Source organism: Arthrobacter sp. 179, assembly GCF_052379645.1.
GTDB lineage: Bacteria > Actinomycetota > Actinomycetes > Actinomycetales > Micrococcaceae > Arthrobacter_H.
On record NZ_JBQSYU010000020.1, the window covers coordinates 1 to 56,978 of the forward strand.

Below are 56,978 nucleotides of genomic sequence, written 5' to 3' on the forward strand. Positions count from 1 at the left end.
GCCCGGGCCAGGGACCCTTCCAATCCCGCCTGGGAGCGGTGGTTGTCAGGTCCCGTCGGCAAATCGGTGCGCCGGGCCGATGCCAAAAACTACGCGAAGACCGCCGCCGCCCACCCCGAAGCCGTCGAAGCGACCCACGGCCGGGGCAGGGCCATGGCCCTGCCTCCGCTGCCGATGGATGCGTTGCCCAGGACGCTGGCCCGGCTCCAGGTCTCCGGGACCCGGCTGCCTGCGGGCCCGGAGGACCCGGTGACCGGCCGAGGATCGTGCTGAACCGGGATCTGGGGATGAGCACCGGGAAGGCGGCAGCCCAGGCGGCCCACGCACTCTTCGCCTGGGTGATGGAACTGGGGCCGGAACCCAGCGTCGAATGGTTCCGGGCCGGCCCACAGGTCTGCGTCGGGTGGCAAGGGGAAGTCGAACTGCTGGCCGGTGCGGCCGCCGTGGGCGCCGGGCCACTGATCCACGACGCCGGGCACACCGAAATCGCCCCCGGGTCCGTCACCGCACTGGTGGTCGCCCCGGTCCCAGCGGGGACTCCCCGCCGGCGCCGCTGGTGGCAGCTCACCGGTCGGAAACGATGAAGAAGGCCCGGGCCCCGTGGGGGCCCGGGCCTTGCCCGTCAGGGGGAGGGGATCAGGCGGCGGCGGCGCGGTCCGGTTCCCACTGGAAGTTGCGCCGGAGCAGCCGGCTCCACTTATTCGCCGGGAGTTCGGGGTGGAGCATGGCGATCCCCACGCAGTACTTGCTCATGCTCACCGGACGGATGCCCAGTTCGGACAGTGCGGTGGAGGCGGCCCCCTGCCCGGAGGCCGTCTTGGTTTCGATCACGAACAGCTCGGGGCCGTGCAAGGTGCGGGCCTGGTCGGAGTAGACCAGATCGACATCGCAGGTCAGGCGTTCGCCGTCGACGGGATCGACGAAGGTCGCCCGCCGGTAGTCGCTTTCCATCACCGGCTGCAGTGCGGCGGGGGACATGGAATATTCGGCGGCGATCACCCCGTCCAGGAAGGAGCGGGCGTCGGAGGTCATCCGGCCGGCGTCGTCCATCTGGTGGGGGATCCGGTGTTTGACGGTCGCCCCGCGCAGGCCCTTGGTCTTGATTTCGAACATGCACAGCCCGGTGTCGGCATAGGTGCGGGTGCGGACCTTGTAGCGGCGGCGGCGACCCTGCCGGTGGGCGCGATACTGCTCGAATTCCGGGGTGTCGAAGTAGACCGATTCGTAGCGGAAGGTGCGTCTGCCATCGATGGTGAGCACCCGGAACCGGTCGTCCAGCTTCGCGGCCAGGGCCGTGAACTGCCCGGGGGTCAGCAGGTACTTATGGTCCACCCGGGTCTGCAGGGCGGCCCCTTCGTTGACCTCCTGCAGCCCGATTGGTTCCCGGGCGGCGACGGCGTCCTCCAACGCCTGGCGGGCCTTCACTTGGAGCCTTGGCCCTGGGTGGCGTACTCCCTTTCGGCCGCGGCGGGCGCGGAAGCACCGGTGGTTTCCTGCCGGGGGACCGGCTCGGCCACGGTGTCCCGGGCCCGACGGCTGGTCTTGGCCGGCAATTCGCGGAAGCGCACATCCACGACGGTGGTGTCACGCACCATGTCCAGTTCCAGGACCACCGTGCGCAGGATGCGGGCCCCGAGCAGCTGCTCCAGGGTGGCATCCATCTCCGCCCGGCGCGGGTAGGCCGTGTCCATGGTCACGACCTGGCGGGTCGTGGTGGCGGCGAAGCGCGGGTGGTCTGCGGCGAACATGACCACCAGCAGTGCGGCGGTGATCGTCGGGGCGAGCCAGGCGGGATCCGGATGCAGGCCATTGACCAGCCCGATGGCCAGGGAAACGAAGTAGTAGGCCACTTCCTCCTGGGTCAGGGTATTTGAACGCAGTCGGATGATCGACAGGATGCCGAACAGCCCCAGGCCCAGGCCCATTCCTGCGTCACTGGTGGTCAGCAGCAGGGTGACCGCGAAGATCCCCATGCTCAGGGCGACATAGGCCAGCGCAAGATCCCGGCGGTGGTGCCTGCGGAAGTAGACGACGTACACCAGGACGGCGGTGCCCAGGATATTGGCCAGCAAGGCCATCCAAAACGTAAACATGATTCCCTCTCGTTGCTCTGGTGGACAACTCTAGGGACCGAAGATGAGACGAAGATGAGACCGCAAGGAGAGAAGAATGAGACCACTTGATGGGTGGTTCGCGCTGCTGGGTCGCCGGAGGGCGGCGAGGTTACCGGGCGTCCTCATGCAGGCCGATGGACTCGGCGATCCGTTTGATCGCCGCGAGTGTTTTCGGGATGCCGTCGAGAGCCTGCTGGGTACGGTCGGTGATCTGGGCGTCCGCTCCGTCACCGAATTTCTCCTCGAACATCGAGATCCCGTCCGGCAGAAAATCCCAGGATTCGCGCAGGATCGTTCCGGGATCGGCGGGGGTCATGGTGAAGCCCCATCGGACGAAGCTGCCACCGACGATCCAGGCGAACTCGCGCCCGTACTCGGCAGCCACGACCTGCGAACGGGTCTCCCAGGTCCGGTGCGGGAGTTCATTCCGGCCGGTGAACCAGGCGCCGGGCAGCCCGGCGCCGGCCTCGTCGTCCCACCAGCAGGAGGTGCATACCGGGCTCCATTCCCCGGTTCGGCGGATGTCGGAGACCAGATCGTAGAGCGTCCCGGTTGTGGCTGCGACCGTGATGGACTGCTCATGGTGGCGGAGGGCGGTCCGGGTCATGGGTTGTTCCTTCCTGACGGGTCGGCCTTTCTGCCGCCCTGCCAGTCCTCCTGCTGGCCGACCGTGGTGGTGTTGCCGCGGAGGGCAGCCAATTGTGGCTGCTCACGCAGGCTGCGCTTGAGTTCGGCGAAGCCCGGGAACCGGGCCAGCCCGACCACGTGGTCCCACAGCTTGGCGGCCGAATCCTCGTCCGGCAGCCGGCTGATCACCGGCCCGAAGAACGCCACACCGGCGGGTGGTTCGAAGTGGATGATGGGCGTGCCCACGTCCTTTCCGGTCAGCGCCAGCGCCTCGTCGGTCTCCTGGCGGATCCCGCGGTCCCAGGACTCGTCGTCGAGGGCCTGCGCCAACGCCCGGGGCAGGCCGGCCTCGTCGAGGATCGGCTCCACGAACCCACGCGTGCCTCGACGCTCACGCACCCCACCCTCGCCTCGCTGGTCGGCCGGGTCGGGGGCAGCGTCGAAGATGTGTGCCCCGAGGGCCGCATATAATCCGGCCACCGAGGCGCGGCCATGCTCCGCACGCGCTCGAGCGGCCACCCGCAGGAGGCGGAGGCCTGCCGTGTGCCCGGCCTCGTACTCCGGCGGAAAATGCGCGTCATAGTCGACCTCGGCGTTGATCAGGCGCAACGAGATGAAACGCCAGTCCACGGTGTAGTCGCGCTGTGCCTGCACCTGCCGCACCCATTTGCTCGTCATCCAGGCGAAGGGGCAGACCGGGTCGAAGTAGAAGTTGATGGTGGCGCTCATCCCCCCACCTTGGCACCGGGTGGCAACCCGCGTCCATGCCGGGCCAGGCCCTGGGACCAAAAATGCACATTCGGTGCTGGGACGAGCCGCCGGCGGTTCCACCGCCGACCCGCAGGCCGTGGCGACGCACGGTCGCCCTGGCTCCCCTCCGGGAGCCTATTCGGCGTCGTGGTCCGTTTCGAGGATGCCGACGAGCTGGTCCAGGGCGGCGTCGGCCCCCGGCCCTTCGGCCCGCAGGACTACCGTGGTCCCGTGTTCGGCGCCCAGGCCCATCAGGGACAGGATGCTTGAGGCGTCCATCGCCTCATCGGCGGGCTCGCCCGGCAGGGCGATGGTGACCTCCAGATCGAGTTCCCCGGCGGCTTCGGCGAAGATGGCGGCCGGACGGGCATGGAGCCCCACGCGGCTGGCGATGGTTGCGGTACGTTCTGCCATGGTTTTCTCCTGTGGTGGTGGTTCGGATGGTGGGTGGTCAGAGTCCAAGCTCGTCCAGAACCGGCAAGGCCGCGCGCACTGCGGCGCGGGCTTGGGCGGGGCCTTCGGCCTCCACCGCCAGGGCGGCCAGCGAGACGGCTTGTGCGTGGGTGACGGTCCGCAGGACGGCGGCCACCGGGGCCAACGCCCGGGCGGTCATCGACAGGGAAGCAACCCCCAGGCCCACCAGGACGACGGCGAGGGCAGGATCGGCGGCGGCCTCCCCGCAGACGCCCACCGGCCGGAGCGGGGCGGAGGAATCCCCCGCGGCTTCGGCCCCGGCGACGGTGAGCCGGATGAGTTCCAGGACCGCCGGCTGCCAGGGATCGTTCAAGGCGGCCAGGGGAGCGAGCTGGCGGTCGGCGGCCAGGGTGTACTGGGTGAGGTCGTTGGTCCCGATCGAGGCGAAGGCGACCGGACGCAGCACCGAGGCGGCACGTACCGCCGCGGAGGGAACCTCGACCATGACCCCGGGGTCCGGCAGCCCGGCCACGGCGCAGAGGGCAGCGAAGTCGGTGGCCTCCTGGGCTGTGGAGATCATCGGGGCCATGACCTTCACCTGCGCCTGATGGGCCGCGGCCGCGGCGGCGATCGCCGCCAACTGCCGGGCCAATACCCCCGGGGTGCCGGCACTGGTGCGGAACCCCCGCACGCCCAGCGCCGGATTCGGCTCGGTGGCATCGGTGAGGAAGGGCAGTGGCTTATCGGCTCCGGCGTCCAGGGTCCTGACCACGACCTTCCGCCCGGGGAATTCGACGAAGACGGCCCCGTAGGCGGCGACCTGCTCGTCGTGCCCGGGTTCGGCATCACGTCCCAGGAAGCAGAATTCGGTGCGTAGCAACCCCACGCCCTCGGCCCCGGCGGCCGCCGCGGCGACGGCATCGGACCCGCCGCCGACATTGGCGAGCAGGGGCACCGGATGCCCATCCGCCGTCGTGCCGTGACCGTTGAAGACCTCCAAAGGGCCCCGGGCCGCGAAGGCCAGGGCCGCGGCCTGCTCCTCCGTCCCGGGGCAGGTGCAGACGGTCCCGGCGGCACCATCGACATAGATGTCGGTGCCCTCGACGATGGACTCCGCGCCGACCGCGGCGACGATCGCGGGCAGGCCCAGGGCCCGGGCGAGGATGGCGGTATGGGACTGGGGCCCGCCCTCGCTGGTGACCAGGGCGGTGACTTGTGCCGGATCCAGGGTGGCCGTGTCGGCGGGAGCCAGATCCCGGGCGAGCAGGATGAACGGGCTCCCGGAGTCGGGGATCCCCGGGGCGGGGACGCCACGCAGCTCGGCAATGAGGCGCGAACGGACGTCGAGCACGTCGGCGGCCCGTTCTGCCATGTAGCCGCCCAACGACGTCAGCATCGCCGCCACCGTTTCCGCCGCCTCCCAGATCGCCGGTTCGAGCCCGCGTCCGGCGGCCAGTGCCTTTCCTGCGGTTTTGTGGAGCATCGAGTCGGTGGCCATCAATGCGGTCGCCGAGAGGACCTCGGCGCCGGCACCATGGGCCTGCCCGGCCCGGGCGCGCAGCCCCGCGGCGACGGCCCGACCGGCCTCCGTCAACCGGGCCGTGGCCTCCTCGACGTATCCGGGGGAGGCCAGTTCCTGGGCTCCGGGGTCCTGCGGGGCGTCGATGGGATCGGCCATGCGGCGGACCTGACCGATGATGCGGCCGGGGCTGACGCCGATTCCGTGGATGGTGCTCATCTGTCTGTCCTTACTGTGTCGAGGGGGGGGTCAGGGTGTCCGGGGTCATCCCTGGACGGTGACCGGAAGGGCCTGGTCCTCGGAGGCGGGCTGCTTCTTCACTGCGTAGCGCTTCAGGGCCAGGACGGCGAGGGCGGAGATAACCATGCCCACGATGATCGAGACGATGAACATGGCCACGTTGCCGATGGCGAAGAAGACGAACATGCCTCCGTGCGGGGCCTGGCTGGTGACGTGGAATCCCATGATCATGGCTCCGGTGACCCCGGCGCCGAGCATGCTGGCGGGGATGACGCGCAGCGGGTCCGCCGCGGCGAAGGGGATGGCGCCTTCGGAGATGAACGCCGCACCAAGCAGCCAGGCTGCCTTCCCGTTTTCCTGTTCCGCGGCGGAGAAGCGCTTCTTGTCCAGGGCGGTGGCCAGGGCCAGGGCCAGCGGGGGCACCATGCCGGCGGCCATGACCGCCGCCATGATCTCCCAGGGGGCCTGATTGGCCATCGACCCGGCCCCGAGACCGGCGACCGCGAAGGAATAGGCCACCTTGTTGATCGGGCCACCGAGGTCCACGGCCATCATGAGCCCCAGGATGAGGCCGACCAGGGCCGCGGCCGAGCCGGAGAGCGCCGAAAGCCAGCTGTTCAGGCCGTTGCTCAGGGCCGCGATCGGGCCGCCGAGGAAGAGGAACATGGCCCCGGAGGCGAGGATCGAACCGATCAGCGGGATGATCACCACCGGCATCAACCCGCGCAGCAGCTTGGGGACGCGCCAGTTGCCGATCCAGCGGGCCAGGACACCGGCGAGCAGCCCGCCGATGATGCCGCCCAGGAAGCCGGCCCCCATGAACCCGGCGACGGCGCCGGCGGTGAAGCCGGGAGCCAGGCCGGGGCGGTCGGCCAGCGCATAGGCGATGTATCCGGCGAGGACTGGGACCAGGAACCCCATGGAGAGGTTCCCGATCTTGAAGGCGACGGCGGCAAGGTAGATGTGCAGCCCGCCATCGGGCAGGTTGAACAAGTTGTTCTCCACCGATACCTGGTCGGCGACATCGGAGATCTCGTAGCCGCCGAGCAGGAAGCCCAACGCGATGAGCAGCCCCCCGCCGGCGACGAAGGGGATCATGTAGCTGACCCCGGTCAACAGCGAGCGCTTCAGTGCGGCACCGACCCGTTCCCGGCCTTCCGGGGCGGAATCGGTATCCGCGGTTCCCGCGCCGGTGGGCACGCGGCGGGCCTGCGGGTTGTCCGCGGCGGCCAGGGCATCGGCGACGAGCTTGGCCGGCTCGTCCACGCCCCGCTTCACGGGGACCTGGATGACGGGCAGCCCGGCGAAACGCTCCTTGTTCTTCACGTCGACGTCGACCGCGAAGATCACCGCATCCGCGGCCGCGATGACTGCCGGGTCCAAGGGGGTCGACCCGGAGGAGCCCTGGGTTTCTACCTGGAGGTCGACCCCGGCGTCGGCCGCCGCGGCGACGAGCGAATCCGCGGCCATGTAGGTGTGGGCGATCCCCGTGGGGCAGGCAGTCACCGCGACCAAGGTGCGGCGGGTGGAAGGCCCGGTCGCCGGTTCCGGGGCGGCGGTGGCTTCCACGGGAGCCTGCGCGGCGGGGGCGGGGGAGATGGCAGCGTCCACCAATGACACGATCTCGGCGGCGGCGCCCGCGGAGCGCAGTGCTGCGGTGAAATCCTTCTTGACCAGCGAACGGGCCAGTTTGGAGAGCAGCTTCAGGTGTTCCTGGTCGGCACCCTCGGGGGCGGCAATGAAGAACACCAGGTCGGCGGGCCCGTCCTTGGCCCCGAAGTCGACGGCCGGTGCCAGACGGGCCATCACCAGGGTGGCCCGGGTGACCGCCGTCGAGCGGCAGTGCGGAATGCCGATCCCTCCGGGGACACCGGTGGCCGTCTTGGATTCGCGGGCGATGCCATCGCCGGCCAGGGCCTCCGCACTGGTGGCACGACCTGCCTCGGTGACGACCGCGGCGAGTGCGCGGATGACCTCGGCGCTGGTGGTGCCGAGGTCCCGGTCCAGCAGGACCAGATCGGCGGTGATGAGCTCGGACATGGTTATTCCTTAGCGGTCTGGGGTGCGGCGGACCGGGGGCCGCCGATCGGGGAGGGGGGCAGTTCCGTGATGGTGACGGAATCCGGGCTGGTCTGTTCCGGGGTGGGGATCAGCGAGCCGGGCAGCGAGGTGGCTGCCGCCCCGTAGGCCACGGCCCAGCGCAGGCAGTCGGTGGCTGCTGCGCCGCGGTCGTGGGCGATGAGGTAGCCGGCGAGGGACGAGTCCCCGGCGCCGACGGTACTGCGGGCCTTCACCGGCGGATGTGTGGCCCACCAGGAGCCTGAGCCGGTGACGAGGACCGCTCCCCGGGCGCCCAGGGTGGCCAGGACCGCCCCGGTGCCCCGCTCGACCAGTCGCTGCGCCGCCGCGGCAGCCGACTCCGGGCACGCCTCCAGTTCCGCCGCGCTGTGGCTCCCGGCCAGGCTAGCCAGTTCCTCGGCATTGGGTTTGATCAGATCGGGAAGCGGGCCGGCTCCTGCATACAATTCGGTCAGCGGGGCCTCGGAGGTGTCGACGGCGATCAGCGGGCAGTTCCCTCCGAGGGAGTCGTGCAGGTGGTTGATGATTCCCGCGTAGTAGCCGGTCGGCAGGCCCGGGGGCAGCGAGCCGGCCAGGACGACCCAGGACGATCCGTTGGCGGCCCGGACCAGTGCCTCGGTGATGACTGCCTGGTGGGCGGCGTCGATGGTGGGGCCCGGCTCGTTGACTTTCGTGGTGGTGCCGTCGGGTTCGGTGACCGTGACGTTGCTGCGCAGTGGTTGCCCGATCGGCAGGGCCCGATGAGGCAGATGGTCGATGCCGAGGCCGATCACCACGGGATCCGTGGCGTCCCCGGGCAGCACGGCCAGTGTCGGGACCCCCGCGGCGACCAGCCCCCGGGTGACGTTGACCCCTTTTCCTGCGGCCTGGGCGTCGGCGCGGAGGGCACGCTGCACGGCGCCCCGGACCAGGGTGGCCCCCAGGTCGATGGTGCGGTCCATGCTGGGATTGGCGGTGAAGGTGGTGATCATGCGAGCGTCACCTCCACGTCGGCCCGGTCCAGCGCCGCCGCCAGTTCGGGGCCCGGCGCCGTGTCGGTGACCAGGGTGTCGATCTGCTCCAGGGCGGCGAAGCGGATGAGGGTCTGTTCCCCGAGCTTGCTGGAGTCGGCCAGTACGACGACGCGGCGCGCGCAGGCGACGATCGCCGATTTCACCGCGGCCTCCAACGGATCGGGGGTGCTCAGCCCGAAATCGGCGTCGACGCCGTTGGCGCCGATGAAGGCGATATCCGGGCGCAGGGCACGGAACTGGTCGATGGTCGAGGCCCCGGTCGCTGCGCTGGTCAGGGCGCGGACGCGACCGCCGATGACCTCGAGTTGGAAGGAACCGCTGGCGGCGACCCGGTAGGCGACCGGGACGGAATGCGTGAGCACCAACAGGTCCGCGGCCCGGGAAGCGCCCAGGCTGGAGGCCATCTGCTGGGCGAACAGTTCCGTCGTCGTTCCGGCATCGAGCACCACCGAGGTGGCTCCGGCCGGCAGCAGGTCAACGGCCGAAGCGGCGATACGGGACTTCTGTTCGTGGTTCAACGAGGTCCTGACGCTGAGGCTTTCCTCCACGGTGCTGGTGGTCCGCCCGGCGACTGCTCCGCCGTGGACGCGGCGCAGGACCCCCTCCTGCTCCAGCTGGGCCAGATCCCGGCGGACGGTTTCGCGGGTGATATCCAGTTGCCGCGCCAACTCGGCGACGGTGACCCGACCTTGGTCGGCGACGCGGTCGCCGATCAAACGGTGCCGTTCCTCGGCAAACATGGCGTTGTCCCTTCGGTGGTCTCCATCACAATGAATCTGTGTTTCGTTGACTTTAGATGGTCCTTGAAGTGCAAGTCAACAGAAAAACAGAAATACACACATAAACGGGCTTATGTGGGGAAGGGTCCCGTCTGCCCACATGGTGTCCTTCAACGATGGCTTGCCCCGGCGCCCGCGCTGCGGTTTGCTAGGGGGATGGCCTCTTTGATCGAAGACTACGCACTTCTTTCCGACCAGCGCACCGGTGCGCTGGTGTCCGAATCCGGCAGTGTCGACTGGCTCTGTTTCCCCCGCTTCGATTCCGATGCGGCATTCACCGCCCTGCTGGGCGATTCCGAGCACGGTCGCTGGCTGCTGGCCCCCGCCGGCGCGGCCGACGACTGCGAGTCGGACCACCCTGCCCGACGCTCCGAGCGGATCAAGGCGGCCCGGGCCGCAGGGGTCGAGGACGCCGAGTCGGCCGGCGGCCCGGCCGATGACGGACGCCCCGTCGTCGTCCAGCGCACCTACATCGACTCCACCTTCGTGCTCAGGACCCTCTGGAAGACCTCCGAAGGCCAGGTGCTGGTCACCGATCTGATGCCGGTCGGCGCTCGGAGGGCATCGATCGTACGCCGGGTCGAAGGACTCGTGGGCAGCGTGACCATGCACCAGGAGATCAGCTTCCGTTTCGGCTACGGGTCGGTGATCCCCTGGGTCCGCCGCCATGAAGACGCCTCCACCGGGGTGAGCTCGATCGTCGCGATGGCCGGGCCCGACGCCATGGTGCTCCACGGCGACCGGCTGCCCCACGGGGAGGGCCACCGCCACCTCGGGGACTTCATCGTCTCGGCCGGCGAAGCCGTCGATTTCGAGCTGAGCTGGTTCCCCTCGCACCGCAAGGTCCCCTCACGCATCGATCCCGGGTCGAGCATCCAGGAGACCATCTCCTACTGGCAGCGCTGGTCCCGGGACATTCCTGCCCAGGAGTCCTACCACGAGGTCGTCAAGCGCTCGCTGCTGGTGCTGCGGGCGCTGACCCACGAAACCACCGGCGGGATCGTCGCCGCGCCGACGACCTCGCTTCCGGAGGACTTCGGCGGGGAACGGAACTGGGACTACCGCTTCTGCTGGCTGCGTGACGCCGCCCTGACGCTCGAGGCGATGATGACCCACGGCTACGAGAAGGAGGCGCTCAACTGGCGCGACTGGCTCCTGCGCGCCGTGGCCGGGGACCCCGAGGACCTGCAGATCATGTATGGGTTGGCCGGGGAGCGGCGGCTGCCCGAACGCGACCTGGACCATCTGCCCGGGTACGAGGGCTCGCTGCCGGTGCGCGTGGGGAACGGAGCCGTGGACCAGTACCAGGGTGATGTCGTCGGCGAGGTGCTCGTGGCGCTGGAGAAGCTGCGGAACATCGGGGGCGTGGAGGACCACTTCTCCTGGCCCCTGCAGAAGACCCTGCTCGGGTACGTGGAACGGCACTTCGACCATAAGGACCACGGCATCTGGGAGATGCGCGGGGACCTGCAGTATTTCACCCACTCGCGGGTGATGATGTGGGCCGCGTTCGACCGTGGCGTGCGGGCGGTGCGTGAACACGGGCTCGACGGCGACGACGCCTCCTGGGCACAGCTGCGCGACCGCCTCCACGCGGAGATCATGGAGCACGGCTTCAACACCGGGGAGAACTGCTTCACCCAGACCTACGGTGACACCGAGGTCGACGCCTCGCTGCTGGTGCTGCCCCAGGTCGGGTTCATCGATTACAACGATCCGAAGATGCTAGGAACGGTGGAACGCCTCGAACGCGATCTGATGGACGAGTCGGGATTGCTCCTGCGGTACAGGACCTCCGCGGGACATGACGGCCTGGCCGGTGACGAGCATCCCTTCATGGCCTGCTCGTTCTGGCTGGTGGAGCAGTATGCCCGCACGGGGCGCATCGACGATGCCAGGTCCCTGATGGACCAGCTCGTGGGGTATTCCAACGGACTGGGGCTGCTGGCCGAGGAATACGACACCGTCAGTGGGCGGATGGCCGGGAACTTCCCGCAGGCCTTCTCGCATCTGACCCTCATTCGTGCGGCGGATGCGATCAACGGATACTCCCTGCGCAACCGCTGACCCGCCGCCGGGGGAGTGACGAACTGGTTACTCATGGGTAACATGAGGGCATGCACATGATCTTCCGCCTCCTGCTCATGCTCCTGCAGGCCCGACGCCGGCCGAAACTCGACCTTTTCGACGTCGATTCGATGCCGATGCGTGCCCTGCTCACCGACATCGACGTGGCCGGGCACATCAACAACGGCATGTACTTCTCGATCTTCGACCTGGGACGGTTCGATCTGATGGTCCGCGCCGGGGCGTGGGACACGATGAAGCGCCGCCGTTGGACCCCGGTGGTCCAGGCGGAGACCATCACGTTCAGGAAGTCGGTGGTCTTCAACCAGAAGTTCAGCGTGGAAACACGGATCGCCGGCATGGACGAACGCAGCATCTACTTCGAGCAGCGGATCGTCTCCGGCGGCGAGATCTATGTCAGCGCACTGATCTGCACCCGCCTGTTGGGGCGCCAGGGGCCGCTGACCAATGAGGAGATCCTCACGGCTTTCGGTGCCGAAGTCCCCGAGGACCTGCAGCTGCCCGAGTGGGCGACGCAGTGGCGCGAATCGACGGCGCTTCCCGGGGCGCGCAAACCGGCCCCGCACACGTGGGGGCGGCGGGTCCGCAGCTAGACGGGTCCCGCAGCGTGGACAGGCCCGCCGGGTCGGTGCAAAAATCGGGACATGACCGATGCTCCGGCCACGGGCCCCGCCGCGCGCGTGCTGCGCGACTTTGCCGCCGATGATGCGGCATTCGTCGCGACGCTGGCCGGCGATCCCCGGGTGACCCGCTATGTCGGCAACGGAGAGCCCTGGAGCCCCGGATACACCGGCCGGCGCGTCCGCGACGCCCTCGGTGGCCTCCCGGGCGGGGACCCGGGCGCCGTGCGATGGTTCATCGGCCTCGAAGACGGCCATCGCGTGGGTCTGTTCGTCTCCTCGCGCCGTGGTCCCGCCGTGGAGATCGGGTACTGGGTCCACCCCGGGTCCTGGGGGCGGGGGATCGCCGGCTGGATGCTCGGTGCCGCCCTGGATCCGATCCGTTCGGTCTTCGGCGGGCGGGCCCTGCTGGGACGGGTCCTTCCGGGGAACGAGGCCTCGATCCGGGTGCTGGAATCCCACGGTTTCCGGCCCGAGCCCGCCGAGGGGGCCGAACTTCGCTTCGTCCGCCCGGCCGCCGCGTCCGGCCCCTAGGTCCCGATACGCCTAGGCCTCGAGGGCGAAGTCCGCGAGTTGTTCGCGGATGCCATCGAAGTGGCGATGCATCAATCGTGCGGCGGCGTCCTTATCCTTGGACTGGACCGCCCCGAGGATGTCGCGGTGGATCTGGGCCGTCTCGGGCAGGGTGGTCCCGGAGGTGTTGCCCCCGAGGCCGTCGATGGCTTCGTGGATGGTGCGGTAGACCTGCCAGAAGACTCCCAGCAGGTTGGTCAGCAACTCGTTCTCCAGGCGGGAGAACAGGAGCCGGTGGAACTCCTGGTCGACCTCGACGAAGGTCCGCCCGTCGGCGGCCAGGACCTCCATCCGGGCGACCAGGGCCTCGAGCTCGTCCAGATGGGCGTCATCGAGGGAGTCGATCGCGGAACCGATCAGGCCGGACTCCAGGGCCTGCCTGACTTCGACGAGTTCATGGGCCTCATGACCCTTATGGCGCAAGGACATCCGTCCGCGGAACGTCAGGCTGTCGGCCAGGGCGACCAGGTTGTTGGCGGCGACGAAGGTGCCGAAGCCGTGGCGGATCTCCACCACCCCGAGGGCCTGCAGGACCTTGATGGCCTCGCGCAGGGTGTTGCGGCCCACGCCGAGCTCCGCGGTCAGGACGGCCTCGGTGGGTAGTGCGTCCCCGGCCCTGAGTCCTCGATCGATGATGAGGTCCATGAGGTCCGTGGTCAGGGCGCGCAGGCGTTCCTGGGCGCCGAGTCGGATATGACGTGCGGGAGCGCTCAAGGCGGGCTTCCTTCCTCGGGGGAGGGGCCGGGGTGATCGGTCCCTTGACGGATGACTCTTTCGAATGTGGGCAACACCACTTGACCATCATCTGTGATGACGCTTACAGTCTACATGAATACGTCGGACATCCTACGTCCGACTTCTCATCGTACAGAAGAGGTAAACCGTGCCCCTCAATAACCTGGTGGCCAAAGAAGGCAGCCGACGCAACTTCCTCAAGGTCTCCGGACTGATGGGGGCCGCCGCAGCATTCTCGGCCGGTATCGCGGCGTGCAGCAGCACCGATTCGGCAGGGGCCGGCGCAGCGTCCGGGGCGGCCGGCACGGGGACGATCGAGGCCGGCATCTCCTATGCCTTGTCGACGGGATTCGACCCGATGACCTCCTCGGGGGCCACCCCGTTCGCCGCGAACATGCACATCTTCGAAGGGTTGGTCGATCTGCACCCGGCCACCCGTGAGCCCTACCTGGCGCTGGCCGCCGCGGAGCCGAAGGAAGTGGATGAGACCACGTGGGAGGTCAAGCTCCGCTCCGACTCGACGTTCCACAACGGCGATGACGTCACCGTGGACGACGTCGTCTACTCCTTCGAGCGCGTGATCGATCCCAAGAACGCCTCGTTGTTCGCCCAATTCGTGCCATTCATCAAATCGGTCAAGGCCAAGGGCGAGGACACGGTGGTCTTCAAGCTCAAGTACGCCTTCCCGCTGTTCGCCACCCGCATCTCCGTGGTCAAGATCGTTCCGGAGAAGGTGGCCTCCAAGGACCAGGCAGGCTTCGACGCCAAGCCGATCGGCTCGGGCCCGTACCAGCTAGTCTCGGCCACCAAGGACGACAAGATCGTCTTCAAGGAGTTCGAGGACTACAACGGCGACTACCCCGCCGGCGCCGCGGACATGACCTGGTACCTGCTCTCCGACGCCGCCGCCCGGGTCACGGCCGCTGAATCCGGTCGCGTTGCCGCCATCGAGGACGTCCCCTACCTGGATATGGACCGGTTGGATTCGAAGATCAACGTCGAATCGGTCCAGTCCTTCGGTCTGTTGTTCCTGATGTTCAACTGCACCAAGGCCCCCTTCGACAAGAAGGAGGTCCGCCAGGCGCTGCACTATGGCATGGACACCGAGTCGATCATCAAGACCGCGCTGCTGGGCAACGCCAAACCGGCCACCTCCTACGTCCAGGACACCCACCCGCAGTACGTGGAGGCCGATACGGTCTACACCTACGACCAGTCCAAGGCCGAGTCGCTGCTCAAGGAAGCCGGCGTCACCTCGCTGGAGTTCGAGCTGCTGACCACCGACACCTCCTGGGTCAAGGACGTCGCCCCGCTGATCCTGGAATCCTGGAACAAGGTCCCCGGCGTCAAGGTCACCCTACGGAGCCTGCAGTCCGGGGCCCTGTACGACGAGAACGTCGACTCCGGCAAGTTCTCGGTCGTGGCGGCCCCCGGTGACCCCTCGGTCTTCGGCAACGACATGGACCTGCTGCTGAGCTGGTTCTATCGCGGCGATGTGTGGCCCAAGAACCGCTTCCGCTGGAACAAGACCGCCGAGTACAAGACGGTCCAGAAGAAGCTCGACGAGGCCGCGACGGCCCAGGACGAATCGACGGCGAACGAGGCCTGGAGCGAGATCATCAACATCCTCGCCGAGGAGGCACCGCTCTACCCGATCTTCCACCGCCAGCTGCCCACCGCCTGGGACGAGGACAAGCTGGAGGGGTTCAAGCCGCTGCCCACCACCGGTGTGTCCTTCATGGGAGTCACCCCCACGGCCTAGCGCCGACCCGGTACGGGGTGGCGCCGGACCTCCGTCCGCGCCACCCCGTACCGGACTTCTTCGAGCACATCCTTCCCCGACACATGGGAGTTCAACCGTGGGAACCCTCCTGCGACTCTTGCTACGCCGCCTTGCCGCGCTTCCGCTCATGATCCTGGGCGTCACGTTCCTGGTGTTCGTGATCCTCAAACTCTCCCCCGGGGACGAGGCCACCCAGGCCCTCGGTGAGGGCGCCAGCAGCGAAGCCAAGGAAGCCTACCGCGCCGAACGCGGTCTGAACCTGTCACTGCCCGTGCAGTACATCGCCTTCCTGGGCCGCTTGCTGACGCTGGACTTCGGGGTCACCACCCCTCCATCGCGCCCGGTGGCCGGCATGATCGCCCAGGCCTTCCCGCTGACCTTGCAACTCACCGCCTTCGGCGTGCTGATCGCCGTGGTGATCTCCCTGGTCTTCGGCGTGCTCGGTGCGCTCTACCGGGACCGGCTGCCCGACCAGCTGATCCGCGTCTTCTCCATCGCCGCGGTGGCCACGCCGTCGTTCTGGCTGGGCATCCTGCTCATCCAGTGGCTGGCCCTGGGCAAGAACCCGCTCTTCCCCTCCGGCGGCATGGCGGGACCGGGAGAGGGGCTGGGCGGCTGGCTGGCGCATATGACCCTTCCTGCCTTCGCCCTGGCGATCCCCGTGTCGGCCTCACTGATCCGCGTGGTGCGGACCTCCATGGTGGAGGAACTGGACAAGGACTACGTCCGCACGGCCATCGGCAACGGCGTACCGCGCAACGAGGTGATCAGCCGCAACGTCCTGCGCAATGCGCTGGTCACCCCGGTCACCGTGCTGGGCCTGCGGATCGGCTATCTGCTCGGCGGCGCCGTCGTGATCGAAATGATCTTCTCCCTGCCGGGCATGGGTCAGCTGATCCTCAACGGCATCACCGCCCACGACACCAATCTGGTCCAGGGGGTGGTGCTGGCCATCGCCGTGACGTTCGTGCTGGTCAACATCCTGGTGGACCTCGTATACCTCTTGATCAACCCCCGCATTAGGACGGTGTAACCGATGGCTCCCTTGGCACCACGCAATGCCCTGGTGGCGCGCCTGAGTTCCGGCGCCACCCGCTTCACCTCACTGACCACCGGTTCGAAGATCGCGCTGGGCTTCCTGGTGGTCATCATCCTGGCCGCGGTCTTCGCCCCGGTCCTCGCCCCGCACGACCCGCTGCTCTCCGGGATGCCTGCGCAGAAGCCCAGTGCCGAGAACCTCTTCGGCACCGACCGGCTCGGTCGCGACATCTTCTCCCGCTTGCTTTACGGCGCCCGTTCCTCGCTGGTCATCGGCCTGGGCTCGGTGGCGTTGGCCCTGCTGGCCGGCGGGCTGCTGGGTTCGCTGGCGGCCACGAGCAGCAAGGCCACCAACGAAGTCATCATGCGCATCATGGACATGCTCATGGCCTTCCCCGGCAACGCGCTGGCCGCCGCACTGCTGGCCTCCCTGGGGAACTCCATTCCGGTGATCATCATCGCGATCGCGATCATCTACACCCCGCAGATCGCCCGGGTGGTCCGCGCCAACGTGCTCTCCCAGTGGGACGAGGACTACTCCCGCGCGGAACGCGTCATCGGTGCCGGTCGCTTCCACATCCTGATCAAGCACATCATGCGCAATACCGCGGCCCCGGTCCTGGTCTTCGCCACGGTCATGGTGGCCGACGCGATCATCCTCGAGGCCTCGCTGTCCTTCCTCGGTGCCGGCGTCCAGGACCCCGACCCGTCCTGGGGCAACGTGATCTCCTACGGGCGCACCCTCGTGCTCAACGGCGCCTGGTGGGCCACCACCTTCGCCGGCCTGGTCATCCTGCTGACCGTCCTGGCATTGAACATCCTCGCCGAAGGGATGACCGACGCCCTGGTGAACCCGAAGCTGCGTGGCAAGTCCAAGGGCTCCGATACCGCCAGTGTCGAGGTCGAAGCCGCCGGTGACTCCACCGTCCGCCGTGTCACGGAGGAACTGACCGTCCCCGACGCCGAGGATGACGGTTCCGACGTGCATGACCTCGAAGCCGGCAGCAGCCGTCCGGGGGACCTCTCGGCAGCCGTCGGCGCCGGAAGCTCCCCCCGTGGGGATGCCGAGGCCGACCGCCGACGCCTGGCCCGGGAACTGGACCGGCTGGCGTCGGTGGAATCCGCCCGCACCGACCGGCTGCAGCTGGCCGGCGGCGGGACCGATGCCGGCACGGTGCTCGAGGTCAGCAACCTCTCGATCCGCTTCCCGGAACGCTATGGCCGGACCCGCATCGTGGACAACGTCTCCTTCACCGTCCACGAGGGCGAAACCATGGGCCTGGTCGGGGAATCGGGTTGCGGCAAGTCCATCACCTCGTTGGCGATCATGGGCCTGCTGCCGGACAACGCCCGGATCACCGGATCCATCCGCTTCGGCGACCGCGAGCTGCTGCCGGACGACGGAAGGGGTGGAACCCTGGCCGGGGATGCCACGGTCTACAAGGGGCTGCGCGGTTCACAGATCGCCATGGTCTACCAGGACGCGTTGTCCTCGCTGAACCCCGCCATGCTCATCAAGGACCAGCTCGGACAGCTCACCCGCCGCGGCGGCCGGAAGACCCCCGCGGAATTGCTGGAACTGGTCAAGCTGGATCCCTCGCGCACGCTGAAGTCCTATCCGCACGAGCTCTCCGGAGGCCAGCGCCAACGGGTGCTCATCGCCATGGCACTGTCCCGTTCGCCCAAGCTCGTGGTCTGCGACGAGCCGACGACGGCGCTGGACGTGACCGTGCAGAAACAGGTCGTCGATCTGCTCAACGAACTCCGTGAACAGTTGGGGTTCGCCATGGTGTTCGTCAGCCACGACCTGGCCTTGGTGGCCTCGTTGGCCCACCGGGTCACGGTCATGTATGCCGGCCAGGTGGTCGAATCGGGCCCCGTCAACGCGCTGTTGACGAACCCGACGCACGAATACACCCGGGGCCTGCTCGGGGCCGTGCTGTCCATCGAATCGGGGGCCGAACGACTCCACCAGATCCCCGGGACCGTGCCGTCCCCGAACGACTTCGGCGAGGGGGACCGGTTCGCCGACCGCTCCACGCTGCCGGGGGCCGATTCGTCCCGTCAACTGGTCCTGACACCGGTCGGCGGCAACGAGAGCCACCTCTGGGCCAGCCCGCAGGACAGGGCGCCGGACCCGGCCGCAGGAACCACCACGAAGGGAGTACGGCCATGAGCCAGACGGCATCGGAACAGCAGGCCACCCCGGTCATCGAACTGAAGGACCTGCACGTCCATCACCGGGCCCGTTCCGGCAAGGCGTTCAAACCCTTGATCGTCAAGGCGGTGAACGGCGTGGACTTCACCATCGGCCGCGGTGAGACCGTGGGCATCGTCGGGGAATCCGGCTGCGGGAAGTCGACACTGGCCAACGTCCTGGTGGGGTTGCAGCCGCCGACCTCCGGGGAGGTGCTTTTCCGTGGGAAGCCGGCACTGAAACGCAACGCCGCCCTGCGCAAGGAATTCGGGCGCAGCGTCTCGGTCGTCTTCCAGGACCCCTCCACGGCACTGAATGCGCGCATGCAGGTCCGCGACATCCTGATGGACCCGCTGACCGTGCATGGGATCGGGAGCCTGGCCAGCCGCGGCCGGAAGGCCGCCGAGCTGCTCGAACTGGTGGGCCTGCCGGCCTCCGCCGGGGCCGCCGTGCCGAACCAACTCTCCGGCGGACAGCGACAGCGGGTGGCCATTGCCCGGGCACTGGCCCTGGACCCGGATGTCATCGTGGCCGACGAGCCGACCTCGGCCCTGGACGTCTCGGTGCGGGCCCAGGTGCTGAACCTGCTCTCGGACCTGAAGACCGAACTGAACCTGGGCATGGTGTTCATCTCCCATGACATCCAAACCGTCCGCTACGTCTCCGACCGGATCTGTGTCATGAATGCCGGGGAGATCGTCGAGCAGGGGCCCGCGGCCCGGGTCTTCGACGCCCCGACGAACGACTACACCCGCAAACTGCTCGGCGCGGCCCCCTCGCTGCTCCACGCAGGCTAGCCGGGCCCGTTCCCGCCAGCCGAGACCGGCGGCCGGTTCCGGCCGCCACCGATAAATTTCCCTCCAGTATCAAGCAGAACAGGAAACGCATTCCGTGACCGCAACATCGTCAGCACCCACCCGCACCTACTCCGGGGTCATCCCGCCGGTCGTCACCCCGCGCACCTCGGACGGGGCGATCGACACGGCCTCCCTGGAACGGGTCGTGGACCACCTGATCGACGGCGGGGTCTCCGGTCTGTTCGTCCTGGGCTCCTCCGGGGAGGTCCCGTACCTGACCAATGACGAGCGTGAGCTGGTCATGACCACCATTTCCGCCCGCAACAACGGACGGGTTCCACTGCTGGCCGGTGCCAGCGAACAGACCACCAACCGTGTCATCAACGAAGGCCTGCGCATGATCGAACTCGGGGCCGACGCCCTGGTCGTCACGACGCCGTTCTACGCGTTGTCCAACGCCGCCGAGATCGAAGACCACTTCCGTGCGGTGAAGAAGGCGACCGGGGTGGATCTCTTCGCCTACGACGTGCCGGTGCGCACCCACGCCAAGCTACCCCTGGACGTGGCGATCCGCCTGGCCGAGGACGGGGTCATCGTCGGGGTGAAGGATTCCTCCGGTGACGACGTGGCCTGCCGCCGCCTGCTGCTGGCCACCGCCCATATCGAAGGGTTCTGTGTCTTCACCGGACACGAGGTGGTGGTCGACGGGGCCTTGCTCGGCGGCGCCCACGGCGTCGTGCCCGGACTGGGCAACGTTGATCCGGCCGGATACCGGCGGATGTTCGATGCCGCCACGGCCGGGGACTGGTCGGCGGTCCGCGCCGAGCAGGACCGCCTGGCGAACCTGTTTGAGATCGCCTTCACCCCCGACTCCACCCGTGTCTCGGGCGGGGCCTCCGGACTGGGCTCCTTCAAGACCGCGCTGGTCCTGCTCGGGATCATCGAATCCAACACCATGAGCGTGCCCATGGCTTCGTTGAACGACGACGAAAGCCAGGCCATCGCCGCAATCCTGCGCCGGGCCGGATTGCTCTGATCCGCAGCCGGCGGATATCCGCCGGTTCATGCACCGGCCGGAGGACCCGCCGGGTTCCCGTCCGCATCCCCAGCGTGGAAGAATGCGGACGGGACCGGCAGGCCCCGCAGTCGTCGCCCCGAAGCACCTCCGCACAGAAGGACCGCAGCATGTCGCCCGAAGATTTCCTCTCCACCGTCCACGGGCGCCTGATCGTCTCCGCCCAGGCCTATCCCGGCGAACCGCTGCGCAACCCCCAGGCCATGGCACAGATGGCGGCCTCGGCGGTCGCCGGCGGGGCCGCGGCCGTGAGGGTCCAGGGCCTGGCCGACATCCAATTCACCCGGTCCGCCGTCGAGGTCCCGGTCATCGGCTTGTGGAAGGACGGGACCACAGGGGTCTTCATCACCCCCACGGCCCACCACGCCCTGGCGGTGGCCTCCGCCGGAGCCCACGTCGTGGCCCTCGACGGGACCCGCCGCCCCCGCCCCGACGGACTGACATTGGCACAGACCATCGCCCGGGTGCATGCGGAGACCCCGGCCCTGGTCATGGCCGACTGCGGGTCCTTGGACGATGCCCGAGCCGCCGTCGAGGCGGGGGCCGACCTCATCGGCACCACCCTGGCCGGCTATACGGACGAACGCCCGAAGACCGACGGACCCGACCTGCAGCTGCTGGCCGCGATCGCCGACGCAGGACTCGGGGCGCCGTTGGTGGCCGAGGGGCGCATCCACACCCCGGCGCAGGCCCGGGCGGCCCTCGACACGGGGGCCCACGCCGTCGTGGTGGGAACGGCCATCACCCATCCGACCAGCATCACCGGCTGGTTCGACGCCGCCCTTCCCCCAAACGGACCCCGATCATGAGCCCCACCGCAGCAGAAGGAGACCACATGGCCAGCAGCCTCAAGCATCCGAACGCACGCATCCTCATCGGGGAGGACGCCGAGGAAACCGGCCGTCTGGCCGCCCAGGTGCTTCTGGATGTGGTCACCACCGACCCGGCGGCAGTGATCGGCCTGGCCACGGGGTCCTCCCCCTTGCCGCTCTATTCCGCCCTGGCGGCCTCCGGCGCCGATTTCTCGGCGGTCTCGGGGTTCGCCCTCGACGAGTATCTCGGGTTGCCCGAGGGGCATCCGCAGTCCTATGCGGAAGTGGTGCGCACCGAGGTCACCGAACCATTGGGACTGGATCCGGCGCTGGTGCACACTCCGGATCCGCAGGGCGAGGACCACGCGGCCCGCGCGGCGGCCTACGACGCGGCCATCGCGGCGGCCGGAGGGATCGACGTGCAGATCCTGGGCATTGGATCAAATGGCCATATCGGATTCAACGAGCCCGGGTCCGCCTTCGACTCGCGGACCCGTGTGGTGCCGCTGGCCGAGAGGACCCGGCAGGATAATGCCCGCTTCTTCGGATCGTTGGCGGAAGTCCCGGACCAATGCGTCACCCAGGGGATCGGCACGATCTTCGAGGCCCGGCATCTGCTGCTGATCGCCCACGGCGCGCATAAGGCCGACGCCGTCCGACTGGCCCTGGAAGGACCGGTGGGCGAGCAGTTCCCGGCCTCGGTGATCCAGCGCCATCCCCAGGTCACCGTGGTACTGGATCGGGAAGCCGCGGCCCGACTGGGGCAGCGGGCAAGCGACTAGACGCGGACGGCCCGTCCGGCCTGGGGGCCGGACGGGGTCCTCCTAGCGGCCCAGGTGCCGGCGTGCCCGCAGGAGCAGGACGGCGGGGATCGCCAAGAGCAACAGCGGGAGCAACAGCAACAGGCCCTTCGGTGAGGTGACGATCGAGTCGGCGGAAACCGCGTTGGTGGATCCACGCAACTCCTCAGTCCCGCCGGCCAGTTCGGTCGAGCCGGAGAACAGTTCCGCGGTGCCGTCGGAGAGCTTCGTGTTGCCGTCGGCCAATTCGCCGGCCCCGTCATCGACCTTGCCGATGCCGGCCTGCAGGGTCTTCGACCCGGTATCGAGCTTGCCCAGGCCATCGCCGAGCTGGCCGGTGCCGGCCACCAGGCGTTCGGCCCCGGCATCGAGCTTGCCGGCCCCTGCGGCGAGCTTGCCGTTGCCCACGGCCAGTTCCCCGGCCCCATCACGGATCTTCACCGACCCTGCGGCGGCCTCCTCGGCACCGCTCACCAGATCGGGGGTCTTGCGGGCCAACTCGCTGGTCCCCTTATGGAGCTTGATGGAACCGGCGCCGAGTGCCTGGTTGCCCTCGGCGAGCTCCGAGGCCCCGGCCGCGACCCGGACGGACCCGGCGGAGAGCTTGTCGGCCCCCTTGGCGAGTTCCCCGGCGCCGGTAGCCAGTGCGGCATTGCCGGTGTCCAGTTTTTTGGCGCCCTTGTTGAGCTTGCCGGCACCGGTGGCCAGGGCGGCGTTGCCCTTGGCCAGCTTGGCGGCCCCCTGGTTGAGCTTGCCGGCACCGGTGGCCAAGGCGGCATTGCCCTTGGCCAATTCGGCGGCACCGTCGTTCAGCCGGTTGGCGCCGTTGTCGATCTCGCTCAGTCCCGCATACAGGCGGGCCGTCCCGTCCTTGAGCTCATCGGTTCCTGCGGCGAGTTCGCCATTGCCGGCAGCGATTTTCTGGGCCCCGTCATTGAGTTCCTTCAGCTGCGCCTTCAGCAGCCCCAGCGGGACCGCGCCCTGCGGTCCGTTGGCGGCATCGAGAAGTTTCTGCGTCCCGGCAGCCAGTTCAGCCGAACCATCGGCCAACTCGTGGGCGCCGGGGGCGGCCTCGGCCGTGCCTTCCTTCAACTGGGCGCTGCCGGCGAGGGCTTCCCCGGTGCCGGCGGTGAGCTTCTTGGCCCCTGCCGAGAGTTCATTGGCTCCGGTCGAGGCCTTCTGGGCGCCGGTGTTCAGTTCCTTGGTGCCCGCGGAGAGTTCATTGGCGCCGGTCGAGGCCTTCTGGGCGCCGGTATGCAGTTCCTTGGTGCCCGCAGAGAGCTCGGTGGAACCGGCGGCGGCCTTCTTGGCGCCGGCCTTCAGCTCCTGGGCCCCGTCGCCGAGCTTCTGGCCCCCGTCGCCGAGCTTAGTGGCCCCGGCGTCGAGTTCGTCCGCGCCGGCGGCGGCCTTCTTGGTGCCGTCGACCAGCTTCACGGCGCCGTCGTCGAGCTTCTTGGCCGCGCGGTCGGCGCGGCCGGCACCGGCGGCGACCTTCTGGGATCCGACGGCCAGGCGTTTGCCGCCGTCGGAGAGCTTCGTGGCCCCCTGGGCGGCCGTTCCTGCCCCCGTGGCCAGTTCGCCGGTGCCCGAGTGCAGTTCCTTGGCCCCGTCGTCCAGCTCCCCGGCGCCGTTGGAGGCGGTGCTGATGCCCTTGGAGAGCTTTGCTGCGCCGTCGTCGAGCTCCCCGGTGCCGTCGTGGAGCTTGATGGCACCGCTGGCAGCACGGGTGGCCCCGTTGTTCAGTTCGCTGATGCCGGATTGGGCCTGGCCCATTCCGTTGTCCAGTTTGGAGGCCCCGGTGGCCACCTGGCTCGAATAGATGACGTAGAACGCCAGGACGGCCACCAGGAACAGGCCCAGCAGGACGGTGATGATGGTGTGCATCAGCGAATGCTGCTTGGCAGCGTGATGAGCATGCATGCGTCTCCTCGAAGAGGTCGGATCGGGCTGGCCGGCCCAGCACCGTTCGGCATGGTGCCGCTGCGTGCTGGCCGGATCCAGTAACCGGATGGATTGGTCCGCGATGCCTCACCGGGTGGAAGGCGATCGCGGTGGCCCGAGCGGTGGATTTACGCAGCGGACAAACGTCGTTGGTTGTGACCTGCCTTACATTGAACCTACTGTCCGGTAGCTTTTCAAGGGGTTCGTGGAAAAAATCTACGAATCAGTAACAAAGTGCTGCCGCGAGCTCGACGCCGTAGCCTTCCGCCTCGCCGGGGTGCGCCTACACTGGTGATCATGTCCGATACCCATGCCCCCGCAGACGGCGTCCCCGCCGATCGCCACGATCTGATCAGGGTCCGCGGAGCCCGGGAAAACAACCTGCAGGACCTCTGCCTCGACCTGCCGAAACGGCGGATCACCGTTTTCACGGGGGTCTCGGGATCGGGGAAGAGTTCGCTGGTCTTCGGGACCATCGCCGCCGAATCCCAGCGGATGATCAACGAAACCTACAGTGCCTTCGTCCAGGGCTTCATGCCCACGCTGGCCCGCCCCGACGCCGACGTCCTGGAGGGGCTGACCACGGCGATCATCGTCGACCAGGAGCGCATGGGCTCGAACCCGCGCTCGACCGTGGGCACCGCAACGGACGCCAATGCCTTGTTGCGCATCATCTTCAGCCGACTCGCCGAACCACGGATCGGTTCTCCGCAGGCCTACTCCTTCAACGTCGCCTCGATCAGTGGTGCCGGGGCGGTGACCATGGAACGCGGGGGCAGGAAGGTCAAGGAGCGCCGGGAATTCTCCGTCACCGGCGGGATGTGCCAGCTCTGCGAAGGATCCGGCACCGTCTCGGACTTCGATCTCACCCAGTTGTACGACGCCGACAGATCCCTCAACGAGGGGGCGCTGACGATTCCCGGCTACTCGATGCAGGGGTGGCACGGGCGCATCCTGCGGGGCTGCGGATGGTTCGACCCGGATCGGCCGATCCGTGAATTCACCGAGCAGGAACTCGAGGACCTGCTCCATCGGGAAGCCACCAGGATCAAGGTCGAAGGCATCAACCTCACCTATCTGGGTTTGATCCCACAAATCCGCAAATCCATGCTCTCCAAGGGCCTGGACGCCATGCAACCGCATATCCGTGCCTTCGTGGAGCGTGCCGTCACACTGACCGACTGCCCCGACTGCGGGGGAACCCGGTTGAGCCAGGCGGCCCGCTCCTCACGGATCCGGGGCCTGTCCATCGCCGAGGCCTGCGCGATGCAGATCAGTGATCTCGCCGACTGGGTCGGCACCCTGGACGAACCCTCGGTGGCACCGCTGCTGGATTCATTGGCTGGGCTGCTGGCCTCGTTCGTGGAGATCGGGTTGGGCTATCTCTGCCTGGATCGGCCCAGCGGAACCCTCTCGGGAGGCGAGGCCCAACGAACGAAGATGATCCGCCACCTGGGATCGGCGTTGACCGATGTCACCTATGTCTTCGACGAGCCCACCGTGGGCCTGCATCCCCACGACATCGCGCGCATGAACCAGCTGCTGATGCGCTTGCGGGACAAGGGCAACACCGTCCTGGTGGTGGAGCACAAACCGGAAATGATCGCCATCGCCGACCATGTGGTGGATCTGGGGCCGGGGGCAGGATCCGGGGGTGGGCTGCTCTGCTACGAGGGGGACCTCGAGGGCCTGCGCCGCAGCGACACCCCCACCGGCCGGCACCTGGGCTATGTGGCGGCACTGAAGGAGACGCCACGGCGGGGGTCGGGAACGCTGGAGATCCGGTCAGCGGACCACCACAACCTCCGCGACGTCGACGTGGATATTCCGCTGGGGGTCCTTTGCGTGATCACCGGGGTGGCAGGTTCGGGGAAGAGCTCGTTGATCCACGGTTCCATCGCCGGCCGGGAAGGGGTCGTCACCGTCGACCAAGGGGCCATCAAGGGTTCGCGACGCAGCAACCCGGCGACCTACACGGGATTGCTGGAGCCGGTCCGCAAGGCGTTCGCGAAAGCCAACGGGGTCAAACCGGCGCTGTTCAGCTCCAACTCGGAAGGTGCCTGCCCGGCCTGCAACGGAGCCGGGATCATCTTCACCGAACTGGGCGTCATGGCGACGGTGTCCACCGTGTGCGAGGAATGCGAGGGCCGGCGCTTCCAGACGTCGGTACTTGACTACCGGCTCGGTGGCTGCAACATCAGCGAGGTGCTGACCATGCCGGTCGATGAGGCATTGGGCTTCTTCGCCGCCGGTGAGGCCAGGGTTCCGGCAGCGGTCAGGATCCTTGAACGGCTGCGCGAGGTCGGACTGGGCTACCTGGCGTTGGGCCAACCGCTCACCACCCTCTCCGGCGGCGAACGGCAACGGCTCAAACTAGCCAGCCGGATGGGGGAGGAAGGCGGGATCTATGTTCTGGACGAGCCCACCTCGGGGCTGCATCTGGCCGACGTCGAACACCTGCTGGGCCTGCTGGACCGACTGGTCGATGCGGGCAAGACCGTCATCGTGATCGAACACCACCAGGCCGTGATGGCCCACGCCGATTGGATCATCGACCTCGGGCCCGGGGCGGGACACGACGGCGGGACCCTGGTCTTCGAAGGGACCCCCGCCGAACTGGTGGCGGAGAGGGGAACGATCACCGGAGAACACCTGGCTGCCTACGTCCGCTCCTGAGGCCTGGTCCGTCAGGGAAGCTGCCACTCGGCGATGTCGGTGTCGGCATCGGCCAGCGTGAGCGATCCTTCCGGCTCGGGGATGTCCAGGACGAGGGTCCCATGGACCGAGGCGCCGGCCTTGAGCTCGGCGGGCAACGCCGTGCCGGCATTCTGGCAGGAGGCGGCAGCGGTGGTGCCCAGATCGTCGTCGAACCGGACATTATCGGTGGAGAAGAAGGACCACATCTGCGGGGAGAGGCGCAGCGGGCGCTGTGTCTCGTCGTCCGGGGCCGCGAAGGAGGCATCGATCTCCAGCACGGCGAAGGCGCCGTGATCGGGTTTCCCACCGTCGATCGGGCAGGTCTGCTTGACCGAGAGCGAGGTGACCGTCAAGGTGATTCGTGGTTCGGCTTCGGAACCCTGCAACGCCAGTTCGTCCCCCGGGGCGTAGAGGGGCAGACCGCGTTCACTGATGAGGCGCACCGGGGACTCATGGGCGGGGATGCTCGCCTCCGGGGCCCCGGAAGAGGAGGGGACCGTGTCGGCAGGGGTCCGCGTCACGGTCGGGGTGGCCTCATCCGGTGCGCCGGGATCGATCATGTTCCCGGCGGCGCAGCCGGTCAATAGTACGGCGATCGTCGTGATGCCGACCAGCCCCGTCAAGCGTGCGGCGGACCGTCCTGGATGCTCCAACATGCCCAACATTGTCTCCGACCGGACGCTGCTGTGTCGACACGGCCCCATGACGCGTAAACTCGGCCCCATGGTGCGTTTCTTCCTTCTGACCTTATTCGTCGTCCTGGCAGCGGCCGCCGTCGTGGCCGCCTCGTTCGGGACCACCGGCTGGGTTGTCCTGGGCGTGCTCGTGCTCCTGCTGGTCGGGCTGGGCCTGCATGACCTTTTCCAGACCAAGCATGCGATCCTGCGCAACTTCCCGGTGCTGGGACGCATGCGCTACCTGCTGGAGTCCATCCGCCCCGAGATCCAGCAGTACTTCATCGAGCGGAACACCGACGGCCGGCCCTTCGACCGGGACACCCGCTCGCTGATCTACACCCGCTCCAAGGGGGCCGATAGCCATAAGGCCTTCGGCACCGAACGTGATGTGAACTCGCAGGGCTACGAGTTCCTGCTGCACTCCAGCGCCCCGCTGGCCCCGCCCGAGGAGCACCACCGGGTGCGGATCGGCGGCCCGGATTGCCGCAAGCCCTATGACATCGCCCTGATGAACATCTCGTCGATGAGCTTCGGATCGTTGTCCAAGAATGCCGTCCAGGCGATGAACAAGGGCGCGGCCATGGGCGGATTCGTCCACGCCACCGGTGAGGGCGGTCTGACCAAGTACCACCTGGAGCACGGTGCCGACGTGTTCTGGGAAATCGGGTCGGGCTACTTCGGGTGCCGCGATGAACACGGCAGGTTCGCCCCGGAGACCTTCCGGACCAAGGCCGCCACCGACGCGGTCAAGGCCGTCACCATCAAGCTCAGCCAGGGCGCCAAGCCGGGCATCGGCGGCGTGCTGCCGAAGTCGAAGATCACCCCCGAAATCGCCGAGGCCCGCGGGATCCCCATGGACCGGGACTGCGTGTCCCCGGCCTCGCATTCAGCGTTCCACACCCCACGCGAGCTGATGGAATTCGTCGGAACGCTGCGCGAACTCACCGAGGGTAAACCGATCGGCTATAAGTTCTGCGTGGGTTCACGGACCGATGTCCTGGCCATGTGCAAGGCGATGCTCGATACCGGGATCACCCCGGACTACATCATCATCGACGGTTCCGAAGGTGGCACCGGTGCCGCCCCGTTGGAATACGAGGACCATATCGGCACCCCGCTGACCGAAGGCCTGATGCTGGTGCACAACGCACTGGTCGGTGCCGGTCTGCGGGACAGGATCCGCCTCGGTGCCGCCGGCAAGGTCGCCAGCGGCAGCGATATCGTCAAACGCCTCATCCAGGGCGCCGACTTCACCATGAGCGCCCGCTCGATGATGATGGCCACCGGCTGCATCCAGGCCCAGCTCTGCCACACCAACCGCTGCCCGGTCGGCGTCGCCACCCAGAACCCGCGGCTCATGCGGGCCGTCGACGTCGAGGACAAGGGCAACCGCGTCTACAACTACCAGAAGCTCACTGTCACCGAGGCCGAGCAGATCATGGCGTCCATGGGGGTCTCGACCCCGGCGAACCTGAACCAGCGGATGCTGCGCCGGCGGATCGACCATCTGACCACCAGCAGCTACGCCGCCCTGTACAACTGGTTGCGCCCCGGCGAGTTGTTGGAGGATCCGCCCCGGGGGTGGAGCGGGGACTGGGACGAGGCAGACGCCGACCATTTCGGCGAACATGCCCCCATCCCGTGGCTCCAGCCTTCGGGCGGCCCGGGAACCGGCGAGCCGGTCCGTTCCGGGGGACCACGGCGGGACCGGCCCGACATGGCGCGTTGGGATGAGACCAGTTCCATCGACCAGGTCCGGGTCGGCCCCTCGCGTGACGAGATGGATGACACCGACACCGGGAAGACCAAGCGGGTCGAAACCTCCGGCGTCCGCCCCGAATCCCGTCCCGGAGGCTAGCCGGGGATCCCCGGTCAGTCGACGGCGATGGCCGCGGCGATTTCCTGCTGGTCCACCTCTGCCGGATCCGTGGGGGACCACTGCGGCATGCGGTCCTTGTCGATGATCTGGGCGCGGATCCCTTCCGGTAGGTCGGGATGCTTCATCAGGTAGTCGGCCACCCGCAACTCCCGGGCCAGGGCCGAGGGCAGGTGGGCCTCGTCGCGGGCGGCACGGACCGCCCGCAGGGCCGTCTGTGTGGAGAGCGGGGAATTGCCCCGCAGGGCGGTGGCGGCCGTGGCGGCCCCCGGATAGGGGCTGGAATCGAGGCGTTCCAGGATGGCCGAGACGTCGTCGGCGGCGTAGGCCTGGTCGATCCATCCGGCCTCGGCCACCAGTGGCGCGGGCGGTGCCGGGGTGCCGTGGAGGATCTCCAGGGCGATGGAGACCTCCCCGGCCGGCAGCCCCACCAGATCGGGCAGCGCCGACAGGACCTCCTCGAAGGAGTCCTCGGAGATGCAGAAGTCGGCGAAGCCGGCATGGATCGCGTCCCCGGCCCCCATGGTCGAGGCGGTCAGGGCCAGATGCTCACCGAGCCGTCCGGGCGCCAGCCCCAGCAGGTGGGTTCCGCCCACGTCGGGGGAGTAGCCGATCCGTGCTTCGGGCATGGCGATGGAGGAGCGCGGGGTGACGATGCGGATCCCGGCGTGTCCGGCCAACCCGACCCCGCCACCCATGCACACCCCGTCCATGTAGGCGAGGACCGGTTTCGGGTAGGCGGCGATGAGTCCATCGAGGCGGAACTCCTCGGCCAGGAACGACAGGAACTCATGCTGCTTGCCGGTGGTGATGGCCGTATGGAAGGCCACGATGTCCCCTCCGGCACAGAATCCACGGGTCCCGGCCCCACGCAGTACGACGATGCCGACCTCGGGGTCCTCACGCCATAGCTCGAGCTGGTCGGTCAGGATCTTGACCATCCCCCGGGTGAGGGCATTGATCTGTCGAGGACGGTTCAACGTCAGCAGGCCGATGCCGTCCATGACCTCGACCAGGACGTCGTCATCGTCCGCGGCATTCGTTCCGTTGGTCAGTGTCATCGAAACCAGTCCCCTTGGTGCATCCTGCGTTGTTCCCATTCATTGAAGCTACCGCTCCCGGCGGGTGGAATCCCGAAGGCGGGCCATCGTGCCCGGCTGTGTCCCGTGGCTGCCGACCGAGGAAGGCCCGGGCCGGCTCAGGGGACGATGCTGATCTTGCGTAGCTCGGCGGCCAGCTTGTCCATGAAGACATCGACCTTGGGGCTTCTGGAATTGCCCAGTTGCAGGGCGAAGATGCTGCGGGCCAACCGGATCTCTGGAACATCCAGGACCACCAGCCCGGGGGGACGTTGCTGCATCGCCAGCGCCGGGACCAGGGCGGCCCCGAGACCGGCGCCGGCCAGATGCAGCGAGGCGTTGAAATCGTCGCAGTAGGCCACCACCCGCGGGTGCAGGTCGCAGGAGGCGAAGAGGCGGGAGATCACGGTGGCATCCGAGGTGCCGGCGTGGTGCATGATCCACGGCATATCGGCCAATTGGGCGGCGGAGACCTGGGCCCCCTCGGCGATCTTCCAGGACGCCGGGACGACCACGCGGAAATCGTCGTCGCCCAACCATTGCCGGTCCATGGTGCCGGGCCATCCCAGCCCTGTCTGGCCGACCTGGAAGACCAGGGCCAGATCCAGTTCGTTGCCGCTTTGCAGGCTGGCGATCGTCTGGTGCGGCTCCCCGACGCTGATGCGCAGGTTGATCCCCAGGTCGTTCCAGCCGGAGGAGCCCAGCAGCCGGGGCAGGGCGAAGGTGGCCAGCGAAGGGAAGATCCCCAGCCGCAGCTCCTCGACGGGGTGCTCCCCGGGCCGGCCGGCCGCCGTCGTGCTCGCCGCCAGGAGGGCGTCGATGTCGGTCAGGACCTTGCGGGCGTGCCGGGCCATCGTCGTGGCCGCTTCGGTCGGCTCGATGGCCCGGGCCGAACGCCGGAAGAGCGCGACGCCGGTATCGCGTTCCAGCGCCGTCATCTGTTGGGAGACGGCGGATGCCGTATAGCCGAGGGGGACCGCGGCCGCGGCAAAGGAGCCGTGCGCGATGACTTCCAGCAGGGTGTGCAGATGCACCGGGTTGACCAACAGCACTCCTGGGTGTCGAGGTGGGGGACAGCAAGCAATGTTATGCCATGCTAGTCTTCGTCGTCCTCGCGCTCGGCTTCCTGCTCATCGTCGAGTTCCCATTGCGAGGCCAGCGTCTCGTCCTCGGAGTCGCCCTCCACGGACTCTCCGCCGTCCTCCAGATCATCCACGACCAGATAGCTGTGTCGGCGCAACGGGTCGATGCGGTCCATGGTCTCCGGGTTGTCCGAGGAGCCGTCCTCGGGGGTGCCGTAGCGCCCGTCTTCGGGCTCATCGAGATCGTCGTCGGGCTGTTCGTCGAACACCGTCTCGTCGTAGATTCCGCTCATGGCCGTCGCCCTCCTGGTCCGCGTGCCGGGCCTGATGCCCGGGGCACGTCTGACTCCTCCAGCGTAGGACGTGGGGCCCGCAATGGGAACGGGCCTCAGCCGGTCAGCCCCATGGCCTGGGCGGTGAGCTTGATCGAGGTGAGCCGGTCGGCCGCCGTGGAGGCGTTGTGGACGGTGATCAGTTCGTCGGCGCGGGCGCTGTGGGCGAAACCCTCGAGGTAGTCCTTCACGGCGTCCGGGGTGCCGACGGCGGTGTACGCCATCATCTTCAGGATCTGCTCGCCCGCGGCGGACTCCATCAACAGGTCGATCTCGGGTTCGGTGAAGGGGACCTCCCGGCCGCGACCGAGGAACATGGCGACCCGGTCGCGCCGGGACTGCTCCATCTGGGCCTGGGCCTGCTGGTTGGTTTCGGCGGCCACGACCCCCACCCCGGCGATGACATGCGGTTCCGCCAGCTGCTCGGAGGGCTGGAAGTTGTCCCGGTAGGCCGCGACGGCCGCATGCAGGGCATCGGGGGCGAAATGCGAGGCAAAGGAGTAGGGCAGTCCGAGCTGGGCGGCCAGCTGGGCTCCGAACAGGCTCGAACCCAGGATGTACAGCGGCACGTTGGTCCCGGCCCCGGGGACGGCGGACACCGTGGGGATCCGGGAGTTCCCGGTGAGGTAGCCCTGCAGTTCGAGGACATCGTGGGGGAAGGCGTCCGCTGCCGCCGGATCACGGCGCAGCGCACGGAACGTGGCCTGGTCGGTTCCCGGGGCACGCCCCAGCCCGAGGTCGATGCGCCCGGGGAACAAGGTCTCCAGGGTCCCGAACTGTTCGGCGATGACCAGTGGGGAGTGGTTGGGCAGCATCACCCCGCCGGAACCGAGCCGGATCGTGGAGGTCTGCTGGGCGATATGGCCGATCAGGACCGAGGTGGCGCTGGAGGCGATGTTGGCCATGTTGTGGTGCTCGGCATACCAGATGCGCGTGTAGCCTGCGGCTTCGGCGGTCTGCGCCAGTTCGACGGACCCCCGGAAGGTGTCGGCGATGGAGCTTCCTGCGGAAACGGAAGCAAGGTCAAGAAGGGAAAGGGGAATACTCACACCGGCGTCAACCCGTTCGCGGCCCCGAACATTCCCCGGGGGCGCCGCCCTCAGGCCCCGGCGATGAAATCCTCCACCCACCGGGCCGTGGCGGCCAGTCCGCCGAAGGTATAGAAGTGCAGTCGCACCTCACCGTGGGTCGGCGGGTCCAGGCCGGCGGCCAGATGGTGGACGAACCGGTCCGGCCCCGCGGTGCCCAGCAGGTTGGCCAGCGAGAAACCGTATTGTTGGGCGATTCCCGCCGAGGACGAGATGCCGAAGCGGCGGGCGTAGCTCAGTAGGCGCCTGATGCCGGCCGGGCCGGGCACGCCGATCCTGACGGGCAGGTCGATGCCGCGACGGCGCAGCTCGGCCAGCCAGGAGAGCACCGCGCGCGAGTCGAAGCCGAACTGGGTGATGATGGACCCCGACAACGAGGCCTCCTGCAGCGCGGTCGCCTTGTTCTGGAGGGAGGCCCATAAGGTCGCGTCATCGATGTCCGGATGCCCCTCGGGGTAGCCGGCGATGGCGACCGCTCCCACGCCGTGGGCCTGCAGGCGCCCGGAGGTGATCAGGGACAAGGCATCGGGGAACGGGCCCAGTGGCTCCACCGGATCCCCACCGACGACGAAGACGTCGGTGACCTGGGCCTGCCCGACCAGCAGGTCGAGGAATTCGTCGAGTTCAGCCCCGGAGACCAGCCGACGGGCGGAAATATGGGGGACCGGTTCGAGTCCGGCGGTGCGGACATCGGCCGCGGCAGCGACGCGCAGCCCGGTCTCCTCGTTGCCCAGGAACGTGACGTTGACGCGGGTCCGGGGCGGGAGGGATCTTGCGGCTTCGGCCAGGGAACGCCGGTCCTTGCCGGTCATTTCCAAGGAGAATCCGCGCACCAGTTCGAGGCCGGGGGGAGGGGGAGACTCCGCGGGGGAGGTCATGGGCGGTCCTTCGTCTGGGATCCCCAACGTATCCATGACCCGGGGTGTTCGTCCAGAGTGCGTCCGGACCAAAAGAAATGGTGGCATCCCCGCGGGGATGCCACCATTTCCAGGTGTTCACATCGGCCCGTTAGGGCCTCATGAAAGACTTAGACAGTGCGGATGTCCGTGGCCTGCAGGCCCTTCTGGCCCTGGGTCACCTCGAACTCAACGCGCTGGCCCTCTTCGAGGGAGCGGAAGCCGTTCGACTGGATCGCGGAGTAGTGCGCGAACACGTCGTCCGAGTTGTCGTCGGGGGCGATGAAGCCGAAGCCCTTTTCAGCGTTGAACCACTTGACGGTACCAATTGCCATGATATGTGTCCTTTCGAGACTGTCCGCAGGGGACGTAGGGGTTGTCACCATCGGACTTGACGGTGACATGCAGCTACGAGTATTTACCGCGAGTCAAAAAGAGACACTCCCCGCGAACGGGGCCTTGACACTGAAATTACTGCGAGAAAACTACGACTACGCCTTCTACGATACGCGAGATCACGCCAAGAACCTATTGGATGGTCAAATTCTTTGGGATTTCTTCGGTGGGTGGGTCGGAGAGGGCCTCCACGCCGGGCTCCTCCGAGGTTCCCGGGCCGGTTTCCTGCGGGGGCTCGAGGGGGTTCCCTGCCTCCGGGATCCTGTCCCTCAGGGCGAAGCGGACGACCAGCAATGCGGCGACCATGAGGCCCACGGCGATGGCCGCGGTGATCGTGACGCCTCCATCGAAGGCCCGTGCCGCGGATTCGGCCAGTCCGCTGGCCGCGGAGCCGGAGGGCATCGAATCGGCGACGTCGTTGGCCCCGGCCAATGTCTGCCGGGCGCGGTCTGCCGCGTCCGCGTCCAGCGAGGACGGGATGGCTACGCCCCGGCTGTAGGCGGCGTTGAGGATGCTCCCCAGGACCGCGGTGCCCAGCACCGACCCGACTTCGTAGGCGGTCTCCGAGATGGCCGCGGCTGATCCCGCACGGGCCGGCGGAACCGCCGAGAGGGCCAGGTCGTTGGAGATCGTCTCGGCCAGGCCGACCCCGATGCCCAGGACGCAGAAGGCCAGCAGCAGGCCCCCCAACGATCCGGAACGTCCCAGCACCACGACCAGGGCATAGGCCATGGCGTTGAAGGCCAGACCGGTCATGACCACCCCGGCGGGCCCGATCCGCTTGACCAACGGCACGGCGACGAATCCGAAGACGACCGTCAACACCAGGCCGGGGATCATGAAGAGCCCCGCCTCCATCGGCGACAGGCCGGCGATGAGTTGCAGATGCTGTGAAAGGAAGTAGATGAATCCCACCAGCGCGAAGACGCTGAAGAGATTCACCACCAGGGCAGCGGAGAAGACGGGGTTGCAGAACAACCGGACGTCGAGCATGGGGGAGCTGCTGCGCAACTGACGGCGCACGAAGGTGGTGCCGCAGGCCAGCCCCAGGGAGATCGCCACGATCCCCACGGCCAGGGATCCGGCGCCCGTCACCGATTTGATGCCGTACACGATCGGCAGCAGGGTCCCCACGGCCAGCAGGATGCTCGGTGGGTCCATGCGCCCCGGGTGGGGGTCGCGGGATTCGGGGATGAGGAACGGGCCCAGGACGATCAAGGGCAGGAGCATCGGGATGGCCATCAGGAAGATCGAGCCCCACCAGAAGTGCTCCAGCAGCCAGCCGCCCAGGACCGGCCCCAGTGCCGCGCCTCCGGAAAAGGCCGAAGCCCAGGCGGCGATGGCGGTGCGGCGTTCGGAGTCGTCGGTGAAGATGTTCCGGATGAGCGACAAGGTCGCCGGCATGAGCATGGAGCCGAAGACTGCCATGAGGGCCCGCGCGGCGATGAGCAGCGTGGCGTCGGGGACGAAGGCGGCCGCCGCCGAGACCAGGCCGAAGCCCGCCCCGCCGATCAGCAGCAGCTTCCGTCGGCCGATCCGGTCACCGAGACTCCCCATGGGAACCAGCAGGCCGGCCAGCACCAGGGGATAGATGTCGATGATCCATAGCAGTTGGGTCGACGAGGGCTCCAGGGCCCGGGACAGCGAGGGGACGGCGAAGCTGAGCACGGTGTTGTCGACGGCGACCAGCAACACCGGGAACATCAGTACGGCCAGGGCGGCCCAACGGCGCGCTCGTCCGGGGTGCAGGCTTCGGGTCTGCCGGTCGTCCAACGCGCTCATGCCGGTGTCCTTGGGGTGGGGAGGAATCTCCCGAGTAACTGTACCGTCCGGACGGTATGGAGTCCATATGATGTCGATGACGGCGGAGGCGGTCGAAAACGCTAGAGTCGAAGGCATGTCCAGACCACCAACAGCACGGGAGAAAATCCTCGACGCCTATGCGGCCCTGCTGCGCAGCGATGGCGAACGGGCGGCGACGATGGACGCGACCGCGGCACTGGCCGGTGTCTCCAAGGGCGGGCTGCTGTACCACTTTCCTTCCAAGGACGCCCTCGCCGAAGCCGTCATCGAACGTCTGCTGGACGCCGCGCAGCAGGATAGCGAACGCATGGAAGCCGCCCCCGAGGGGGCCGCCCGGTACTATGTGCGCACCTCCACGGTCGAGGAAACCGAATTCGATTCCTTCTACCAGGCCGTCGTCCGTCTGGCGGCGGGGGCCCATGCCCCGGCGGTCGCCGCCCTGGACCAGGTGCACGGCGACTGGGAGCGACTGGTGCGCGAAGACGTCGCCGACCCGCATGCCGCCGAAGCCATCATGCTGATCGGTGAAGGCCTCTATTACCATTCGACGATGCCCGGCACCTGGTCCCGTTCCCTGGTCGGCAGTGATATCGGCGCCCTGCTCGAGCAGGTCGACCGGCTCAAGGAAGGCCACTGATGGCCTTGAAGCTCAAGTCCCGGCCATGGAAGGGGCGCATCGCCGCTCTGGTGGGGATCATGCTCATGGCCCTGAGCGTGCGTGCCGCCGTCGTTTCGGTTCCGCCGCTTTTGGACCTCATCGGCCCGGAGCTGGGCTTCACCGCCTTCAGTACCGGACTCTTGGCCATGCTGGCCCCGATCATCTTCGGAATCTCGGGGCTGTTCACCCCGCGGATGATAGCCATGCTGGGACTGGAACGGACCCTGTTGCTTTCGGTGGCACTGGCCATCGTCGGACAGGCGGGCCGGGCCTTCGTGGGGGACGTGACCTCCTTCCTGCTGCTCTCCGCGCTGACGATGATCGGCTACGGCATGGGCAACGTGGTTCTGCCGCCACTGGTGAAGAAATACTTCGCGGATAAGATCTCCACCGTCACCTCCGGCTACGTGACCCTGATCGCGATCGGCACCGCCATGAGCCCCATGTTCGCGGTCCCGCTCGAGCAGGTGTCCAACTGGCGGTTCTCCATCGGCTTCTGGACCCTGGCCAGCGCCGTCGTCCTGGTGCCCTGGTTCATCCAGTTCGCGGCCGACCGGCGCCGGCGGGGCGCGGAGGCGGCAGAACATGCCCGGATGGCGGCGGCAGAGACCCCGGCCGAAACCAAAAGCCGACTCGCCGGCGTCGTCGCGGTGGAAGCGGACCGCAGGATCAACCCCTGGCGCTCCCGGGTCGCCTGGGGCCTGGCCATCTTCCTGGCCGGGAACTCCGGACAGACCTACGTCTACTTCACCTGGCTTCCGCCCTATCTCATCGGCGAGGGGATCTCCCCGGCCGTGGCCGGCAGCGCGCTGGCCTACTTCGCGGTCCTTGGACTACCGGTGAGCCTGCTGGTGCCGCTGGTGGTCCCGCGGATGCGCCAACCCATCTACGCCGTCGGCTTCTTCGTCCTGCTCTGGGTCATCGGGCATCTGGGCATGTACTTCCTCCCGACCCAGGGGACCTGGTGGTGGATCACCTCGGCCGGGCTCGGGCAGGGAACGTTCGCCATGGCGCTGCTGATGATCAACCTGCGTTCGCGCACGACCTATGGATCCGGGGTGCTGGCAGGATTCAGCCAGGGCCTGGGCTACGTCGGCGCCGCGATCGCCCCGCTGCTTTTCGGGGTCGTCCACGAGGCCACCGGCGGCTGGGGCGCCTCCTTCGGAATGCTGGGAATCTGCCTGGTGGTCATGGTGGCCGGTGCCTTCATGATCAACGGGCCCCGGCAGATCGAGGACGACGCCGAAGCCGCCCGGACACCCGAACGCGTCTAGTCCCCGGCAGCCGCCCGGGACAGGACCTTGTGCAGGGTGTTCAGGTTCCGCGTGGTCAAGGACGCCTTGTGCTGCGGGCGGGCCAGGACCTTGGCAAGCGGTGAGCTCAGCGATTCGCCGCGGGGAACCTGCCAATACAGCACCGAGTCCCCGGTGGCGAAGCTCTCCCCGTCGGCGGGCCGTGGGGCCGCAGCCATGACCGAGGCCACGGCTGTCTCGGAGGCGGCCAGGACCACGTAGTCGTGCCGGGGAACCCCGTCGTCGATCGGGGGAAAGGGGTAGGCCCCGACCAACGCCGCCACCCGGGCCGTCGTCGTGGCGACGACCCGCGCCGGATAGCCGAAGCGCTCGCCCAACAGGGCCTCCAGCGCCGTCCCCAGGGAGCCGGCGTCGTCTTCGTCGGCATCGAGCACCACGTTCCCCGAAGCCAGCACGGTGATGACCCGTCGATATCCGGCAGCAGCCAGCGCGGCAGCCAGGTCCTTCATGGTGATGCGGACCCCGCCGACGTTGATGCCACGGAGGAAGACGGCAAAGCGTGTCATGAGTCCATCCTGCCTCGGCCGGTTCGACGGCGGAAGGCCCACCGGTAGGCTCGTATGTCATGAGTATTCGTGCATCATACGGCTCCTGGCCCTCACCACTCACCGCGGCATCACTGATCGCCACCCGTAGGCCGGTGGGCTTCCCCCGGTTCGTGGCCGACGTGGTCTGGTGGGTTGAAGGTCGCCCGGAAGAAGGCGGACGCAACACCATCATGGCCGACGGGGACCCGCAGGTGGAGTTGCTTCCAGCGCCCTACAATGTCCGCAGCCGGGTCCACGAATACGGGGGCGCGGCCTGGGCCCCGCTGGCCGACTCCGCCCAAACCGGCCGCTTCGTCTTCACGAACTTCGCTGATCAGAGGGTCCATTTGCGAGGACCCGCGGGCATCAGTGCCCTGACCCCCGATTCCCGGCCCGGCGGTCAGACGGACCCGCAACTGCGCTTCGCCGAGTTCGTCCCCTCCGCGGATGCCGGCGAGATGCTCGCCGTCTGCGAGGATCTCAGCGGGCCCGCCCCGGAACGCTACATCGTCGCCATCCCGCTGGACGGCAGTGCCGCCCAGGATGCGTCGCGGCTGCGCCGGGTGACGCCGCCGTCCCGGTTCGTCGCCTATCCCCGGCTCAGCCCCGATGCCCGGCGGATCGCCTGGATCAGCTGGGAACACCCGCAGATGCCCTGGGACGGGACCGTCCTGCATGTCGGGGAACTCGACGACGCAGGGATCGTGTCCTCGGTGACTGAGCTGGCCGGTTCGGTGGCTGAATCCGTACTGCAACCCGAATGGCTCGACGCCGGGGCCCTGGCCTTCATTTCGGACCGCTCGGGCTGGTGGAACCTCTACAGGCAAGACGTCGACGCCGGGACGGCCCGGGCGCTGTGCCCACGCGAGGAGGAATTCGCCGAACCCCTGTGGCAGATCGGCAGCACCTGGTATTCGGTGCTCGAGGACGGGAGGATCCTGGCCGCCCATGGCACCCACGGGATGCGGCTGGGCGTGCTCGATCCACGGACAGGGACCCTGGAGGACCTCGAGGCCGTGCTGACCCATGCCCTGCCCATCGAGATCCACGACGAGGGCACCGGCCCACAGGTCCTCACCGTGTCGCAGAACTCGACCGAAGGCAACGGCATCCGGGTGCTCGATCTGGCTTCCTGCCAGATGAGGACCATCCGCCGGTCGCTGGCGGAACTCCCCGACCCCGGGGTGCTGCCGACCGGACGGGCGATGGAGTTCACCGATGAAACCGGGACGGTGGTGCACGCGAACGTCTACGAACCGGCGCTTGCCGGATACCTGGGCGGTACGGACGAGAAACCCCCCTTCATCGCCATGGTGCATGGCGGCCCGACCGGACAGGCGCACATCGGCCTGTCGTTGGAGATCGCCTACTACACCAGCCGTGGGCTGGGCGTGGTGGACGTGAACTATGCGGGATCCAGCGGATTCGGTCGGGCCTACCGGGAACGGTTGGCCGGACAGTGGGGCGTCGCCGACGTCCAGGACACCGTCGCGGTGATGCGCGGCCTCGTGGATGCCGGGCTGGCCGATCCCGACCGGCTGGCCATCGAAGGCGGTTCGGCCGGCGGGTGGACCACCCTGGCCTGCCTGACCAACACCACGGCCTTCAGCGCCGGGATCTCGCGGTATGGGGTGGCCGATCTCGAGGCGCTCGTCGCCGATACCCACGATTTCGAAGCCCACTACATGGAGTCGTTGGTGGGCCCGTGGCCACAGGCCCGCGCACTGTATGTCGAACGGGCCCCCATCAACCACGTCGACGACCTGGACTGCCCGGTCCTGTTGCTCCAGGGCGACGAGGACAAGGTCGTCCCGCCGAACCAGTCGCAGAAGTTCGCCGACGCGCTGGCGGCCAAGGGGATCGAACATGCCTACGTGCTTTTTGCCGGGGAACAGCACGGGTTCCGGCAGGCAGCGAACATCGTACGCGCCCAGGAACTCTCCTTGGCGTTCTACGCCCACGTCTTCGGTTTCGACGCCGGGGTGGCACCCATCGAACTGACCGGCGGATCGACAGGGGCGGCATGAACGGCGGGCCGGGGACCCGCGGCAGCAGCGGCCCGGACGCCGGCGACGCGGTCACGGCCGTCGAGGCGATGGCCTACGGCATGGTGCAGGGGGTTGGATTCCGGTACCGGACCCGGCAGCGCGCCGAAGCCCTCGGGGTGGAAGGAAGCGCGCAGAACCTCCCCGACGGCAGCGTGTGCGTTACTGCGCAGGGTCCCGCGGCGGCGGTGGCCGCCCTGGCCGACTGGCTGCGTTCGCCCGATGCCCCGGGCCGGGTTGAACGCCTCGACGTCCGGCAGATCGAGGTGCGTGCCGGCCGCGGAGGCTTCGAGGTCGGCTGAGCCACCACGGCATACAGGCCGTTTCCTTCCCGTGGGAAGGAAACGGCCTGACGGGGTGTCTACTTGCGGGTGCGGATGAGTTTGCGGTTCACGAACTCCTCCATCCCGTATTTGCCCAGTTCCCGGCCGACGCCGGAGCGCTTGACCCCGCCGAAGGGCAACTCGGCGGCGGTCCCGCCGGGCTCGTTGATGAAGACCATTCCGGCGTCGATCTGATGCGCCACCCGCTGGGCCCGCTGGGGATCCTCGGTGAAGATGGACGAACCGAGTCCGAAGGGGGTGTCGTTGGCCAGGGCCACGGCATCCTCCTCGCTGGAGACCTTGAAGATCATGGCGACCGGGCCGAACAGTTCCTGATGGAACACCTCCATCTCATCGGTGACCCCGGTCAGCACGGTGGGCTGGAAGAAGGCTGAATCCTCGGCCACCTTGGAACCACCGACCAGTACCTTGGCCCCCTCGGCAATGGCCGAATCGACCTGCTTCTGCAGATTGTCCGCGGCCGACTGCGAGGACAGCGGGCCCACTGCCGTCTGGTCCTCGGTGGGATCCGACGGCGTGATGGCGCCGGCGGCCGCGGTGAACTTCTCGACGAAGTCGTCGTAGAGGTCCGCCATGACGATGAAGCGTTTGGCCGCGTTGCAGGCCTGGCCGCCATTGCCCATGCGGGCGTTGACGGCGCGTTTGACCGTCTTCTCCAGGTTTTCGGTATCGAGCAGGATGAACGGGTCGGAACCGCCCAGTTCCAGAACGACCTTCTTCAGGTTCCGGCCGGCGACTTCGGCCACCGCGGAACCGGCGCGCTCGGAACCGGTGAGCGATACGCCCTGGATCCGCGGATCGGCGATGAGCTCGGCGATCTGTTCGTTGGTGGCGAAGATGTTCACATAGGCCCCCTCGGGGGCTCCGGCATCGCGGAAGATCTGCTCCATGGCCACAGCCGATTCGGGGCACTGCGGGGCGTGCTTGAGCAGGATGGTGTTGCCGTTCATCAGGTTCGGGGCGGCGAACCGGGCAACCTGGTAGTACGGGAAGTTCCAGGGCATGATGCCCAGCAACACGCCCAGACCCTCCTTGCGCACCACGGCGGATCCGCCGGCGGCGACGTCGAGTTCCTCGTCGGCGAGGAAGCCGGGGCCGTTGGCGGCGTAGTACCGGTAGATGGAGGCGACGATGCCGATTTCGCCCTTGGCCTGCATGACGGGCTTGCCCATCTCACGGGTGATGATCGCTGCCAGTTCGTCCCGGCGTTCCTCGTACAGGTCGGCGACGCGTCCGAGCAGGGCGGCCCTGTCGTCCACCGAGGTGTTCCGCCAGGTGGCGAAGGAGGCATGGGCGCCGGCGAGGGCTTCCTGCAGGGCCGCGTCGGTGAAGGTCTCGTATTCCTTCTCGACTTCTCCGGTGGCTGGGTTGGTGACGGCGTACATGCTCAACGTGGTCTCCTTCGGTGGGGGACGATCAATCGTGGCCGTTGTCCTTCAACGGTCACCTGCCGGGCACAGCGTCCCGGACGGGACGGGTATTCCCGCTCAGCGGGTCCGTTGGACCCGGGCCTCATCCCAGACGGGTTCCTCGGACTCGTAGACCCTCCCGTCGGACCCGAAGACCAGGAACCTGTCGAAGGACTTGGCGAACCAGCGGTCGTGGGTGACCGCCAGAACGGTTCCTTCAAAAGCATTGACCGCCCGTTCCAGGGCTTCGCCGGAGTGCAGGTCCAGGTTGTCGGTGGGTTCGTCGAGGAGGAGCAGGGTCGCTCCCGAAAGTTGCAGCAACAGGATCTGGAAACGGGCCTGCTGCCCTCCGGAGAGTGAATCAAAGGCCTGTTCGGCCTGTGCAGCCAATCCGTAACCATCAAGGGCCCCCGAAGCCGCCTCGCGCCCCATGCCGGAGCGGTGCTCGTCGCCGCGGTGCAGGATGTCCAGCAGGGAACGATGACCCAGATCCGGCCGGATATGCGTCTGGGCGAAGTAGCCCGGACGGATGCGGGCGCCGAGCTTGACCTTGCCCTCGTGGGGAACCTCGGTCAGGGCGATATCCGAGACGGGGAGATGTTCGCGTTCGGGGTCGGTGCCGCCGGCGGCGAGCAGCCGCAGGAAGTGCGATTTGCCGGAACCATTGGAACCGAGCACCCCCACCCGGTCCCCGAACCAGACCTCGGTGGAGAAGGGCTTCATCAGCCCGGTGAGCTCCAGTCTCGTGGCCACCACGGCCCGTTTGGCGGTGCGGCCGCCTTTCAGCCGCATCTTGACGTTCTGTTCCATCGGCAGCGCCTCGGGAGGGCCGATCTCCAGGAACTTCGCCAACCGGGTCTGTGCCGCGCTGTACCGGGTGGCCATATCGGAACGGAAGGCCGCCTTGTTCTTGTACATGTTCACCAGCTCCTTGAGCTTGGTGTGCTCCTCGTCCCAGCGTTTGCGCAGTTCCTCGAAGCGGGCGTTGCGGTCCGCACGTGCTTCGCCGTAGTTCCCGAAGGACCCGCCATGGATCCAGGCGGAGGCACCGTTGACACCGGGTTCAAGGGTGATGATGCGTTCGGCGGCCTGATTGAGTAGTTCGCGGTCGTGGCTGATGAACAGCACTGCCTTGTCGGAGCTGCGCAGCTTGCCTTCCAACCAACGCTTACCCGGGACGTCAAGGTAGTTATCCGGTTCGTCGAGCAGCAGGACCTCGTCGTTGCCGGCGAAAAGCGCCTCCAGTACCAGCCGTTTCTGCTCGCCACCGGAGAGCGTGGTCGCCGGACGGTGGGCGGCGGCCTCGAAGGGCAGACCGAGGGCCTCCATGCAGACCACGTCCCAGACGGTCTCGATGTCGTATCCGCCCACGTCACCCCAGTCCACGATCGCCTGGGCGTAACGCATCTGCGTCTTCTCCTCGGCTGCGGGGTCTGCATGGTCTTCGAGCATGGCCTCCTCGGCGGCTGCCATCTCGGCCGCGGCCTTCGCCAGGGCCGGGGGTGCGGCGGAAACCAGCAGGTCGCGCACCGTGGACTCGTCACGGACCTGCCCGACGAACTGGCGCATGATGCCCATCGAGCCGGACAGGCCGACGGTCCCGCCGTCGGCGGTGAGGTCACCGGCAATGATCTTGAACAGCGTCGTCTTCCCGGCGCCGTTGGGTCCGATGAGGGCGGTTTTGCTGCCGTTGCCGACCTTGAAGGAGACCTCGTTCAGCAGCTGCGTGCCGTCGGAGAGGAAATAGTCGATTCCGGCAACATCAATATGACCCATCCGGCCAGTCTAGGGCCGGGCAGGCATGGCTTCCCAACCCCGTCCCGTGGGGGACAACGCCCGTGTTCGCTAATGGATCCATGCCCGGGTCAGTTAGGCCAGACTGCGATGACAGCCCGGTGGAATCACCGTAGATTAATCCACATGAAACTTACTGGAGCACTGAAGGAAGCATTCAACGACCAAGTCACCCTCGAACTCGAGGCCTCCGTGGTCTACCGCCAGCTGGCCATCGAAATGGACGTCCATGACCTGCCGGGCATCGCCGGATGGTTCCGGGCCCAGGCCCAGGAAGAAGTCGTCCACGCGGAGAAGTTCATCGCCCATATGACCGACCGCGACGCGAGCCCCTCCATCGGTGGCATCAAGGCACCCGGTGTGAAGGCCGGTACCGTCCTGGAGGCCTTCGAGGCCTCGCTGGCCCATGAGGTCAAGGTGTCGGAAGCCATCCGCAGCCTCTACCGTCTGGCGCAGCAGGAGGGGGACATCGACGCCCTGCCGCTGCTGAACTGGTTCGTCGAGGAACAGCTCGAAGAGGAGGCGACCGTCGGGGAGATCATCGGCCGGGTCCGCCTGATCGGTGAGGACGGGAACGGGTTGCTGCGTCTGGACGCGGAGCTCGCGGAGCGTCCGGGCGCGGACGAGGCGGCCTAGCCTTCCAGTTCGCGGCGCAGCCGTTCGAGTTCGCGCCGGTCCTTCTTGGTGGGGCGCCCCGTTCCGCGGTCGCGGACCGGAATCATCAACGACGGCGCCTTCGGACGTTCCGGGGTGTGGTCGGTGTAGCAGCTGGCCGCCGCCGGAGCCCCGACGCGTTTGGAGATCAGGGCGCGCACCTCGAGGATCTTCTCGAACCCGGATTCCCGGACCCGGATCATGTCTCCGGGAACCACGACCGCCGCGGCCTTGGCCGGGCGGTCGTTGAGTTTGACGTGACCCGCCCGGCAGGCCGCCGTCGCCGCGGAGCGGGTTTTGAAGGCGCGGATCCCCCAGAGCCACGCATCGATGCGCACTGCCTTGTCCAGAATCTTCATGATCCCCGAGCCTAGCCGCCCGCGGCGGGAGCTACCGGGTCGAAGCCCCCGGCGCTCCGAGGCCGAGGGCCGCGCAGGCCTGGGCCGCGGCGTCCTCGATGAGGCGCTCGGCATCGGCCTGCAGCTCGGCCAGCGTCGCCGCTCCCGAGGCAATGGAGAACGCCGCGGTCAGCCCGGCCTCCCGGCAGGAGGCGGCATCGAGCTGCACGGCACCGGCGATGACCACGATCCGGCTGTGCTGGTCCGCGGTGCGGCGGACGGCGTCGACGACCTTGCCGCCCAGGGACTGGCTATCCAGCCGTCCCTCCCCGGTGAGCACGACGTCGGCGCCGGCCAGGGCAGTGCGTAGTCCGACGGCGGTGGAGACGAGTTCGGCCCCCGGAACCGTTTCGGCCCCCAGCAGGGACACCAGGGCCAGGGGCAGTCCGCCGGCGGCCCCGAACCCGGGGTGCCGGGACACCTCCTCGGCGTCGAGCACCGTGGCCAGATGGGCCAGACCGGCATCCAACACCGCGACGTCCTCGGGGCCGGCCCCCTTCTGCGGGCCGAAGACCGCGGCGGCACCCCGTGGCCCGCACAACGGGTTGTCCACGTCCACGGCGATCCGCCAGGATATGGAGGCGGCCCGGGGGTGCAGCCCCGATACGTCCACCCGGGAGATGGCCGAGAGCGAGCCGCCCCCCGGGGCGACGGGTTCGCCCCCGGGATCCAGGAACCGGGCCCCCAGGGAGCTGAGCATCCCGGTACCCCCGTCGGTGGTTGCGGAGCCGCCGATGCACAGCAGGATCTCCGAGACCCCTGCGTCCAGCAGGCGGGCGGCGATCAGCCCGACCCCGTAGGTATCGGCCTCCAGCGGGCGCAGGTCGAGATCGGCGACCTGGGGCAACCCGTTGGCTTCGGCCGCCTCGATGATGCCCGTGGTCCCATCCGCGGAGAGCCCGTACCGTGCCGTGGCGGGGCGGCGGAGGGCGTCGGTGGTTTCCATGGTCAACGGTTCCGTCCCCCAGGTCGCCAGCAGCGCATCCAGGGTGCCTTCGCCGCCGTCGGCCATGGGCAGTTCGAGGATGGTGGCCGCCGGTCCGGCGACGGCGCGGGCCCCGCGGGCGAGGGCGGCGGCAGCCTGGGCGGCGGAGGCACTGCCCTTGAACGAATCGGGGGCGACGACGATGACGGGAGGTGATTGGGGGCTCATGGCTCCACTCTAGGACACTGCCGAACGAAGAAATATGGATGAGTTGTCCGGTCTTTGGTGCATTGGTCCACCAGAACATGTGCAACATGCACTGTTTTTCCGGATGTGTCGGGGAAGGCCCCCGGGAGGTGCGGCCGCCTGCGTGGCTACCGGGTCCGGCGGCGGGCGGCGATGATCGCCAGCTGCAGCGAAGCCGCCTGGGCCGGGCTCCGCGGGTCGAGCCCCGTCAGCTCGGTGATGCGCTCCAGGCGTTGCACGGTCGTGTTCCGGTGCAGGTACAGCTCACGGGACGCGGCCGCGACCGAGGCACCACAGCGCAGGAAGGCCACCACCGTGCCTCGGTGCCCCGCGCCCAGGGAGTCCACCCGGCGGGCCATCGAGGCGCGGGTCGCCGCCGGCAGGCAGGAGACGCTGAGTTCGGGAGCCAATTCATCGAGCCTGAGGATCCCCGACGCCGGTGGTTCCGGCAGCAGATCGGCGGCGGCGACCAACGCCCCCAGGGCCTGGGCCACCCCGGCCAGTTCGGCGCCATCGGCGCAGGGGCCGCCGTCGATCATCAGGGTCCCCGCCGGGGGGACTGCCGTGGCCCGGTCTTCCGGGCGGGTGGACCGGGCCCCGGTCAGGATCCACTGTGCCCCGCCGAAACGGGCCCGCCGCTGGGCGCCGGGAGGAGGGACTGCCCCGGGGTCGGGTTCCACAGTGCCGCTCTCCTGGCGGTCCAGGACGGCGGAGAGGCTCCACGGGGCCGCCAGCCCGGGAAGCCCGGAGGCCAGCGCCCCGGTGATGGCCGCACCGTCGATATCGCCGGCCACCATCCCGGACAGCAGTTCGCGGTCGGCTGCTTCGCGGCGGGCGGAGTCATCGAGTTCACGTTCGCGTTCGAGCAGCAGGGCCGTGGTCAGAACCAGCACCTGAGCCACGGGCGAGACCCGCTCCGGAGGTCCGGTGAGGCCCAGTACGCCCACGATCTTCCCGTCCAACCGCAGCGGCAGGTTCGCCCCCGGGCGTTCGGCGGGCGACGCGCCGTCGTGCACGATCCCCGGTTCGCCGGCGGCCACGGCCCGCGCGACGGCGTGGGTCGAGCCGATCCGTGCGGGGTCGGTGGACGCAATGATCCGTCCGGCGGGATCCATGATGTTGATGTTGAACTCCAGCGTCGGGGCGACCTGGTCGATGACGCGCTGGGCCAGTTCCGGGCTGAGGGGCTGGGGCATGCCGCCAGTTTAGGCGGTGGGTGCCAGCAGGAGCGTTTCGATGGATTGCCCGAGGATGTCGACCGCCTCGGGGGAGAGGTTGTCCCCGGTGATCAGGACATCCGCCGTGCCGAGTTCGGCGATCTGGCACAACCCGGTGATGCCCCATTTGCTGTGGTCCGCGACGACGACGAGTTCCGCCGCCGCGGACATGAACGCCTGGTTGGCTTGGGCTTCGAGCATGTTCGGGGTGGTGAAACCGTCTTCGGCGGTCATGCCATGGATCCCCATGAAGCAGATGTCCACATGCAGCTGGGCCAGGGCGGCCGTGGCCAACGGGCCCACCAGGGCGTCGGAGGGGGTCCGGATGCCACCGATGAGGATGACCGACTGGGAAGGGTTGTCGGCACTGTAGAAGACCTCGGCGATGCGGGGGGAGTTCGTCACCACCGTCAGGTCGGCAATACCCGTGCAGTGACCGGCCAGGGCATAGGTGGTGGTCCCGGAATTCAGTGCCACGGACATGCCGGGTTCGATCAGTTCGGCCGCCCGCAGCGCCAGGGCCTCCTTCTCGGGGGCCGCGAGCCCGAGTTTGCGGGTGAAGCCGGGCTCGATGCTGGTGGCCGATTGTTCACGGGTGGCCCCGCCGTGGACCTTGACCAGTTCCCCGGCCGCTGCCAGCGCGTTCAGATCCCGCCGGACGGTCATCTCCGAGATGCCCAGTTCGTGGGAGAGCTCGGTGACGCGCACCTGTCCGTATTTGTTCAACTCGTCCAGGATGTGCCGACGACGTTGCTGCGGGAGCATTTCTGCCATGTTCGGGACACCTTTTTCGGGGATTGCGGGGAGCGGACGGACGGAGGGCGGGATGGCCCGGTCAGATCAGCATAGTCGAGGTTCGGAAATGTGCGAGTGGTTCTTTTTCCAAAAAATACCGATAAATCCCGCCAAAAGCACCCTCGACAATTGGTTGACATCGACCCCTTGCGCTCCAAAGTGACGCGTGCCATAGTAGCGATAAGTCTGATTACGTTGCTTTCTGATCGACTTTGAGTGTTTTTCAAGAATTCTCCGTCGCCTGGCACCTGAAACGGGTCTGCGGCACAACCCAAGGAGTCACCGTGGCACAGTCCAACCCCCGGAAGAGCGGATATTCGTTCGCACCCAGCCCGTCTTCGCTCGGAGCTGGTCTCAGCGTCCCGGTGGGCCGCCGCTCGGTGCTCGGCGGGGCCGTGGGCCTGTCGGCCATGGCCGCGTTGACCGCCTGCGGAGGAGGCGGAGGAGGCTCGGACGTCAAGGAGGGCACCGGGGCCATCTCCTTCGGCTCCAACCAGTCCGATGCCGTGCCGAAGGCCGCCTATAAGAAGATGATCGACACCTTCAAGAAGGACTCCGGTTCCAAGGTCAGCATCAACACGGTGGACCACAACACCTATCAGGAGCAGATCAACTCCTACCTGCAAGGTGAACCCGATGACGTGTTCAGCTGGTTCGCCGGCTACCGCATGCGCTTCTTCGCCGACCAGGGTCTGGCCGGGGACGTCAGCTCCGTCTGGGACAACATCGGTGACGATTTCAGCGAGGCCTTCAAGGCCTCCGCGACCGCAACCGACGGCAAGCAGTATTTCGTTCCGGTCTCCTACTACCCCTGGGCCGTGTTCTACCGCAAGTCGGTGTTCGCGGACAAGGGCTACGACATCCCCACCACGCTGGACGAGTACATCAGCCTGAGCAAGGAGATGCAGAAGGACGGGCTGACCCCCATCGGCCTCGGCGACAAGGACGGGTGGCCGGCCATGGGCACCTTCGACATCCTGAACATGCGCATCAACGGCTACGACTTCCACACCAGCCTCCTGGCCGGCGAAGAATCGTGGGAATCGGATGAGGTCAAGGACGTCTTCGACACGTGGGCCAAGCAGATGCCCTACCACCAGAAGGGTGGCCTGGGCCGTGACTGGCAGGAAATGGCCCAGGGGCTGCTGCAGAAAAAGACCGGCATGGCGGTCTTCGGCATGTCGATCTCACAGCAGTTCCAGGGAGCGGAGGGCGGCGAGGCCCTGGAGGATCTGGATTTCTTCAAGTTCCCCAAGATCAACGACGAACACGGCACGGACTCCATCGACGCCCCCACCGACGGGTTCATGATGAGCGCGAAGACCGAAAACGGTGGAACCGCCAAGGACCTCCTCGAGTTCCTGGGCAGTGCCGAAGCGGAGCAGATCAACACCGAAGCCGATAAGTCGATCGTGGGCCCGGCGACGAACGTGGACACCTCCAACTACACGGCCCTGCAGAAGAAGGCGGTGGAACTGGTCGGGGAAGCCAAGCACACCGCACAGTTCCTGGACCGCGACACCCGCCCTGACTTCGCCTCCACGGTGATGATCCCCTCGCTGCAGGCCTTCATCAAGGACCCGAAGGACATCAACAACATCCTGAAGGACATCGAGGCGCAGAAGAAGGCCATCTTCACCGCCTGATGCCGCTGCAGGAGAGGAACACCATGACTACGACGACACAGAGCGCGCCTGCGGCCCCACCCCGCAAGGTCCGCCGCTACAGCAGCACCGACCGGGTGGTACTGACCCTGATGCTCGGTGCCCCGGCGCTGGTGGTGCTGGCCTTCATCTGGGGGCCGGCGCTGGGCTCGGTGTTCCTCTCCTTCACCCGGTGGAACGGGGTGACGGCCATGGAACCCGTCGGGTTCCAGAACTACCAGCAACTGGCCACCATCTACCCGCCTTTCTGGCCGGCCATGTGGCATAACGTGATCTGGTTGCTGGTCCTGGCCCTGGTGGCCACCCCACTGGGATTGTTCCTGGCCGTGCTGCTGGACAAGAACATCAAGGGAACCCGCGTCTACCAGAGCATCTTCTACCTTCCGGTGGTGCTCTCCCTGGCCCTGGTCGGCTTCATCTGGACCCTGCTCTACTCGCAGGACCAGGGGCTGATCAACCAGCTCACCGGTGCCAACGTGAACTGGCTGGGCAACTCGGACATCAACCTCTGGGCCGTGCTCGTGGCGGCCAGCTGGCGCCATGTCGGCTACATCATGATCCTCTACCTGGCCGGACTGAAGGGGGTCGACGTCTCGATCAAGGAGGCGGCGGCGATCGATGGAGCCAACCAGCGACAGGCCTTCTTCCAGGTCGTCTTCCCGACCCTGAAGCCCATCAACGTGATCGTCCTGGTGGTGACGGTCATCGAAGGGCTGCGAGCCTTCGACATCGTCTACATCATCAACAAGGGAACCAACGGGCTGGAACTGCTCTCGGTGCTGATCACCAACAACATCATCGGCGAGGCCAGCCGGATCGGCTTCGGTTCGGCGATCGCCGTCGTCCTGCTGGTCATCTCGCTGGTGTTCATCATCACGTACCTGGTTCAGACCTTCAAGAAGGAGGGGGCCCGATGAGTGCCGCCACCACGACCCCCGACGAATCCCATCCGGACCGCACCGGCACATCCTCCGCCACCGTGGTGACGCAGGAAGAGCCGCCCCGGGGCCGCCATGGAACCGGGCGCAGGAGCAGCACCTCGGCCCCCTCCGCCGCACCAGGGCGGAAGAACAAGGCCCCGTTGCGCCCCGGACGGGTCATCCTCCATGTGGGCCTCATCGTCTGGGCGGTCCTGTGGCTGGCCCCGCTGGCCTGGGCCGTCTACACCTCCCTGCGTCCCTATTCGGAGACGGCGGAGAAGGGCTACGTGTCCCTGCCGGACACGCTGAACTTCAACAACTACGTCACCGCCTGGACGCAGGCCGACCTGCCGCACTATTTCCTGAACTCGCTCTACATCGCCGTCCCGGCGGTCATCATCGTGTTGTTCATGTCCTCGATGGCCGCCTTCGTCCTGGCCCGCTTCAGCTTCAAGTTGAACCTGTTCATGCTGATGTTCTTCACCGCCGCGAACCTGTTGCCCCAGCAGGTCATCATCACCCCGCTGTACCGGATGTTCCTGTCCCTGGACATCTACAACACCCAGTTCGGGGTCGTGCTGATCAATGTGGCCTTCCAAATGGGTTTCTGCGTCTTCGTGCTCAGCAACTTCATGAAGGCACTGCCCGACGAACTCGGAGAAGCCGCCCAGGTCGACGGGGCAGGGGTCTGGCGGCAGTTCTACCAGATCGTCCTGCCGCTGACCCGCCCGGCACTGGCGGCCCTGGCCACCCTCGAGTTCGCCTGGATCTACAACGACTTCTTCTGGGCACTGGTCCTGCTCCGCGATGGCGACGCCATGCCGGTGACCAGTGCGTTGAACAACCTCAAGGGAGCGTTCTTCACCGACAACAACCTCGTGGCCGCCGGTGCGGTCATGATCGCCCTGCCGACAGTGATCTTGTTCATGATCCTGCAGAAGCACTTCGTCGCCGGGCTGACCCTCGGCAGCAGCAAGTAGGAGGAACCCCGTGACCGACCAGCAGGCATTGCCGTACCACCTCGACCCCTCACCCGGAGCCGGCCTGTTGCCGGCGCGGGCCCATCTCTGCTCGGACCGGCCCGAAGCCAGCCTGAACGGGGACTGGGGGTTCAGGTATTCGCCCTCGGTGGCCGCCGCCCACCAGGATCCCGCCGCGCAGGAGGCCTTGTTCCCCGACGCGGTGGCCGTTCCCGGGCACTGGGTGTTGGATGCGGCCAACGGGCCGCTGGTGACCGGGCAGATCAACCGCTTCGGCAGCCCCTGGTACACCAACGTGGACTACCCGTTCCCGCTGGACCCGCCCCATGTCCCCGACGAGAACGGCACCGGCGACTACCTGCGCGAGTTCACGCTCGAGGAACTGGGCTTCGATTCCGGGGTCCTGGATTCCCTGGGCCGGGTGATCCTGCGGTTCGAAGGGGTCGAATCGACGTTCAAGGCCTGGCTCAACGGCACCGAACTCGGCCATGCCTCCGGCAGCCGGCTCACCCACGAATTCGATGTCACCTCCTCGGTGCACCACGGAACCGGGACCAACCGGCTGGTCGTGCGGGTGCACGCCTTCTCCGCCGCCAGCTATCTCGAGGACCAGGACCAGTGGTGGTTGCCGGGCATCTTCCGCGACGTCACCCTGATCGGTGAACCCGCCGCGGGGATCCGTGATGTCCACGTCGTCGCCGATTACGACGCCGGTGCCGGGCATCTGGCACTGGAAGCGACGGCCCCGGCGGGGTCCTTCCCGCTGCGGTTCTCACTGCCGGAACTGGGGATCGAGCAGACGATCGAGGCCCCCACCGATGGGACGTCCACGGCCATGCTCGACGTCCCCGTCGGCCGGGTCCACGGCTGGACCGCCGAGACCCCGCGGCTCTACACCGCCACCCTGGCCTCCCCGGGGGAAACCGTCACGCTGCGGCTGGGATTCCGGCGGGTCGACATCGCCGAAGGGGTGCTGCGCGTCAATGGCGCACCCATCCGCTTCCGCGGGGTGAACCGGCACGAATTCCATCCGGTCACCGGCCGGGCGATCACCACCGAATTCACCCGCAGCGAGCTGGAAACGATGAAGCGGCACAACATCAACGCCATCCGCACCAGCCACTACCCGCCCAACCACCACCTGCTGGACCTCGCCGACGAGCTCGGGTTCTGGCTCATCGACGAATGCGATCTGGAGACCCACGGCTTCGTCGCCACCGGCTGGGAATCCAACCCCTCCGACGACCCGATCTGGCTGCCGGCCTACCTGGATAGGATCGAACGCACCTGGCGCCGCGACGCGAACCACGCCTGTGTGGTGATGTTCTCGCTGGGCAACGAATCGGGCACCGGGGCCAACCTGGCCGCCATGGCCGACTGGCTGCGCCGCCACGACCCCACGCGCCCCATCCACTACGAGGGCGACCACGAGGCCCGCTACACCGACGTCTACTCCCGCATGTATGCCACCCCGACCGAATCGGAGTCGCTGCTGGCCGGGAACCCCGTCCCCTCGGTCAGTGCCGAAGGCTCCGGGCGCATCGGGACCCAGCCCTACATCCTGTGCGAGTACGTGCACGCCATGGGCAACGGACCCGGGGGGATGAGCGACTACGAGGCCCTCTTCGACGCCTACCCCCGGGCCGCGGGCGGCTTCGTCTGGGAGTACAAGGACCACGGCATCCTCGCCTCCACCCCCGATGGCCAGCCGGTCCACGCCTATGGCGGGGACTTCGCGGAACCGATCCACGATTCCAACTTCGTCCTGGACGGACTCGTCTTCGCCGATGGCACCCCGAGCCCCGGACTGACCGAATATGCCAAGGTCATCGAACCCGTCAGGATCACCGTCGGGGAGGAGCTGCGGATCGAGAACCGGCAGGACTTCGCGGACACCTCCGACTACCTCTTCCGTTGGCGGCTCGACGCCGCCGACCCGGCCCCCGACGGGTCCGGCACACCGTTGGCCGAAGGGGTCCTGGACGTGGCGCCTACGGCGCCCCGGTCCACGGCCACCGTGCCCGTCCCCGTGGTGGCGGGCCGGCATCCCGGCGCGCTGCTGGGTGTCTCCGTGCAGCTGGCCGACCCGACCTGGTGGGCGCCGGCCGGCCACGAGGTCGCCTGGGGGCAGGGACGCCTCGCCGGAACGCCGGCCCTTGCCGAAGCCCCCGGGCAGGCCGGGCAGCACGCGCAGGATGCCGGGCAACCCTGGGAACTGGCCTCCTTCGACGAGGCCGGAATGCTGGCCTCCCTCGCCGACCTGGAACTGGCCGGGCCCGAACTACTGGCCTACAGGGCCCCCATCGACAACGACGAAGGCACCATCGAACCCAGCCGCGGCATGCGCCCCGGCGGACCCGATACGGCAGGGAACAACGCCCAGGCCCCGGAGGACTTCGACTGGGAGGCCTACGCCGGGCTGGCCCCGGGCCCCGTCATCGCCGTGGCGGAACACTGGCGGACCGCCGGATTGCACCGGCTGCAACGCCGGACCCTGTCCATGCGGGCCACGGCCCGGGAACTGTCCAGCGTCTACCGCTATGGCGCCCCGGCCCGGCCCGAGGGCTTCGACGTCGATCTGCACTTCAGCGCCACCGGAACGACCCTGCGCCTCCGGGCGAAGATGCAGGCCCTGCAGGACTACGGATTCCCGCTGGCCCAGCTCGGCCTCGGATTCACCCTGCCGGCCGCGGCGCTCACCGACGACTGCACCGCCCGATTCACCGGGGCCGGACCGGGCGAGAGCTACGCCGACTCCCGCTCGGCCCAACGCTTCGGCACCCACCGGTTGCCGGTGGGGCAACTGCGCACCGGCTACCCGCGCCCGCAGGCCAACGGCCGCCGCGGCGACCTGCGGTCCCTGGACCTGGACCTGGTGGACGGCAGGACCCTTCGGCTGACCATCCTGGAGGGCCCGGCCGATACCGGATTCACGCTCAGCCCCTGGAGCCAGCAGGAACTGGCCGGGGCCAGCCATCCCACCGAACTGCCCGAATCCACCCACTGGCATCTGGGGATCGACGCCGGCCAGCACGGGCTGGGCAGCCGCTCCTGCGGCATCGACGTCGCCGACGCGGAGGCCTTCACGGCCCGTCGTGCCGAGCTGCTCCTGGAACTGGCCGTGCTCCCGGAACGCGGTGGGACCCCATGAGCCTGCACCGTCTCAGCGGGGACGGGGTCGCCTTGCTCCTGCAGACCGCCGGCGATCCCGCCGTCGTGCACTTCGGCGCCGACCCGGGGGCCCTGCCCGGACGGGAATCGACCGGCCCGGTGCTGCATTCGAACTACGACCACCCGCTGAGCATGCCGTTGTGGCCGCAGGCCAGTGCCGGCTGGGCGGGCACCCCGTTGCTCGAGGGCGGACGCGGCGGACGGGACACCTCCGTGCGCTTCACCGATCCCGAGGTGCGCCGCGGGGACAGCCAGCTCGTCCTCACCGCCACCGATGCCGAGGCCGGACTGGAACTGGAAACCACCGTGGAATTGCTGCCCGGCGGACTACTGCGGCTGCGCCACGCCCTGACCAATACGGGCGATGCGGGCTATGAGGTCAGGGCGCTGAACACGATGCTCCCCGTCGGACAGCAGGCCACCGAACTACTGGATACCGCAGGACGCTGGTCCCGCGAACGATCCGAACAACGCCTGCCCTTCGTCACCGGAACCCATGCCCGGACCGGACGACGGGGTCGGACCGGGCACGACGCCCCGTTGCTCCTGGCCGCCGGAACCCCCGGCTTCGCCCACCGCCGCGGCGAACTCTGGGCGGCCCACCTGGGCTGGAGCGGAAACAGCACGGTCTTCGCCGAACGCACCGCCGACCCGTCCCGCGCCCTGGGGGCCGGGGAACTGCCGGGGACCGGGGAGATCGTCCTGGAGACCGGGCAGAGCCATACCGGTCCGTGGGTCTACTTCGCCTATTCGCCGGCAGGACTGGACGGGGTCGCCTCCCGTTTCCATACCTACCTGCGCTCCCGCCCGGGCCATCCGCGCCGGGCCCGGCCCGTGGTGCTCAACACCTGGGAAGCCGTCTATTTCCGGCATGACCTCGACGAGCTCGTCTCGTTGGCCCATGCGGCAGCCGAGGCCGGGGTGGAACGATTCGTGCTCGACGACGGATGGTTCGGCTCCCGCCGTGACGACACCTCGGGACTGGGGGACTGGCAGGTCTCCGGGCAGGTCTGGCCGGAGGGGCTGGTCCCGTTGATCAGCCGGGTCAACGAGTTGGGCATGGAATTCGGTCTCTGGGTCGAACCCGAAATGGCCAACCCCGATTCGGCACTGGCCACCGACCACCCCGACTGGCTGTGCCGGGCCCGGGGAGACCGGTTGGCCCCGACCTGGCGGAACCAGCACGTCGTGGACCTGACCGTGCCCGAGGCCTACACCCACCTCTTCACCGCCCTGGATGCGGTGTTGACGGATGCCGCGCAGGCCGGGGCACCGATCTCGTTCCTGAAATGGGACCAGAACCGGGATCTGACCGATCTGGCCTCGGCCGGCCGGCCTTCGCAGCACGGGCAGACGCTGGCCGCCTACGCCCTGATGGACCAGCTGAAGGCCGCCCATCCCGGATTGGAAATCGAATCCTGTTCCTCCGGCGGGGCCCGGGTGGACCTCGGGGTGCTCGAACACGCCGACCGGGTCTGGGCCTCGGACTCCAACGACGCCCTGGAACGCCAACACATCCAGGAACTGACCCAACGCGTGCTGGCCCCCGAACTGGTCGGACAGCATATCGGCCCGGCCACGTCCCATACCTCGGGGCGCACCCACGCGTTGGCCTTCCGCGGGATCACCGCCCTCTTCGGCCACTTCGGGCTCGAATGGGATATCCGCGAAGCCCGCGGGGCCGACCGGGCGACCCTGCACCAGCTGGTCGGGTTGTATAAGAAGCACCGCGGACTGCTGCATTCCGGTATCCAGGTCCGGGCCGACCTGGGGGACGCGGCATTCAGCCTCTACGGAACCGTCGCCGCCGACGGCGGCGAAGCACTGTATGCCTTCGCGCTGCTGCGTTCCTCCGAAGGCGCCGGCCCGGGAGTCATCGCCCTGCCGGGCCTGCAGGAGGAGAAGACCTACCGGGTCAGGGCCATCGTGCCCGGTCGCGAACCGGGAACCTTCATCCACCGGGAACCGCCCGCGTGGCTGGAAGACGGCTTCACCGCC

49 protein-coding genes and 1 pseudogene (1 of these 50 running past the window's edge) are annotated in these 56,978 nt (G+C 68.0%); 24 read left to right on the forward strand and 26 right to left on the reverse strand.

Annotated features, from left to right (window positions below):
• Together ACT3UE_RS11945 and ACT3UE_RS11950 are read left to right on the forward strand one after the other, a co-directional pair.
• Positions 1 to 273: pseudogene (locus ACT3UE_RS11945) on the forward strand (hypothetical protein); the annotation flags it as partial.
• Between the two features lie 14 nt (positions 274 to 287).
• Positions 288 to 584: a peptidyl-tRNA hydrolase gene (locus tag ACT3UE_RS11950; protein WP_444553820.1), complete on the forward strand. Its 297-nt coding sequence runs from the start codon at positions 288 to 290 to the stop codon at positions 582 to 584.
• A gap of 52 nt (positions 585 to 636) precedes the next feature.
• Here ACT3UE_RS11950 and ACT3UE_RS11955 read toward each other — a convergent pair whose 3' ends face one another.
• The 9 genes from ACT3UE_RS11955 to ACT3UE_RS11995 form a co-directional block, all read right to left on the reverse strand.
• Positions 637 to 1,425: a polyphosphate polymerase domain-containing protein gene (locus ACT3UE_RS11955; RefSeq protein ID WP_444553819.1), complete on the reverse strand. Its 789-nt coding sequence runs from the start codon at positions 1,423 to 1,425 to the stop codon at positions 637 to 639.
• Positions 1,422 to 2,093, reverse strand: a complete 672-nt coding sequence (locus tag ACT3UE_RS11960) for a DUF4956 domain-containing protein (protein ID WP_444553818.1) — start codon at positions 2,091 to 2,093, stop codon at positions 1,422 to 1,424. Before ACT3UE_RS11960 ends, ACT3UE_RS11955 begins: the two co-directional genes overlap by 4 nt.
• Before the next feature lie 130 nt (positions 2,094 to 2,223).
• Positions 2,224 to 2,721, reverse strand: a complete 498-nt coding sequence (locus tag ACT3UE_RS11965; RefSeq protein WP_444553817.1) for an SRPBCC family protein — start codon at positions 2,719 to 2,721, stop codon at positions 2,224 to 2,226.
• The gene (locus ACT3UE_RS11970) at positions 2,718 to 3,470 is read right to left on the reverse strand and encodes a mycothiol-dependent nitroreductase Rv2466c family protein (protein WP_444553816.1); all 753 of its coding nucleotides are present in this window, start codon (positions 3,468 to 3,470) and stop codon (positions 2,718 to 2,720) included. Before ACT3UE_RS11970 ends, ACT3UE_RS11965 begins: the two co-directional genes overlap by 4 nt.
• A gap of 156 nt (positions 3,471 to 3,626) precedes the next feature.
• Entirely contained in the window at positions 3,627 to 3,905 is a 279-nt protein-coding gene (locus ACT3UE_RS11975) for an HPr family phosphocarrier protein (RefSeq protein WP_444553815.1), read from the reverse strand.
• A 37-nt stretch (positions 3,906 to 3,942) separates the two neighbouring features.
• The gene (locus ACT3UE_RS11980) at positions 3,943 to 5,643 is read right to left on the reverse strand and encodes a putative PEP-binding protein (RefSeq protein WP_444553814.1); all 1,701 of its coding nucleotides are present in this window, start codon (positions 5,641 to 5,643) and stop codon (positions 3,943 to 3,945) included.
• A 45-nt stretch (positions 5,644 to 5,688) separates the two neighbouring features.
• Positions 5,689 to 7,704, reverse strand: coding sequence for a PTS fructose transporter subunit IIABC (locus tag ACT3UE_RS11985; protein WP_444553813.1), 2,016 nt, complete (start codon positions 7,702 to 7,704; stop codon positions 5,689 to 5,691).
• Between the two features lie 2 nt (positions 7,705 to 7,706).
• Positions 7,707 to 8,714, reverse strand: a complete 1,008-nt coding sequence (locus ACT3UE_RS11990) for a 1-phosphofructokinase family hexose kinase (protein WP_444553812.1) — start codon at positions 8,712 to 8,714, stop codon at positions 7,707 to 7,709.
• The gene (locus ACT3UE_RS11995; RefSeq protein WP_444553811.1) at positions 8,711 to 9,496 is read right to left on the reverse strand and encodes a DeoR/GlpR family DNA-binding transcription regulator; all 786 of its coding nucleotides are present in this window, start codon (positions 9,494 to 9,496) and stop codon (positions 8,711 to 8,713) included. The genes ACT3UE_RS11990 and ACT3UE_RS11995 overlap by 4 nt, the downstream gene beginning before the upstream one ends.
• 195 nt (positions 9,497 to 9,691) lie before the next feature.
• Here ACT3UE_RS11995 and ACT3UE_RS12000 point away from each other — a divergent pair, with 195 nt between their 5' ends.
• From ACT3UE_RS12000 to ACT3UE_RS12010, 3 genes are read left to right on the forward strand one after another with little or no spacing between them, the layout of a single operon-like run.
• A complete protein-coding gene (locus ACT3UE_RS12000; protein WP_444566785.1) occupies positions 9,692 to 11,602 on the forward strand; it encodes a glycoside hydrolase family 15 protein in 1,911 nt (636 codons plus the stop codon).
• A 50-nt stretch (positions 11,603 to 11,652) separates the two neighbouring features.
• Positions 11,653 to 12,216 (forward strand): acyl-CoA thioesterase, encoded by a 564-nt coding sequence (locus ACT3UE_RS12005; RefSeq protein ID WP_444553809.1) that lies wholly within the window; start codon positions 11,653 to 11,655, stop codon positions 12,214 to 12,216.
• A gap of 51 nt (positions 12,217 to 12,267) precedes the next feature.
• Positions 12,268 to 12,777, forward strand: a complete 510-nt coding sequence (locus ACT3UE_RS12010; protein ID WP_444566786.1) for a GNAT family N-acetyltransferase — start codon at positions 12,268 to 12,270, stop codon at positions 12,775 to 12,777.
• Positions 12,778 to 12,789: 12 nt separating this feature from the next.
• On the opposite strand, the gene ACT3UE_RS12015 is transcribed toward ACT3UE_RS12010, so the two are convergent.
• Positions 12,790 to 13,530: a FadR/GntR family transcriptional regulator gene (locus ACT3UE_RS12015; protein ID WP_444553807.1), complete on the reverse strand. Its 741-nt coding sequence runs from the start codon at positions 13,528 to 13,530 to the stop codon at positions 12,790 to 12,792.
• 235 nt (positions 13,531 to 13,765) lie between these two features.
• On the opposite strand from ACT3UE_RS12015, the gene ACT3UE_RS12020 reads away from it, so the two are divergent.
• From ACT3UE_RS12020 to ACT3UE_RS12050, 7 genes are all read left to right on the forward strand, one after another.
• On the forward strand, positions 13,766 to 15,313 hold the full coding sequence (locus tag ACT3UE_RS12020; RefSeq protein ID WP_444566802.1) for an ABC transporter substrate-binding protein: 1,548 nt from the start codon (positions 13,766 to 13,768) through the stop codon (positions 15,311 to 15,313).
• A gap of 97 nt (positions 15,314 to 15,410) precedes the next feature.
• A complete protein-coding gene (locus ACT3UE_RS12025) occupies positions 15,411 to 16,367 on the forward strand; it encodes an ABC transporter permease (RefSeq protein WP_444553806.1) in 957 nt (318 codons plus the stop codon).
• A 3-nt stretch (positions 16,368 to 16,370) separates the two neighbouring features.
• Complete coding sequence (locus ACT3UE_RS12030) at positions 16,371 to 18,548, forward strand: dipeptide/oligopeptide/nickel ABC transporter permease/ATP-binding protein (protein ID WP_444566787.1); 2,178 nt, start codon at positions 16,371 to 16,373, stop codon at positions 18,546 to 18,548.
• A complete protein-coding gene (locus ACT3UE_RS12035; RefSeq protein ID WP_444553804.1) occupies positions 18,545 to 19,366 on the forward strand; it encodes an ABC transporter ATP-binding protein in 822 nt (273 codons plus the stop codon). The genes ACT3UE_RS12030 and ACT3UE_RS12035 overlap by 4 nt, the downstream gene beginning before the upstream one ends.
• Before the next feature lie 94 nt (positions 19,367 to 19,460).
• Positions 19,461 to 20,402 carry a dihydrodipicolinate synthase family protein gene (locus ACT3UE_RS12040; protein ID WP_444566788.1) on the forward strand — a complete coding sequence of 314 codons (942 nt, stop codon included), beginning with the start codon at positions 19,461 to 19,463 and terminating at the stop codon, positions 20,400 to 20,402.
• Positions 20,403 to 20,551: 149 nt separating this feature from the next.
• The gene (locus tag ACT3UE_RS12045; RefSeq protein ID WP_444553802.1) at positions 20,552 to 21,250 is read left to right on the forward strand and encodes an N-acetylmannosamine-6-phosphate 2-epimerase; all 699 of its coding nucleotides are present in this window, start codon (positions 20,552 to 20,554) and stop codon (positions 21,248 to 21,250) included.
• Between the two features lie 26 nt (positions 21,251 to 21,276).
• Entirely contained in the window at positions 21,277 to 22,035 is a 759-nt protein-coding gene (locus ACT3UE_RS12050; protein ID WP_444553801.1) for a glucosamine-6-phosphate deaminase, read from the forward strand.
• A gap of 42 nt (positions 22,036 to 22,077) precedes the next feature.
• Here the strand turns inward: ACT3UE_RS12050 and ACT3UE_RS12055 are convergent, their stop codons facing one another.
• On the reverse strand, positions 22,078 to 23,973 hold the full coding sequence (locus tag ACT3UE_RS12055) for a hypothetical protein (RefSeq protein ID WP_444553800.1): 1,896 nt from the start codon (positions 23,971 to 23,973) through the stop codon (positions 22,078 to 22,080).
• A 318-nt stretch (positions 23,974 to 24,291) separates the two neighbouring features.
• Here ACT3UE_RS12055 and ACT3UE_RS12060 point away from each other — a divergent pair, with 318 nt between their 5' ends.
• Positions 24,292 to 26,670 (forward strand): ATP-binding cassette domain-containing protein, encoded by a 2,379-nt coding sequence (locus ACT3UE_RS12060; protein ID WP_444566789.1) that lies wholly within the window; start codon positions 24,292 to 24,294, stop codon positions 26,668 to 26,670.
• A gap of 11 nt (positions 26,671 to 26,681) precedes the next feature.
• Here the strand turns inward: ACT3UE_RS12060 and ACT3UE_RS12065 are convergent, their stop codons facing one another.
• Positions 26,682 to 27,347, reverse strand: coding sequence for a hypothetical protein (locus ACT3UE_RS12065; protein ID WP_444566790.1), 666 nt, complete (start codon positions 27,345 to 27,347; stop codon positions 26,682 to 26,684).
• Between the two features lie 46 nt (positions 27,348 to 27,393).
• Between ACT3UE_RS12065 and ACT3UE_RS12070 the strand changes: the two genes are divergently transcribed.
• Positions 27,394 to 29,226 carry an FMN-binding glutamate synthase family protein gene (locus ACT3UE_RS12070; protein ID WP_444553797.1) on the forward strand — a complete coding sequence of 611 codons (1,833 nt, stop codon included), beginning with the start codon at positions 27,394 to 27,396 and terminating at the stop codon, positions 29,224 to 29,226.
• Between the two features lie 14 nt (positions 29,227 to 29,240).
• On the opposite strand, the gene ACT3UE_RS12075 is transcribed toward ACT3UE_RS12070, so the two are convergent.
• The 7 genes from ACT3UE_RS12075 to ACT3UE_RS12105 form a co-directional block, all read right to left on the reverse strand.
• Entirely contained in the window at positions 29,241 to 30,344 is a 1,104-nt protein-coding gene (locus ACT3UE_RS12075) for an enoyl-CoA hydratase/isomerase family protein (protein ID WP_444566791.1), read from the reverse strand.
• A 98-nt stretch (positions 30,345 to 30,442) separates the two neighbouring features.
• Positions 30,443 to 31,369 carry a LysR family transcriptional regulator gene (locus ACT3UE_RS12080; protein WP_444553917.1) on the reverse strand — a complete coding sequence of 309 codons (927 nt, stop codon included), beginning with the start codon at positions 31,367 to 31,369 and terminating at the stop codon, positions 30,443 to 30,445.
• A 50-nt stretch (positions 31,370 to 31,419) separates the two neighbouring features.
• Positions 31,420 to 31,698 carry a hypothetical protein gene (locus tag ACT3UE_RS12085; RefSeq protein WP_444553795.1) on the reverse strand — a complete coding sequence of 93 codons (279 nt, stop codon included), beginning with the start codon at positions 31,696 to 31,698 and terminating at the stop codon, positions 31,420 to 31,422.
• Positions 31,699 to 31,793: 95 nt separating this feature from the next.
• Entirely contained in the window at positions 31,794 to 32,786 is a 993-nt protein-coding gene (locus tag ACT3UE_RS12090; protein WP_444553794.1) for an LLM class flavin-dependent oxidoreductase, read from the reverse strand.
• A gap of 50 nt (positions 32,787 to 32,836) precedes the next feature.
• Positions 32,837 to 33,703 carry a methylenetetrahydrofolate reductase gene (locus tag ACT3UE_RS12095; RefSeq protein ID WP_444566792.1) on the reverse strand — a complete coding sequence of 289 codons (867 nt, stop codon included), beginning with the start codon at positions 33,701 to 33,703 and terminating at the stop codon, positions 32,837 to 32,839.
• Between the two features lie 149 nt (positions 33,704 to 33,852).
• Positions 33,853 to 34,056, reverse strand: a complete 204-nt coding sequence (locus ACT3UE_RS12100) for a cold-shock protein (protein ID WP_086995297.1) — start codon at positions 34,054 to 34,056, stop codon at positions 33,853 to 33,855.
• A 193-nt stretch (positions 34,057 to 34,249) separates the two neighbouring features.
• Positions 34,250 to 35,899, reverse strand: a complete 1,650-nt coding sequence (locus tag ACT3UE_RS12105) for an MFS transporter (RefSeq protein ID WP_444566793.1) — start codon at positions 35,897 to 35,899, stop codon at positions 34,250 to 34,252.
• 115 nt (positions 35,900 to 36,014) lie between these two features.
• On the opposite strand from ACT3UE_RS12105, the gene ACT3UE_RS12110 reads away from it, so the two are divergent.
• Both ACT3UE_RS12110 and ACT3UE_RS12115 read left to right on the forward strand, forming a co-directional pair.
• A complete protein-coding gene (locus ACT3UE_RS12110) occupies positions 36,015 to 36,557 on the forward strand; it encodes a TetR/AcrR family transcriptional regulator (RefSeq protein WP_444553791.1) in 543 nt (180 codons plus the stop codon).
• Positions 36,557 to 37,852 carry an MFS transporter gene (locus tag ACT3UE_RS12115; protein WP_444553790.1) on the forward strand — a complete coding sequence of 432 codons (1,296 nt, stop codon included), beginning with the start codon at positions 36,557 to 36,559 and terminating at the stop codon, positions 37,850 to 37,852. The genes ACT3UE_RS12110 and ACT3UE_RS12115 overlap by 1 nt, the downstream gene beginning before the upstream one ends.
• Here the strand turns inward: ACT3UE_RS12115 and ACT3UE_RS12120 are convergent.
• Positions 37,849 to 38,397 (reverse strand): DUF1697 domain-containing protein, encoded by a 549-nt coding sequence (locus ACT3UE_RS12120; protein ID WP_444566794.1) that lies wholly within the window; start codon positions 38,395 to 38,397, stop codon positions 37,849 to 37,851. The two genes, ACT3UE_RS12115 and ACT3UE_RS12120, sit on opposite strands and share 4 nt — an antisense overlap.
• Positions 38,398 to 38,456: 59 nt before the next feature.
• On the opposite strand from ACT3UE_RS12120, the gene ACT3UE_RS12125 reads away from it, so the two are divergent.
• A complete protein-coding gene (locus ACT3UE_RS12125) occupies positions 38,457 to 40,445 on the forward strand; it encodes a prolyl oligopeptidase family serine peptidase (RefSeq protein WP_444566795.1) in 1,989 nt (662 codons plus the stop codon).
• Positions 40,442 to 40,765 carry an acylphosphatase gene (locus ACT3UE_RS12130; RefSeq protein WP_444553787.1) on the forward strand — a complete coding sequence of 108 codons (324 nt, stop codon included), beginning with the start codon at positions 40,442 to 40,444 and terminating at the stop codon, positions 40,763 to 40,765. Before ACT3UE_RS12125 ends, ACT3UE_RS12130 begins: the two co-directional genes overlap by 4 nt.
• A 59-nt stretch (positions 40,766 to 40,824) precedes the next feature.
• Here ACT3UE_RS12130 and ACT3UE_RS12135 read toward each other — a convergent pair whose 3' ends face one another.
• The gene (locus ACT3UE_RS12135) at positions 40,825 to 42,198 is read right to left on the reverse strand and encodes an NAD-dependent succinate-semialdehyde dehydrogenase (protein WP_444553786.1); all 1,374 of its coding nucleotides are present in this window, start codon (positions 42,196 to 42,198) and stop codon (positions 40,825 to 40,827) included.
• A gap of 96 nt (positions 42,199 to 42,294) precedes the next feature.
• The gene (locus ACT3UE_RS12140; protein WP_444566796.1) at positions 42,295 to 43,992 is read right to left on the reverse strand and encodes an ABC-F family ATP-binding cassette domain-containing protein; all 1,698 of its coding nucleotides are present in this window, start codon (positions 43,990 to 43,992) and stop codon (positions 42,295 to 42,297) included.
• Between the two features lie 144 nt (positions 43,993 to 44,136).
• Here ACT3UE_RS12140 and ACT3UE_RS12145 point away from each other — a divergent pair, with 144 nt between their 5' ends.
• Positions 44,137 to 44,646, forward strand: a complete 510-nt coding sequence (locus tag ACT3UE_RS12145; RefSeq protein ID WP_444566797.1) for a ferritin — start codon at positions 44,137 to 44,139, stop codon at positions 44,644 to 44,646.
• Here the strand turns inward: ACT3UE_RS12145 and ACT3UE_RS12150 are convergent.
• The 4 genes from ACT3UE_RS12150 to ACT3UE_RS12165 form a co-directional block, all read right to left on the reverse strand.
• Complete coding sequence (locus ACT3UE_RS12150) at positions 44,643 to 45,023, reverse strand: RNA-binding S4 domain-containing protein (protein WP_444553783.1); 381 nt, start codon at positions 45,021 to 45,023, stop codon at positions 44,643 to 44,645. The two genes, ACT3UE_RS12145 and ACT3UE_RS12150, sit on opposite strands and share 4 nt — an antisense overlap.
• A gap of 31 nt (positions 45,024 to 45,054) precedes the next feature.
• Entirely contained in the window at positions 45,055 to 46,215 is a 1,161-nt protein-coding gene (locus ACT3UE_RS12155) for a glycerate kinase (RefSeq protein WP_444561156.1), read from the reverse strand.
• Between the two features lie 146 nt (positions 46,216 to 46,361).
• Positions 46,362 to 47,429 carry a CdaR family transcriptional regulator gene (locus tag ACT3UE_RS12160; protein WP_444553781.1) on the reverse strand — a complete coding sequence of 356 codons (1,068 nt, stop codon included), beginning with the start codon at positions 47,427 to 47,429 and terminating at the stop codon, positions 46,362 to 46,364.
• Between the two features lie 9 nt (positions 47,430 to 47,438).
• Complete coding sequence (locus ACT3UE_RS12165) at positions 47,439 to 48,224, reverse strand: DeoR/GlpR family DNA-binding transcription regulator (RefSeq protein WP_444553780.1); 786 nt, start codon at positions 48,222 to 48,224, stop codon at positions 47,439 to 47,441.
• A gap of 305 nt (positions 48,225 to 48,529) precedes the next feature.
• Between ACT3UE_RS12165 and ACT3UE_RS12170 the strand changes: the two genes are divergently transcribed.
• The 5 genes in view from ACT3UE_RS12170 to ACT3UE_RS12190 are tightly spaced (at most 23 nt apart) and all read left to right on the forward strand, a layout consistent with a single transcriptional unit that may run on beyond the window.
• A complete protein-coding gene (locus tag ACT3UE_RS12170; RefSeq protein WP_444553779.1) occupies positions 48,530 to 49,891 on the forward strand; it encodes an ABC transporter substrate-binding protein in 1,362 nt (453 codons plus the stop codon).
• 23 nt (positions 49,892 to 49,914) lie between these two features.
• Positions 49,915 to 50,826: a carbohydrate ABC transporter permease gene (locus ACT3UE_RS12175; protein WP_444566798.1), complete on the forward strand. Its 912-nt coding sequence runs from the start codon at positions 49,915 to 49,917 to the stop codon at positions 50,824 to 50,826.
• The gene (locus ACT3UE_RS12180) at positions 50,823 to 51,809 is read left to right on the forward strand and encodes a carbohydrate ABC transporter permease (protein WP_444566799.1); all 987 of its coding nucleotides are present in this window, start codon (positions 50,823 to 50,825) and stop codon (positions 51,807 to 51,809) included. The genes ACT3UE_RS12175 and ACT3UE_RS12180 overlap by 4 nt, the downstream gene beginning before the upstream one ends.
• 10 nt (positions 51,810 to 51,819) lie before the next feature.
• On the forward strand, positions 51,820 to 54,960 hold the full coding sequence (locus ACT3UE_RS12185) for a glycoside hydrolase family 2 TIM barrel-domain containing protein (RefSeq protein WP_444566800.1): 3,141 nt from the start codon (positions 51,820 to 51,822) through the stop codon (positions 54,958 to 54,960).
• Positions 54,957 to 56,978, forward strand: the 5' portion of a protein-coding gene (locus tag ACT3UE_RS12190) for an alpha-galactosidase (RefSeq protein WP_444553775.1). Its footprint extends 96 nt past the window's final position; only the first 2,022 of its 2,118 coding nucleotides appear in the window; its start codon is at positions 54,957 to 54,959; the stop codon falls past the right edge of the window. Before ACT3UE_RS12185 ends, ACT3UE_RS12190 begins: the two co-directional genes overlap by 4 nt.

Bases quoted from the DNA above. Each gene is read 5' to 3' on its own strand.
- ACT3UE_RS11950 (WP_444553820.1), top strand. From the start codon at position 288: ATGAGCACCGGGAAGGCGGCAGCCCAGGCGGCCCACGCACTCTTCGCC.
- ACT3UE_RS11960 (WP_444553818.1), bottom strand. From the start codon at position 2,093: ATGTTTACGTTTTGGATGGCCTTGCTGGCCAATATCCTGGGCACCGCC.
- ACT3UE_RS11965 (WP_444553817.1), bottom strand. From the start codon at position 2,721: ATGACCCGGACCGCCCTCCGCCACCATGAGCAGTCCATCACGGTCGCA.
- ACT3UE_RS11970 (WP_444553816.1), bottom strand. From the start codon at position 3,470: ATGAGCGCCACCATCAACTTCTACTTCGACCCGGTCTGCCCCTTCGCC.
- ACT3UE_RS11975 (WP_444553815.1), bottom strand. From the start codon at position 3,905: ATGGCAGAACGTACCGCAACCATCGCCAGCCGCGTGGGGCTCCATGCC.
- ACT3UE_RS11980 (WP_444553814.1), bottom strand. From the start codon at position 5,643: ATGAGCACCATCCACGGAATCGGCGTCAGCCCCGGCCGCATCATCGGT.
- ACT3UE_RS11985 (WP_444553813.1), bottom strand. From the start codon at position 7,704: ATGTCCGAGCTCATCACCGCCGATCTGGTCCTGCTGGACCGGGACCTC.
- ACT3UE_RS11990 (WP_444553812.1), bottom strand. From the start codon at position 8,714: ATGATCACCACCTTCACCGCCAATCCCAGCATGGACCGCACCATCGAC.
- ACT3UE_RS11995 (WP_444553811.1), bottom strand. From the start codon at position 9,496: ATGTTTGCCGAGGAACGGCACCGTTTGATCGGCGACCGCGTCGCCGAC.
- ACT3UE_RS12000 (WP_444566785.1), top strand. From the start codon at position 9,692: ATGGCCTCTTTGATCGAAGACTACGCACTTCTTTCCGACCAGCGCACC.
- ACT3UE_RS12005 (WP_444553809.1), top strand. From the start codon at position 11,653: ATGCACATGATCTTCCGCCTCCTGCTCATGCTCCTGCAGGCCCGACGC.
- ACT3UE_RS12010 (WP_444566786.1), top strand. From the start codon at position 12,268: ATGACCGATGCTCCGGCCACGGGCCCCGCCGCGCGCGTGCTGCGCGAC.
- ACT3UE_RS12020 (WP_444566802.1), top strand. From the start codon at position 13,766: ATGGGGGCCGCCGCAGCATTCTCGGCCGGTATCGCGGCGTGCAGCAGC.
- ACT3UE_RS12030 (WP_444566787.1), top strand. From the start codon at position 16,371: ATGGCTCCCTTGGCACCACGCAATGCCCTGGTGGCGCGCCTGAGTTCC.
- ACT3UE_RS12035 (WP_444553804.1), top strand. From the start codon at position 18,545: ATGAGCCAGACGGCATCGGAACAGCAGGCCACCCCGGTCATCGAACTG.
- ACT3UE_RS12045 (WP_444553802.1), top strand. From the start codon at position 20,552: ATGTCGCCCGAAGATTTCCTCTCCACCGTCCACGGGCGCCTGATCGTC.
- ACT3UE_RS12050 (WP_444553801.1), top strand. From the start codon at position 21,277: ATGGCCAGCAGCCTCAAGCATCCGAACGCACGCATCCTCATCGGGGAG.
- ACT3UE_RS12055 (WP_444553800.1), bottom strand. From the start codon at position 23,973: ATGCATGCTCATCACGCTGCCAAGCAGCATTCGCTGATGCACACCATC.
- ACT3UE_RS12060 (WP_444566789.1), top strand. From the start codon at position 24,292: ATGTCCGATACCCATGCCCCCGCAGACGGCGTCCCCGCCGATCGCCAC.
- ACT3UE_RS12065 (WP_444566790.1), bottom strand. From the start codon at position 27,347: ATGTTGGAGCATCCAGGACGGTCCGCCGCACGCTTGACGGGGCTGGTC.
- ACT3UE_RS12070 (WP_444553797.1), top strand. From the start codon at position 27,394: ATGACGCGTAAACTCGGCCCCATGGTGCGTTTCTTCCTTCTGACCTTA.
- ACT3UE_RS12075 (WP_444566791.1), bottom strand. From the start codon at position 30,344: ATGGGAACAACGCAGGATGCACCAAGGGGACTGGTTTCGATGACACTG.
- ACT3UE_RS12085 (WP_444553795.1), bottom strand. From the start codon at position 31,698: ATGAGCGGAATCTACGACGAGACGGTGTTCGACGAACAGCCCGACGAC.
- ACT3UE_RS12095 (WP_444566792.1), bottom strand. From the start codon at position 33,703: ATGACCTCCCCCGCGGAGTCTCCCCCTCCCCCCGGCCTCGAACTGGTG.
- ACT3UE_RS12100 (WP_086995297.1), bottom strand. From the start codon at position 34,056: ATGGCAATTGGTACCGTCAAGTGGTTCAACGCTGAAAAGGGCTTCGGC.
- ACT3UE_RS12105 (WP_444566793.1), bottom strand. From the start codon at position 35,899: ATGAGCGCGTTGGACGACCGGCAGACCCGAAGCCTGCACCCCGGACGA.
- ACT3UE_RS12110 (WP_444553791.1), top strand. From the start codon at position 36,015: ATGTCCAGACCACCAACAGCACGGGAGAAAATCCTCGACGCCTATGCG.
- ACT3UE_RS12115 (WP_444553790.1), top strand. From the start codon at position 36,557: ATGGCCTTGAAGCTCAAGTCCCGGCCATGGAAGGGGCGCATCGCCGCT.
- ACT3UE_RS12120 (WP_444566794.1), bottom strand. From the start codon at position 38,397: ATGACACGCTTTGCCGTCTTCCTCCGTGGCATCAACGTCGGCGGGGTC.
- ACT3UE_RS12125 (WP_444566795.1), top strand. From the start codon at position 38,457: ATGAGTATTCGTGCATCATACGGCTCCTGGCCCTCACCACTCACCGCG.
- ACT3UE_RS12130 (WP_444553787.1), top strand. From the start codon at position 40,442: ATGAACGGCGGGCCGGGGACCCGCGGCAGCAGCGGCCCGGACGCCGGC.
- ACT3UE_RS12140 (WP_444566796.1), bottom strand. From the start codon at position 43,992: ATGGGTCATATTGATGTTGCCGGAATCGACTATTTCCTCTCCGACGGC.
- ACT3UE_RS12145 (WP_444566797.1), top strand. From the start codon at position 44,137: ATGAAACTTACTGGAGCACTGAAGGAAGCATTCAACGACCAAGTCACC.
- ACT3UE_RS12150 (WP_444553783.1), bottom strand. From the start codon at position 45,023: ATGAAGATTCTGGACAAGGCAGTGCGCATCGATGCGTGGCTCTGGGGG.
- ACT3UE_RS12155 (WP_444561156.1), bottom strand. From the start codon at position 46,215: ATGAGCCCCCAATCACCTCCCGTCATCGTCGTCGCCCCCGATTCGTTC.
- ACT3UE_RS12160 (WP_444553781.1), bottom strand. From the start codon at position 47,429: ATGCCCCAGCCCCTCAGCCCGGAACTGGCCCAGCGCGTCATCGACCAG.
- ACT3UE_RS12165 (WP_444553780.1), bottom strand. From the start codon at position 48,224: ATGGCAGAAATGCTCCCGCAGCAACGTCGTCGGCACATCCTGGACGAG.
- ACT3UE_RS12175 (WP_444566798.1), top strand. From the start codon at position 49,915: ATGACTACGACGACACAGAGCGCGCCTGCGGCCCCACCCCGCAAGGTC.
- ACT3UE_RS12180 (WP_444566799.1), top strand. From the start codon at position 50,823: ATGAGTGCCGCCACCACGACCCCCGACGAATCCCATCCGGACCGCACC.